Annotated in this window: 57 protein-coding genes, 1 tRNA gene and 2 pseudogenes (1 of these 60 running past the window's edge); 38 read left to right on the forward strand and 22 right to left on the reverse strand. The window is 64.0% G+C overall.

All coding sequences use genetic code 11. The features are described 5' to 3' along the window. Together QZ847_RS04730 and cobS are read right to left on the reverse strand one after the other, a co-directional pair. Positions 1-676 (reverse strand): annotated as a pseudogene (locus QZ847_RS04730) (cobaltochelatase subunit CobT); the annotation flags it as partial. Then, positions 677-1,681, reverse strand: coding sequence for a cobaltochelatase subunit CobS (cobS, locus tag QZ847_RS04735; RefSeq protein ID WP_294190633.1), 1,005 nt, complete (start codon positions 1,679-1,681; stop codon positions 677-679). A gap of 425 nt (positions 1,682-2,106) precedes the next feature. Here cobS and QZ847_RS04740 point away from each other — a divergent pair, with 425 nt between their 5' ends. Next, positions 2,107-2,475, forward strand: coding sequence for a DUF1428 domain-containing protein (locus QZ847_RS04740; RefSeq protein ID WP_294353609.1), 369 nt, complete (start codon positions 2,107-2,109; stop codon positions 2,473-2,475). A gap of 6 nt (positions 2,476-2,481) precedes the next feature. Here QZ847_RS04740 and QZ847_RS04745 read toward each other — a convergent pair whose 3' ends face one another. Next, positions 2,482-3,081, reverse strand: a complete 600-nt coding sequence (locus QZ847_RS04745) for a J domain-containing protein (protein WP_294353611.1) — start codon at positions 3,079-3,081, stop codon at positions 2,482-2,484. Positions 3,082-3,130: 49 nt separating this feature from the next. On the opposite strand from QZ847_RS04745, the gene QZ847_RS04750 reads away from it, so the two are divergent. The 5 genes from QZ847_RS04750 (at position 3,131) to QZ847_RS04770 (ending at position 6,545) form a co-directional block, all read left to right on the forward strand. Next, entirely contained in the window at positions 3,131-3,442 is a 312-nt protein-coding gene (locus QZ847_RS04750) for a BolA family transcriptional regulator (protein WP_294353614.1), read from the forward strand. Positions 3,443-3,444: 2 nt separating this feature from the next. Then, the gene (locus QZ847_RS04755) at positions 3,445-4,146 is read left to right on the forward strand and encodes a glutathione S-transferase (protein ID WP_294353777.1); all 702 of its coding nucleotides are present in this window, start codon (positions 3,445-3,447) and stop codon (positions 4,144-4,146) included. After that, a complete protein-coding gene (locus QZ847_RS04760; protein WP_294353617.1) occupies positions 4,136-4,609 on the forward strand; it encodes an NUDIX domain-containing protein in 474 nt (157 codons plus the stop codon). The genes QZ847_RS04755 and QZ847_RS04760 overlap by 11 nt, the downstream gene beginning before the upstream one ends. Then, on the forward strand, positions 4,590-5,507 hold the full coding sequence (locus QZ847_RS04765) for a pirin family protein (RefSeq protein WP_294353620.1): 918 nt from the start codon (positions 4,590-4,592) through the stop codon (positions 5,505-5,507). Before QZ847_RS04760 ends, QZ847_RS04765 begins: the two co-directional genes overlap by 20 nt. A gap of 99 nt (positions 5,508-5,606) precedes the next feature. Next, complete coding sequence (locus QZ847_RS04770; RefSeq protein ID WP_294353623.1) at positions 5,607-6,545, forward strand: helix-turn-helix domain-containing protein; 939 nt, start codon at positions 5,607-5,609, stop codon at positions 6,543-6,545. Here the strand turns inward: QZ847_RS04770 and QZ847_RS04775 are convergent. After that, positions 6,530-7,630 (reverse strand): DUF2332 domain-containing protein, encoded by a 1,101-nt coding sequence (locus QZ847_RS04775; RefSeq protein WP_294353625.1) that lies wholly within the window; start codon positions 7,628-7,630, stop codon positions 6,530-6,532. The two genes, QZ847_RS04770 and QZ847_RS04775, sit on opposite strands and share 16 nt — an antisense overlap. Positions 7,631-7,692: 62 nt before the next feature. On the opposite strand from QZ847_RS04775, the gene hisG reads away from it, so the two are divergent. Both hisG and hisD read left to right on the forward strand, forming a co-directional pair. Further along, the gene (hisG, locus tag QZ847_RS04780; RefSeq protein ID WP_294353628.1) at positions 7,693-8,385 is read left to right on the forward strand and encodes an ATP phosphoribosyltransferase; all 693 of its coding nucleotides are present in this window, start codon (positions 7,693-7,695) and stop codon (positions 8,383-8,385) included. Continuing rightward, positions 8,382-9,677 (forward strand): histidinol dehydrogenase, encoded by a 1,296-nt coding sequence (hisD, locus tag QZ847_RS04785; protein ID WP_294353631.1) that lies wholly within the window; start codon positions 8,382-8,384, stop codon positions 9,675-9,677. Before hisG ends, hisD begins: the two co-directional genes overlap by 4 nt. A 46-nt stretch (positions 9,678-9,723) precedes the next feature. Here hisD and QZ847_RS04790 read toward each other — a convergent pair whose 3' ends face one another. Then, entirely contained in the window at positions 9,724-10,242 is a 519-nt protein-coding gene (locus tag QZ847_RS04790) for a ferritin-like domain-containing protein (RefSeq protein ID WP_294189828.1), read from the reverse strand. A 152-nt stretch (positions 10,243-10,394) separates the two neighbouring features. On the opposite strand from QZ847_RS04790, the gene nusB reads away from it, so the two are divergent. From nusB to QZ847_RS04845, 11 genes are all read left to right on the forward strand, one after another. Further along, entirely contained in the window at positions 10,395-10,877 is a 483-nt protein-coding gene (gene nusB / locus QZ847_RS04795; protein ID WP_294353780.1) for a transcription antitermination factor NusB, read from the forward strand. Positions 10,878-10,879: 2 nt separating this feature from the next. Beyond that, positions 10,880-11,059 (forward strand): DUF4169 family protein, encoded by a 180-nt coding sequence (locus QZ847_RS04800; protein ID WP_294353633.1) that lies wholly within the window; start codon positions 10,880-10,882, stop codon positions 11,057-11,059. A 43-nt stretch (positions 11,060-11,102) separates the two neighbouring features. Beyond that, positions 11,103-12,641: a cation:proton antiporter gene (locus QZ847_RS04805; protein WP_294353638.1), complete on the forward strand. Its 1,539-nt coding sequence runs from the start codon at positions 11,103-11,105 to the stop codon at positions 12,639-12,641. A gap of 2 nt (positions 12,642-12,643) precedes the next feature. Continuing rightward, positions 12,644-13,543 carry a thiamine-phosphate kinase gene (gene thiL / locus QZ847_RS04810; RefSeq protein ID WP_294353641.1) on the forward strand — a complete coding sequence of 300 codons (900 nt, stop codon included), beginning with the start codon at positions 12,644-12,646 and terminating at the stop codon, positions 13,541-13,543. Between the two features lie 85 nt (positions 13,544-13,628). After that, entirely contained in the window at positions 13,629-15,800 is a 2,172-nt protein-coding gene (locus QZ847_RS04815; protein ID WP_294353644.1) for a sodium-translocating pyrophosphatase, read from the forward strand. Positions 15,801-15,982: 182 nt separating this feature from the next. Next, a complete protein-coding gene (infA, locus tag QZ847_RS04820; RefSeq protein WP_026325702.1) occupies positions 15,983-16,228 on the forward strand; it encodes a translation initiation factor IF-1 in 246 nt (81 codons plus the stop codon). Positions 16,229-16,260: 32 nt separating this feature from the next. Beyond that, on the forward strand, positions 16,261-16,827 hold the full coding sequence (locus tag QZ847_RS04825; RefSeq protein ID WP_294353646.1) for a nucleoside triphosphate pyrophosphatase: 567 nt from the start codon (positions 16,261-16,263) through the stop codon (positions 16,825-16,827). After that, a complete protein-coding gene (locus QZ847_RS04830) occupies positions 16,820-17,752 on the forward strand; it encodes a ribonuclease (RefSeq protein ID WP_294353649.1) in 933 nt (310 codons plus the stop codon). Before QZ847_RS04825 ends, QZ847_RS04830 begins: the two co-directional genes overlap by 8 nt. Further along, entirely contained in the window at positions 17,749-17,922 is a 174-nt protein-coding gene (gene yacG / locus QZ847_RS04835; protein ID WP_294353651.1) for a DNA gyrase inhibitor YacG, read from the forward strand. Before QZ847_RS04830 ends, yacG begins: the two co-directional genes overlap by 4 nt. Positions 17,923-17,953: 31 nt before the next feature. Further along, a tRNA-Phe gene (locus QZ847_RS04840) sits at positions 17,954-18,029 on the forward strand. A gap of 546 nt (positions 18,030-18,575) precedes the next feature. Beyond that, entirely contained in the window at positions 18,576-21,104 is a 2,529-nt protein-coding gene (locus QZ847_RS04845) for a toll/interleukin-1 receptor domain-containing protein (protein WP_294353654.1), read from the forward strand. Between the two features lie 180 nt (positions 21,105-21,284). Here the strand turns inward: QZ847_RS04845 and QZ847_RS04850 are convergent, their stop codons facing one another. The 3 genes from QZ847_RS04850 to QZ847_RS04860 form a co-directional block, all read right to left on the reverse strand. Continuing rightward, complete coding sequence (locus QZ847_RS04850; RefSeq protein ID WP_294353657.1) at positions 21,285-21,719, reverse strand: TIR domain-containing protein; 435 nt, start codon at positions 21,717-21,719, stop codon at positions 21,285-21,287. A gap of 87 nt (positions 21,720-21,806) precedes the next feature. After that, positions 21,807-22,292, reverse strand: a complete 486-nt coding sequence (locus QZ847_RS04855; protein ID WP_294353659.1) for a nucleoside 2-deoxyribosyltransferase domain-containing protein — start codon at positions 22,290-22,292, stop codon at positions 21,807-21,809. Then, positions 22,289-24,985: a patatin-like phospholipase family protein gene (locus tag QZ847_RS04860; protein WP_294353663.1), complete on the reverse strand. Its 2,697-nt coding sequence runs from the start codon at positions 24,983-24,985 to the stop codon at positions 22,289-22,291. The genes QZ847_RS04855 and QZ847_RS04860 overlap by 4 nt, the downstream gene beginning before the upstream one ends. Before the next feature lie 211 nt (positions 24,986-25,196). Between QZ847_RS04860 and QZ847_RS04865 the strand changes: the two genes are divergently transcribed. The 5 genes from QZ847_RS04865 (at position 25,197) to QZ847_RS04885 (ending at position 30,086) form a co-directional block, all read left to right on the forward strand. Beyond that, a complete protein-coding gene (locus tag QZ847_RS04865) occupies positions 25,197-25,691 on the forward strand; it encodes a TIR domain-containing protein (RefSeq protein ID WP_294353666.1) in 495 nt (164 codons plus the stop codon). After that, positions 25,691-26,341: a hypothetical protein gene (locus tag QZ847_RS04870; protein WP_294353669.1), complete on the forward strand. Its 651-nt coding sequence runs from the start codon at positions 25,691-25,693 to the stop codon at positions 26,339-26,341. The genes QZ847_RS04865 and QZ847_RS04870 overlap by 1 nt, the downstream gene beginning before the upstream one ends. Positions 26,342-26,431: 90 nt before the next feature. Further along, the gene (locus tag QZ847_RS04875; RefSeq protein ID WP_294353671.1) at positions 26,432-28,030 is read left to right on the forward strand and encodes a thymidylate synthase; all 1,599 of its coding nucleotides are present in this window, start codon (positions 26,432-26,434) and stop codon (positions 28,028-28,030) included. Then, positions 28,027-28,977: a TylF/MycF/NovP-related O-methyltransferase gene (locus QZ847_RS04880; RefSeq protein ID WP_294353672.1), complete on the forward strand. Its 951-nt coding sequence runs from the start codon at positions 28,027-28,029 to the stop codon at positions 28,975-28,977. Before QZ847_RS04875 ends, QZ847_RS04880 begins: the two co-directional genes overlap by 4 nt. Next, positions 28,974-30,086: a nucleotide kinase domain-containing protein gene (locus QZ847_RS04885; RefSeq protein ID WP_294353675.1), complete on the forward strand. Its 1,113-nt coding sequence runs from the start codon at positions 28,974-28,976 to the stop codon at positions 30,084-30,086. Before QZ847_RS04880 ends, QZ847_RS04885 begins: the two co-directional genes overlap by 4 nt. Before the next feature lie 533 nt (positions 30,087-30,619). Here the strand turns inward: QZ847_RS04885 and QZ847_RS04890 are convergent. Together QZ847_RS04890 and QZ847_RS04895 are read right to left on the reverse strand one after the other, a co-directional pair. Continuing rightward, positions 30,620-31,294 (reverse strand): hypothetical protein, encoded by a 675-nt coding sequence (locus tag QZ847_RS04890; protein ID WP_294353677.1) that lies wholly within the window; start codon positions 31,292-31,294, stop codon positions 30,620-30,622. Beyond that, the gene (locus QZ847_RS04895) at positions 31,291-31,857 is read right to left on the reverse strand and encodes a hypothetical protein (RefSeq protein WP_294353678.1); all 567 of its coding nucleotides are present in this window, start codon (positions 31,855-31,857) and stop codon (positions 31,291-31,293) included. Before QZ847_RS04895 ends, QZ847_RS04890 begins: the two co-directional genes overlap by 4 nt. A 474-nt stretch (positions 31,858-32,331) precedes the next feature. Here QZ847_RS04895 and QZ847_RS04900 point away from each other — a divergent pair, with 474 nt between their 5' ends. From QZ847_RS04900 to QZ847_RS04965, 14 genes are all read left to right on the forward strand, one after another. After that, entirely contained in the window at positions 32,332-33,171 is an 840-nt protein-coding gene (locus QZ847_RS04900) for a hypothetical protein (protein WP_294353681.1), read from the forward strand. Positions 33,172-33,249: 78 nt separating this feature from the next. After that, a complete protein-coding gene (locus tag QZ847_RS04905) occupies positions 33,250-35,469 on the forward strand; it encodes a DDE-type integrase/transposase/recombinase (RefSeq protein WP_294353684.1) in 2,220 nt (739 codons plus the stop codon). After that, positions 35,469-36,452, forward strand: a complete 984-nt coding sequence (locus QZ847_RS04910; RefSeq protein ID WP_294353687.1) for a TniB family NTP-binding protein — start codon at positions 35,469-35,471, stop codon at positions 36,450-36,452. The genes QZ847_RS04905 and QZ847_RS04910 overlap by 1 nt, the downstream gene beginning before the upstream one ends. 148 nt (positions 36,453-36,600) lie before the next feature. Continuing rightward, positions 36,601-38,406: a hypothetical protein gene (locus tag QZ847_RS04915; protein ID WP_294353690.1), complete on the forward strand. Its 1,806-nt coding sequence runs from the start codon at positions 36,601-36,603 to the stop codon at positions 38,404-38,406. A 192-nt stretch (positions 38,407-38,598) separates the two neighbouring features. Next, positions 38,599-38,802, forward strand: coding sequence for a hypothetical protein (locus tag QZ847_RS04920; RefSeq protein ID WP_294353693.1), 204 nt, complete (start codon positions 38,599-38,601; stop codon positions 38,800-38,802). Between the two features lie 9 nt (positions 38,803-38,811). Then, on the forward strand, positions 38,812-39,330 hold the full coding sequence (locus QZ847_RS04925) for a hypothetical protein (RefSeq protein ID WP_294353695.1): 519 nt from the start codon (positions 38,812-38,814) through the stop codon (positions 39,328-39,330). A gap of 36 nt (positions 39,331-39,366) precedes the next feature. Further along, positions 39,367-40,026: an SOS response-associated peptidase family protein gene (locus QZ847_RS04930; protein WP_294353698.1), complete on the forward strand. Its 660-nt coding sequence runs from the start codon at positions 39,367-39,369 to the stop codon at positions 40,024-40,026. A gap of 325 nt (positions 40,027-40,351) precedes the next feature. Next, positions 40,352-40,870 carry a helix-turn-helix transcriptional regulator gene (locus QZ847_RS04935; RefSeq protein ID WP_294353700.1) on the forward strand — a complete coding sequence of 173 codons (519 nt, stop codon included), beginning with the start codon at positions 40,352-40,354 and terminating at the stop codon, positions 40,868-40,870. A 154-nt stretch (positions 40,871-41,024) separates the two neighbouring features. Further along, positions 41,025-41,252 (forward strand): hypothetical protein, encoded by a 228-nt coding sequence (locus tag QZ847_RS04940; protein ID WP_294353701.1) that lies wholly within the window; start codon positions 41,025-41,027, stop codon positions 41,250-41,252. 40 nt (positions 41,253-41,292) lie between these two features. Further along, entirely contained in the window at positions 41,293-41,733 is a 441-nt protein-coding gene (locus QZ847_RS04945) for a hypothetical protein (protein ID WP_294353706.1), read from the forward strand. A gap of 596 nt (positions 41,734-42,329) precedes the next feature. Then, a complete protein-coding gene (locus QZ847_RS04950) occupies positions 42,330-42,698 on the forward strand; it encodes a hypothetical protein (protein WP_294353709.1) in 369 nt (122 codons plus the stop codon). Positions 42,699-43,209: 511 nt separating this feature from the next. After that, entirely contained in the window at positions 43,210-43,353 is a 144-nt protein-coding gene (locus tag QZ847_RS04955; RefSeq protein WP_294353712.1) for a hypothetical protein, read from the forward strand. 538 nt (positions 43,354-43,891) lie between these two features. Continuing rightward, positions 43,892-44,083: a hypothetical protein gene (locus QZ847_RS04960; RefSeq protein WP_294353715.1), complete on the forward strand. Its 192-nt coding sequence runs from the start codon at positions 43,892-43,894 to the stop codon at positions 44,081-44,083. A gap of 1,152 nt (positions 44,084-45,235) precedes the next feature. Next, on the forward strand, positions 45,236-45,631 hold the full coding sequence (locus tag QZ847_RS04965; RefSeq protein ID WP_294353719.1) for a BLUF domain-containing protein: 396 nt from the start codon (positions 45,236-45,238) through the stop codon (positions 45,629-45,631). 66 nt (positions 45,632-45,697) lie between these two features. Here the strand turns inward: QZ847_RS04965 and QZ847_RS04970 are convergent, their stop codons facing one another. The 12 genes and pseudogenes from QZ847_RS04970 to QZ847_RS05025 all read right to left on the reverse strand — a co-directional run. Continuing rightward, on the reverse strand, positions 45,698-46,309 hold the full coding sequence (locus QZ847_RS04970) for a hypothetical protein (RefSeq protein WP_294353721.1): 612 nt from the start codon (positions 46,307-46,309) through the stop codon (positions 45,698-45,700). Beyond that, positions 46,309-47,517: a M48 family metallopeptidase gene (locus tag QZ847_RS04975; protein ID WP_294353723.1), complete on the reverse strand. Its 1,209-nt coding sequence runs from the start codon at positions 47,515-47,517 to the stop codon at positions 46,309-46,311. The genes QZ847_RS04970 and QZ847_RS04975 overlap by 1 nt, the downstream gene beginning before the upstream one ends. After that, positions 47,514-48,278 (reverse strand): hypothetical protein, encoded by a 765-nt coding sequence (locus QZ847_RS04980; RefSeq protein ID WP_294353725.1) that lies wholly within the window; start codon positions 48,276-48,278, stop codon positions 47,514-47,516. The genes QZ847_RS04975 and QZ847_RS04980 overlap by 4 nt, the downstream gene beginning before the upstream one ends. A 348-nt stretch (positions 48,279-48,626) precedes the next feature. After that, positions 48,627-49,775 (reverse strand): DUF1501 domain-containing protein, encoded by a 1,149-nt coding sequence (locus QZ847_RS04985; RefSeq protein WP_294353728.1) that lies wholly within the window; start codon positions 49,773-49,775, stop codon positions 48,627-48,629. A 4-nt stretch (positions 49,776-49,779) separates the two neighbouring features. Then, the gene (locus QZ847_RS04990; protein WP_294353732.1) at positions 49,780-51,210 is read right to left on the reverse strand and encodes a DUF1800 domain-containing protein; all 1,431 of its coding nucleotides are present in this window, start codon (positions 51,208-51,210) and stop codon (positions 49,780-49,782) included. Between the two features lie 95 nt (positions 51,211-51,305). Beyond that, the gene (locus QZ847_RS04995; protein WP_294353735.1) at positions 51,306-51,752 is read right to left on the reverse strand and encodes a periplasmic heavy metal sensor; all 447 of its coding nucleotides are present in this window, start codon (positions 51,750-51,752) and stop codon (positions 51,306-51,308) included. A gap of 3 nt (positions 51,753-51,755) precedes the next feature. Then, entirely contained in the window at positions 51,756-52,160 is a 405-nt protein-coding gene (locus tag QZ847_RS05000) for a hypothetical protein (protein ID WP_294353738.1), read from the reverse strand. Continuing rightward, positions 52,153-52,716 (reverse strand): annotated as a pseudogene (locus tag QZ847_RS05005) (RNA polymerase sigma factor); the annotation flags it as partial. The pseudogene QZ847_RS05005 and the gene QZ847_RS05000, both read right to left, overlap by 8 nt. Before the next feature lie 33 nt (positions 52,717-52,749). After that, entirely contained in the window at positions 52,750-53,172 is a 423-nt protein-coding gene (locus QZ847_RS05010; protein ID WP_294353741.1) for an EF-hand domain-containing protein, read from the reverse strand. Between the two features lie 84 nt (positions 53,173-53,256). Further along, entirely contained in the window at positions 53,257-53,508 is a 252-nt protein-coding gene (locus QZ847_RS05015) for a hypothetical protein (RefSeq protein WP_177171570.1), read from the reverse strand. A 127-nt stretch (positions 53,509-53,635) separates the two neighbouring features. Continuing rightward, positions 53,636-54,922: a sigma-54 dependent transcriptional regulator gene (locus QZ847_RS05020; protein WP_294353749.1), complete on the reverse strand. Its 1,287-nt coding sequence runs from the start codon at positions 54,920-54,922 to the stop codon at positions 53,636-53,638. Continuing rightward, positions 54,919-56,624, reverse strand: partial view of an ATP-binding protein gene (locus QZ847_RS05025; protein WP_294353754.1) — the 3' portion only. The gene runs 100 nt beyond the window's last position; the window shows 1,706 of its 1,806 coding nt (coding positions 101-1,806); its start codon lies off the right edge, out of view; its stop codon occupies positions 54,919-54,921. The genes QZ847_RS05020 and QZ847_RS05025 overlap by 4 nt, the downstream gene beginning before the upstream one ends.

Raw genomic sequence — 56,624 nt, forward strand, 5'->3', positions numbered from 1 at the left:
CGCCGCCGGCCTCGTCCTCGCCGCCTTCCTCGTCGCTCTCCTCGGGCACCTGCTCACCCTCGACGAGTTCGAGGTCCTCGAGCAGCTTGCGTGTCAGCCCCTGGAACGCGCGCTGGTCGTCGAGCACGAGCGCGAGCGCGTCCAGATCGACGCGCTCCCCGACCCAGTCGCGCACCAGCGCGAGGCCCGGCTCGCTCGCGACCGGCGACGGCAGCCCGGTCAGCGCCTCACGCACCATCAATCCGAGCGCGGTCGACAGCGGCACCTCGCTCTGTGATCGCGCGCGCGTGATCGGGTCGGAGCGCAGCCGCACGTCGAGCGCGGTGGCAAGATTGTCGGCGATCCCCGCGTAACCGCGGCTGCCCAGCGCCTCGACCCGCGCGGTCTCGACTGCGTCGTAGACCGCACGCGCCACGGCTTCCGCCGGCGCACCGCGCGCGTGGAGCGCGGTGTCGTGGTGCTTCAGGCGGAGCGCGAACGCGTCGGCGAACCCGCGCGCTTCCGCCACCTGATCCGCGGGCAACGAACGCGCGGGCATCGGCACGCGAATATGCTTGCCCGACTGCGACGGCGCGTCGGCGGTGAAGGCGAGCTCCACCTCCGCCTCGTCCGACAACGCGCGCGCGGTGCCGCCGAGGACGTTCTTGAATCGGTCGAGGGGCGTGTCGCTCGCCATTTACGCCTTCGCGGCCACGCTCTCGGGCAGGTCCTTGCCGAACACGCGCTGGTAATATTCCGCTACCAAAGGACGTTCGGCATCGTCGCACTTGTTGAGGAACGAGAGGCGGAACGCGAAGCCCACGTCCTTGAAGATGAGCGTGTTCTGCGCCCAGGTGATGACGGTGCGCGGGCTCATCACGGTCGAGATATCGCCGTTGATGAAGCCCTTGCGCGTCAGGTCGGCGACCCGGACCATGTTCTCCACCGTCTTCTTGCCCTCGGGCTTGTCGTATTCACCCGATTTGGCGAGCACGATATTAGCCTCGGTCGCGGCGGGCAGGTAGTTGAGCGTGACGACGATATTCCAGCGGTCCATCTGACCCTGGTTGATCTGCTGCGTGCCGTGGTACAGCCCGCTGGTGTCGCCCAGACCCACCGTGTTGGCGGTCGCGAACAGTCGGAAATACGGGTTGGGACGCAGCACGCGATTCTGGTCGAGCAGCGTCAGCTTGCCTTCCGTCTCCAGCACGCGCTGGATCACGAACATGACGTCGGGGCGCCCCGCGTCATATTCGTCGAACACGAGTGCGGTCGGGGTCTGCAACGCCCAGGGCAGCAGGCCTTCGCGAAACTCCGTCACCTGCTGGCCTTCGCGCAGCACGATCGCGTCGCGCCCGATCAGGTCGATGCGGCTGATGTGCGCGTCGAGGTTGATGCGGATGCACGGCCATTTCAGCCGCGCCGCAACCTGCTCGATATGGCTCGACTTGCCGGTGCCGTGATAGCCCTGCACCATCACGCGGCGGTTGTGCGCGAAGCCCGCCAGGATCGCGAGCGTCGTGTCGGGATCGAACACATAGGCAGGGTCAAGGTCGGGCACGCGCTCGTCGGCTTCGGAGAAGGCGGGCACCTCCATGTCGCTGTCGATCCCGAACAGCTCGCGCACGCCGACCATCTTGTCGGGCGCGTCCATGATCGTGCTGTCCCGGCTGTCGGGCTGGGTGTTGGAGAGATCGTTCATCGAGCTTGAGCCGCTTGTTAGAAGTTGCCGCAATCAGTGCGAAGGGATCGCGTTCGCGTCAACCCGCGCGTGGGTGTCGGCCCGGTATGCACCGGCAGATGGAACGGCGAGGATAACGCCCCGGCGTTCGCGAGGTTGCCCGCGTGGTCGCTCATGCGCACGAATGACGAACGTCGCTCCGTGGCCCCCTGTCCGACGATAACGCGGTTGCGTTCGCCGACATCTCGCGCATCCTGCCACCACGATCGACTCGCTAGGGGGAGGCCGTGCCTGTGCCGCGGATGATCTTCGTCAATTTGCCGGTCAGCGACGTCGCGCGCTCCACCGCCTTCTACCAGGCAATTGCCCCGCATTTTCAACGCGCAGGCGAGCGCGCCGCGGGTGGCTCTGCAAATAGATGACAGCAGGCAGGAGGGAATGGACGAGTGACCTACGTCAACGGGTTCGTGACGCCGGTGCCGAGCGACGGGCGCGATGCTTACGTCGCCGCCGCAGAGGCGGGATGGCAGTTGCTCGCAGAGTACGGCGCGCTCCAGATCATGGAAAACTGGGGCGACAAGGTGCCGACCGGCACGCGCACCGACTTCGCACGCGCCGTCGCGTTGCAGGACGGCGAAACGGTCGTGTTCAGCTGGGTGCTGTGGCCCGACCGCGACACCGCGGAACGCTGCGAGGCCGCGATGCACAGCGATGAGCGGTTTCAGACGCTGTCCATGCCGTTCGACGGCGCGCGCATGATCTTCGGCGGGTTCGAGACGGTGTTCCATGCCGGCGCCGGTACGACCGGCGGCTGAACGCGCTCACGCGAAGGCGGGTGCCTGCCGCAACTGCTGGTAGGCCGCGATCACCTTGGTCAACCGCTCCTCATGGCTGCGATCGCCGCCGTTGCGGTCGGGATGATATGCGCGCACCAGTTCGGAATAGCGTTTGCGCAAGGCTGCGCGGTCGGCATCGGGCGCGAGGCCGAGTGTGTCGAGGCTGCGGCGATCCTCAACCGACAAAGGCTTGCCGTCGCGTCGCTCGGGTGCAGTCGTGCGGCGAAAGCGCGCGCCGATCGCGTCGAGCGGATCGGCGTAATCGGCCCAGCGCGGCGGCTGGTCGCCCTGGCCCGCACGTGCGAAGGCGCGGGTCTCGCGCTCCCACCCCGCGGTCGGGCTCTGCGCACGGTGGATCTCGTCGGCGCTCATCCCCTCGAAATAATTATAGCCCGCGTTGAACGCGCGGACGTGGTCGAGGCAGAACCAGCGGAAACGCGGCGGCGCGTCGCCGCTGCCGGGCCCCTCCAGCGGCGGCGCGCGGAACTCGCCCGCCTCGGCGCAGCCCGGATGATCGCACGCGCGCTGGCTATTCTCGACGCGACCGTGGAAACGCGTCTGCGGTCTGTCCTTCCTGATCGACACGATGGTTGAGCCTGGCGCCTTTCCCGCAAAAACTACCTATATGGGGCCGATGACCGACCCTGCCACCGCTTCCGTCACTCCGCCCGGCCCTGTCGAGCGCGCGATCAATGAGCGCCTGACTGCCGCGCTGTCCCCCACCCACCTGCGCGTGATCAACGAGAGCGCGCAGCACCGCGGCCACATGGGCGACGACGGATCGGGCGAGAGCCACTTCCGCGTCGTGATCGAGAGCGCGGCCTTCGCCAGTCAGTCGCGCGTCGCGCAGCAGCGGCTGGTCAATCGCGCGCTCGCCGACCTGCTCGCCGACCACATCCACGCGCTCGCCATCGAGGCGCGCGCGCCGGCGGAGGCAGTCCGGTGACGATGAAATTATGGTACTGGCCCGAGATTCAGGGCCGCGGCGAGTTCATCCGGCTCGCGCTGGAAGCCGCCGGCATCGCGTATGAGGATTGCGCGCGCGTGAGCGGCGCCGACGCGCTGATCGCCGACCTTGATGCGCGCAAAGGCCGCGCACCGTTCGCGCCGCCCTATCTCGACATCGACGGCTTCACGATCGCGCAGGTCGCCGACATCCTGCTCTACCTGGGCGATCGCCACGATTTGGCGCCATCGCGGATCGCCGATCGCTACTGGGTCCACCAGTTGCAGCTCACGATCGCGGATTTGGTCGCGGAGGTGCACAACGTCCACCATCCCGTCGCCGTGATGGACTATTACGACGATCAGAAGCCCGAGGCAGCACGCGCGGCGCACCAGTTCCGCGAGGAACGCCTGCCCAAGTTCCTCGACTATTTCGAGCAAGCGGCGGAGTGCAACGACGGGCCGTGGATGATCGACCACCGCTGGACCTATGCCGACACGTCGTTGTTCCAGCTGATCGAGGGACTGCGCTACGCGTTCCCGCGCCGGATGGCGACGCTCGCGCCCGATTACCCCGCGCTCGCGCGAATCCACGGGCTGGTCGCCGATCTGCCGGGGATCAGGCGCTATCTCGCCAGCGATCGGCGCATCGTGTTCAACGAACAGGGCATCTTCCGCCATTATCCCGAACTCGATGACGAGTGACGTGTCCGCAGTAACGCGGCGCGTCCCGCGGCCCGCGGCGCGCATCCTGCTGGTTGACGCGCAGGCCCGCGTGCTGCTGTTCCGCTTCACGCCCGCCGACCGCGCGCCCTTGTGGTGCACGCCCGGCGGTGCGGTCGACCCGGGTGAGAGCTACGAGGCGGCGGCGCGGCGCGAGCTGTGGGAGGAGACCGGGCTCGACCGAGACTGCGGGCCGCAGGTCGCGCGCCGCGTCGTCGATTTCCTCACCTTCGACCGGGTCGAGGTGACTGCGGACGAACGCTGGTTCCGCGTCGATGTCGAGCGCCACGATGTCTCGGGCGCAGCACTGACCGATCAGGAACGCGAACTGATGGCGGAGGCGCGCTGGTTCACGCGCGACGAACTCGCCGACTGGGCGGAAGTGATCTATCCCGCCGATCTGCTTGCCATGCTGGAGGAAACCGATGTCCACGCCCCCAAATGACGGCGACGCGCTGATCCTGCAGACGCTCGCACCCGCGACGCACGATCTCGGCGGGTTCAAGGTCTATCGCACGCTGCCGCACAAGGATCGGACGATGGTCGGCCCGTTCCTGTTCTTCGATCAGATGGGACCGGCGCACCTGCCGCCGGGCGACGGCGTCGACGTGCGCCCGCACCCGCATATCGGGCTGTCGACCGTCACCTATCTGTTCGACGGCGCGTTCCAGCACCGCGATTCGCTCGGCAGCGACGTGCGGATCACACCGGGCGCGGTGAACCTGATGACGGCAGGCTCGGGCATCGTCCATTCGGAGCGGTCGCCGCGGGACGTCCGCCCCGGTGGCCCGGCCCTCGCCGGCATCCAGACCTGGCTCGCACTGCCCGATCACCTGGAGGAGCATGATCCCGCCTTCGAGCATGTCGCCGCCGACGCGCTGCCCGAAATTGCCTACGCCGGCGCCCGCGCGCGCGTCATCATGGGGTCGCTCTGGGGCGAGCGCGCGCCGACGACGACCTATGCCGACACGATCTACGCCGACGTAACGCTCGATGCGGGCGGCAGCGTGCCCGTCGACCATTCGACCGACGAGCGCGCGATCTACCTGGCGCATGGTCAGGCGACGCTCGACGGCATGACGATCGAGCCGCAGCGATTGTACGTGCTGCGTCCGGGCACCGCGGCGACGCTCAGGTCGGAGACGGGCGGACGCGTGATGCTGGCGGGCGGCGCGGCCTTTTCTACCCCGCGCCACGTGTGGTGGAATTTCGTGTCCTCCTCGCGCGACCGCATCCGCGAGGCGCGTCGCGCATGGAAGGCGGGCGAGTTCGCAGACGTGCCCGGTGACGACAAGGAACGGATTCCGCTTCCCGAAGTCCCGAAAACGGTCAGTTATCCGTAAGGGAAAACGGCGCGCGCCTCTTGATCCATGTCATCGTAAAGATCACAGCAAGCATAAGGGGCTGATCGTGTGAGCGTGCCTCCTGCGTGTGAGGATGGCATGAAAGCGGAAGACCTGCGCGGCGGTACCAACCGCCCCGACGTGCCGGCATCGGCCTTCGCGATGCCGCCGGGACTTGCCGTCCGCTACGACCTGCCCGCACCCGACCTGCACGAGCTCGTCAGCGGTTACGCCAGCTACGGCGACAGCAACCGTGCCGAAATGGTCAACTGGTTTCTGCCCGCGCCGCCGATGATCTGCGTGCTGCTGGATGCCGGCCCGGTCGGGATTGCGATCCGCAACCATCGTTTCACGCCGGCGCCGGTCAGCGTGTACGGGGCAACCGGCAGCGCATTTCGCGCGACGACGAGCGGCGGTATCCAGGTCGGCATCGGGCTGACCGCGCTCGGCTGGGTGCGGATGTTCCCGCAACCGGCCTCCGCCTTTCACAACCGCGTCGTCCCGCTCGATCAGGTGCTGCCCGCCGGCATCGCGGAGCGGCTATTGGGCGCGTTGGAGGCGATACACGACGAGACGCTGATCGCGCCGATGCTTGACGCGCTATTGACCCCGCTGTTCTCCCGCCGCCACCCGCACGAGGACGCCATCCGCGACTTCACGCGGTTGATGCTGGTCGACGGCGTGATCGAGATTGCGGACACGGCCGATCGACTGGGACTGACCGTCGCCACGTTGCGGCGGGTCGCGATGCAGGCGTTCGGCATGCCGCCAAAGCTGCTGCTGCGCCGCGCGCGTTTCCTGCGTTCGCTGGTCAATCTGCTCCGCTCGGGCGAGCCGATGGGCTATCATCTGATCGACAGCAGCTATTATGACGCGTCGCACTTCCTGCGCGATGCCAATACCTTTCTCGGCACCACGCCGCGCCGTTTCCTTGCGCAGGGTACGACCTTCCTGACCGCGAGCATGATCGCGCGCGCGGCAGCGATCGGCCCCGCGACCCAGGCCCTGCATGCCCTGCCGCGTCAGTCCGCCTCGTAGGCGCCGCGACGCATGACATAGTCGCGCGTCTCGTACGGAGGTGACAAACCCTCGACCCAGGCGCCGTGCGCGTGCGTGAGCGCGACGAGTTCCATCGGCGTCGTCCCCGGCCAGCATTGCACCCGCACCTCGTGCCGGTGAAGGTCGCGGTTCGGCTCCATCATCACCCAGGCGAGCGGCCGCTCCGCTCTCGCCCGCGTGCCGGCCGCGGCCATCGCGTCGCGGATGCGCGAGCGACCTTCGGGCGGCAGATACTGCCACATGACCGAGTGCATCAGCACGCGCGTGACCCCCGCCGGCTGCGGCTCGGCCAGCCGTGCCTCGACCCAGTCGGCCGCGTCGCCCTGCACCAGATCGACGCCGTGCGCGCGCACCATCGCGATCGCAGTGTCGAGCCGCGCCTGCCGCTCGGCCGCATCGACCCAGACGTAGCCCTGCAACCGCTCCGCCGCCGCCGGTTGCTCGACATCGACCGGCGCGATGTCGACGCCGCGTGCGGATACGACCTCTATCGGCACGTCCGGTGGAGGCGCGCCGCGCCATTCGGGACGAATCAGCAGCGGCGACCCGGACGGCCCCGCCGCAACGCCACCCAGATCGAAGCGCATGCGCCCGATCAGCAGGTTGAGCCCCGCGCTCGACCCGATCTCCAGCACCTCTACGCGTGGCCCGAAGCGCGCAGCAACGTGGAGCAACCCGGTCATCAACCCCGCCGACCGCGCCGCCTCGTTGGTCTGTGGCGGACCATCCAGCCACGTCACCAAGTCCTGGTCGAGCCGCGTCACCGCGCCAGCCAGCGCGTGATCGACCTCGACCTCCTTACTGACGACACCTGAAAGTACCCGCGACAGCTCGGCATCCGCGCCGCGCCGGTGCGTCGCATGCAGTCCGCCAACCAGCCGCAACACGACCGCGTCCGCGACCGGCTCGCCCACCCAGTCGAGCACGCGTTGCCCGATCTGCGTGTCGCGCGTCAGCACGCGCCCGAGCGAACGCGACACGCGCGCGGTGATCGGCGCGGCCATCGCATCGCAATATTGCGCCTGCACCTCGAACGCCGCCCGGTTCTCCGCCTCGCTCGCCATCGGCCCTCTCCCTTTCCTCGCCGACATTGCGCCCCTTCCCCCGCGCTCGTAAAGCCCGCGGCATGTCCGCCCAACAGCCGCCAGCCGACCAAACAGACGTGACCGTCATCGCGGTACCCAAGGGCCGCATACTCGCCGAGGCGCTGCCGCTGCTCGCGCGCGCCGGGGTTGTGCCGGAGCCTGCTTTTTCCGACGAGAACAGCCGCGCGCTGCGCTTCGCCACGCAGGACCCGCGCATCGCGCTGATCCGCGTCCGCGCGTTCGATGTCGCCACCTTCGTCGCGCACGGCGCGGCGCAGCTCGGCATCGTCGGGTCAGACGTGCTCGCCGAGTTCGACTATCCCGAACTCTACGCGCCGGTCGATCTCGGCATCGGACATTGCCGGCTGTCGGTGGCCGAGCCCGCGTCGCTGGCCGAGCACGACGATCCGCGCGGGTGGAGCCACGTGCGCGTCGCGACCAAATACCCGCACCTGACCGCGCAGCATTTCGCGCGCCGCGGCGTTCAGGCGGAATGTATCAAGCTGAACGGTGCAATGGAGCTCGCTCCGCTGCTCAGCCTCGCGCCGCGCATCGTCGATCTCGTCTCCTCGGGGCGGACGCTGAAGGAAAACGGACTGGTCGAGGTCGAGCCGATCATGGACGTGTCCGCACGGCTGGTGGTCAACCGCGCCGCAATGAAGACGCGCGCGCACGTCTTTCCGCTGGTGGAGGCGTTCCGCCGCGCCGCCGCCGGCACAGAGATCGCGGCATGATCCGCCTCGACGCCGCCGATGCGAATTTCACCGCCGCGTTCGACGCATTGGTCGATGATCGCCGCGAAACCTCGGTCGATGTCGCGCGTGACGTGTCGACGATCATCCGCGCGGTGCGCGACGAGGGCGACGCGGCGCTCCACGCCTTTACACAGAAGCTCGACCGGCACGACCTGAACGAGACCGGCTGGCGGGTCGACGCCGCCGACTGCGCCGCGGCGTTCGACGGACTCGAGCCCGAACTGCGCGCCGCGCTCGAACTCGCCGCCGCGCGCATCCGCGCCTATCACGAGCGGCAGCGGCCGGAAGATACCGACTTCACCGATGCGGCGGGCGTGCGGCTCGGCGCACGCTGGCGCGCGGTCGATGCGGCGGGCATCTACGTCCCCGGCGGACGCGCAGCTTACCCATCGACGCTGCTGATGAACGCGATCCCTGCGCGCGTCGCCGGGGTCGAGCGGTTGGTGGTCGTGACTCCAACGCCCGGAGGCGAGATCAATCCGCTCGTCCTCGCCGCCGCGCATCTGGTCGGCGCGAACGAGGTGTGGCGCCTCGGCGGGGCGCAGGCGATCGCGGCACTCGCCTACGGCACCGACCGCATCGCGCGCGTCGATGTGGTGACCGGCCCGGGCAATGCCTGGGTCGCGGAGGCGAAGCGGCAGGTCTACGGCGTGGTCGGGATCGACATGGTCGCGGGGCCGAGCGAGATCGTCGTGGTTGCTGACGGACAGAACGACCCCGACTGGATCGCCGCCGACCTGCTCAGCCAGGCCGAGCACGATGTGACGACACAGTCGATCCTGCTGACCGACGATGCCAACTTCGCCGCGCGCGTCGAGGAAGCGGTCGAGCGCCAACTCGCCGACCTGCCGACCGCCGCTACCGCGCGTGTCGCGTGGGAAGACAATGGCGCGGTGGTCGTGGTGCCGACGCTCGCCGACGCGATCCCGCTGGTCGACCGGCTAGCACCCGAGCACGTCGAGTTTGCCTGCGACGACCCGCGCGCGCTGTTCGATCGGCTGCGCCACGCGGGCAGCGCCTTTCTCGGCCGCCATACGCCCGAGGCGATCGGGGATTATGTCGCAGGGCCGAACCACGTCCTGCCGACCGGACGCCGCGCGCGCTTTGCCAGCGGACTCGGCGTCACCGACTTCATGAAGCGGACGAGCTTCCTGCAACTCGATGAGACCGCACTCAACGAACTCGGCCCGGCGACGGTCGCGCTGGCCAATGCCGAGGGGCTGCCCGCGCACGCCAAATCGGTTGCGCTAAGGATCAGGACCAACCGCTAACTACTCGTCGCCCCGAAACCGCTCCGGGGCGACGAAGGTGTTCCTGCTACCCCGCCGACGCCATCTCGGCTGCGCGATTGGCCTTGCTCGTCGCCATCGCGGTCAGCTTGTCGTCGGTGGCATATTCCTCCGCCAACGTTTCTTTCAGGATCGACGCGATCTCGCCGCGCCCCATCTGCTCGGCCCATGCGATCAGCGTGCCGTAGCGCGCGATCTCGTAATGCTCGACCGCCTGCGCCGCGGCGATCAGCGCGGCGTCGAGCACGGCCTTGTCCGCGATCTCGCCCGCGACCTCATTCGCTTCCTTGATGATGCCGTCGATCGCGGGACAGGTTACGCCCGCCGCCTTCTCGCCCATCAGACCGAAGATGCGGTCGAGCCGGTCGATCTGCCCGCGCGTCTCGCTCAGATGTTGCTCGAACCCCGCCTTCAACCCCGCGTCGCTCGCCTTGTCGATCATCTTCGGCAGCGCCTTGGTGATCTGGTTCTCGGCGTAATAGACGTCCTGCAACTGGTGCAGGAACAGGTCATCGAAGGTTTTGATGTCCTTGCTAAAAAGGCCCATGTTCGTCGCCCCCGTGATTGATGAGCCGACAACGGTGCGTGCGGGCAAATCGTTGCGCCGTCACGGCAAATTGCGGCCGAGCCGTGCCGACGAGAGGACGAGCGCCGCTGAGGGGTGACGAACGGCGCATGCGCGACTACATCGCCGCCCTTATGTCCCGCACCGCTGCCCGATCGCGCGCCCGCGCCGCCGCCCGCCTCGCCGCCGTCCAGGCGCTCTACCAGCACGAGATGGAAGGGACCAAGATCCCGCAACTGCTGACCGAATTCCACCACCACCGCTTGGGTGCGACGATCGAGGATGTCGAGTATGCCGACGCCGACATCGCCTTCTTCGACGATCTGGTGTCGGGCACGCACGCGCGGCTGGATGAGGTCGACCGGCTGATCGCGGCGCGGCTGTCGTCGGGGTGGAGCTTCGATCGCCTCGACAAGCCGATGAAGGCAATCCTGCGCGTCGGCACCTATGAATTGCTCGCGCGCAGCGACGTGCCGGTCGGCGCGGCGATCAGCGAATATGTCGACGTGGCCGACGCCTTCTACGAACGACGCGAGAAGGGCTTCGTCAACGGCATCCTCGACGCGGTCGCCAAGGACGTGCGCGGCGCGGGGACCGCCGACGCCGGGCAAGACTGACGATGGGCGAGGTCGTCAACCTGCGCCGTGCGCGCAAGGCCAAGGCGCGCACCGAGGCAGAGACGACCGCCGCCACCAACCGCGCCGCCTTCGGCCGCACGAAAGCGGAGAAGCAGCGCGACGCGGCCGCGCGCGACCGGTTCGACGCCACACTCGACGGCGCACGGCGCGAGCAAGACTGACGCGGGTGAGTGACTTCACAGCGCGAGCCGCTACCGTCGCGCCGTGACCTTCTTCGAGAGCCTTCTCGCACTGATGCTCGCCGCAGTGGCGATGCTGCAGGTCGCGCGCCGACTGTCGCTGCCCTACCCGACCGTGATGGCCGCCGCGGGTGTCGCGGTTGCTGCGATCCCGGGTGCGCCGGTCTTGTTGATCGATCCCGCCACCGCGCTCGCGCTGTTCATCGCACCCATCCTGGTCGATGCGGCCTTCGACTTTCCCGTGGGCGCGGCACGGCGGCTGATGCTGCCGCTGATCGTCTACGCGGGTGTGGCGGTGCTCGCGACCGCGGGGTTCGTCGCCTGGATCGGTTGGTACACGATCGGGTTGCCGGTCGCCGCCGCGCTGACACTCGGCGCGATCGTCGCGCCGCCCGATGCGGCCGCCGCGACCGCGGTGCTGACCAACCTGCCCGTCGCCAAGCGGGTCGAGGCGGTGTTGAAGGGCGAGAGCCTGTTCAACGACGCGACCGCGCTGATGCTGTTCAATGCCGCGCTTGCCGCACAGATGAGCGGCACGTTCGATTGGGGCACGGGTGCACGCTTCGCACTAGCGGCACCGGGCGGCATCCTGTTCGGCATCGCCTACGGGTTGCTGGTCCGCCGCTTGCAGCCGCACGTCGAGAAGACGGTCGGCGGCACGCTGCTGCAATTCCTCCACGCCTTCGTCACTTGGATCGTCGCCGAGCATCTGCATCTGTCCGCCGTGCTGGCAGTGGTGGCGAGCGCGATGACGATCGCGGCGAAGCCGGGCGGCGGCAGTTCGCCCCGCATGCGCGTCCACTCCTACGCGGTGTGGACCACCGTCGTGTTCCTGCTGAACGTCTTCGCCTTCCTGCTGATGGGCGAGCAGGCGCGCAACATCCTGTCGGCGATGTCGGGCGCGGAACTGGTCAACGCCGGCTGGCTCGCCCTGTGGGTGGTGCTGGGCGTGATCGCCACGCGGCTGCTGATCGCGTTCGGTTACCGCGGCGTTGTGATGTGGCGCATCCGCCACGGACGGCAGATGACGCCGATCAGCCCGGCCGAGACGTTCCTGCTCGGCTGGTCGGGGATGCGCGGGCTGGTCACGCTCGCCACCGCGTTCGCGCTGCCCGCCGGCTTCCCACAGCGCGATGCGGTGGTACTCGCCGCCTTCGCGGTCGTGCTCGCGACCGTGGTGATACAAGGCGCGACGCTGAACCCGCTGATCCGCTGGCTGGGGATCGGGCGGGCAAAGGAGGTGCGCGAGGAGGTCGACCACGCACGGCTTGAACTTGCCCAAGCCGCGCTCTCGCGGCTTGAGGGCGAAGACGGCGAAGCGGCTGAACAATTGCGCCGCGAGTATCAGGACATTCGCGACGGCGTGTCGGGCAAGGACCCCGACACGCTCAACCGCCGCCACGGTCTCGCCATCGCCGCCGTCCTCGCGCAGCGCGACCGGCTCGAGGCGCTGCGCCACGATCAGTCGATCAGCAGCGACACCTACCTGCTGCTGCAGGAAGCGCTCGACTGGCGCCAGCTGACCGTGTCGGGCGACGAGGACCGCCGGATCGAGGAGAATTGAGCGTGGACGAACGCGCTTTCCTCGATGCGCTGCGCACGCTGCCCCTGCATCCCGGTGCGGCTGGCCTGACCGACGATACCGCGATGCTCGCCGGGCTGGTTGTCACCACCGACACGATGGTCGAGGGCGTCCATTTTCTCTCGGCCGATCCGGCGGGCGATGTGGCGTGGCGGCTGGTCGCGACCAACCTGTCCGATCTCGCCGCCAAGGGCGCGTTGGTCGAGGGGGTGCTGCTCAACTATCCGTTGTCGGAAGTGGCGTGGGACGCCGCCTTTCTGCGTGGTTTCCGCGCGGTACTGGCGCAGTATGACGCGCCGCTGCTGGGCGGCGACACCGTGTCGCTGCCGCCGGGCGCACCGCGCGTGCTGACGCTAACCGCGTTCGGGGCCGATGCCGCCGCGCCACCGCGTTCGGGTGCACGCGCGGGTGATGCATTGTGGGTCACCGGCACGATCGGGGACGCGGGGGCGGGTCTCGCGATCGCGCAAGCCGGACGGGCGCGCGACTCCGACGAGGCGTGGCTGCTCGCCCGCTATCGCCGACCGACCCCGCGCCTTGCCGAGGGACGAGCGCTTGCCCCCCACGTCCATGCTATGATGGACGTGTCCGACGGGCTGCTGATCGACGCCGCGCGCATGGCGGAGGCGAGCGGAATGGCGGTGACTGTCGACCTCGCCGCGGTGCCGCTCTCGATGCCCACGCGCCGATACGGATCGACCCCGCTCGCCGCCGCGACGGCGGGGGACGATTACGAGCTGCTGTTCGCAGCACCGGCCGACTGGACGCCTCCCGTTCCGGCCGTGCGCGTCGGCGCGTTCGCGCGCGGTCGCGGGCTTGTGCTCGTCGACGATGGCGCGCGCGTGCCACTGCCGGCACTCTTGGGTTATCAGCACAACGCTTGACTTTGGAGGCACTTGGGTGCCCCTTCGTGCCCGAGGCGAGCGCGAGCGAACATCGCGCCGCCAAAAATAGGAGGGAAGAACGGGCATGACGAGCGTCTATGTCGCCATTCTCTGCGGCCTGGTGGCCGTGGCCTATGGCATCCTCACCAGCGGCCAGGTGCTGCGACAACCCGCCGGCAATGAGCGCATGCAAGACATCGCTGCCGCGATCCAGGAGGGCGCGAAGGCGTATCTCGGCCGGCAGTACACCACCATCGCGATCGTCGGCGTGATCGTCGCGGTGGTGCTGTTCGCGACGCTCGGCCTGCTGTCCACCACCGGATTCGTGATCGGCGCACTATTGTCGGGGGTCGCGGGCTACGTTGGCATGAACATCTCGGTGCGCGCCAATGTCCGCACCGCGGAGGCGGCGCGCGGCAGCCTTCAGGGTGGGCTCACCACCGCGTTCCGGTCGGGCGCGGTGACGGGGATGCTGGTCGCGGGGCTCGGCCTGCTCGCGATCGCGGGGTTCTTCTGGTACCTCGTCGGCCCGGGCGGACGCGCGCCCAACGACCGCGCGATCGTGGAGGCGCTGACCGCGCTCGCGTTCGGTGCGTCGCTGATTTCGATCTTCGCGCGGCTGGGCGGCGGCATCTTCACCAAGGCAGCCGACGTCGGCGCAGACCTGGTCGGCAAGGTCGAGGCCGGCATTCCGGAGGACGATCCCCGCAATCCCGCGGTCATCGCCGACAACGTCGGTGACAATGTCGGCGACTGCGCCGGCATGGCGGCCGACCTGTTTGAGACCTACGTCGTCACGCTGGGCGTCACGATGATCTCGATCGCGCTCCTCATCCGCGCCGACGCGGCCGAGCTGCTGCGGCTAATGAGCCTGCCGCTGATCGTAGGCGGCGTGTGCATCGTGACCAGCATCATCGGCACCTACATGGTGCGGCTGGGACGTGGCGGCTCGATCATGGGCGCGCTCTACAAGGGGTTCTGGACCTCGGCGCTGCTGTCGATCCCCGCGATCTACGCGGTGACGCGCTGGACATTGGGCGACATGGGCGCGGTGATCGGCGGCGCGGGCTTCCTCGATCCCGCGGGCGACGACCTGACGACGGGCGCGGAGGGTGCGGTGCAAGCGGGCGGCACGCTCGCCTCGTTCACCGGCAACGACCTGTTCTGGTGCATGCTGATAGGCCTCGCCGTCACCGGGCTGATCGTGTGGATCACCGAATATTACACTGGCACCAACTACCGCCCGGTGAGATCCATCGCACGCGCGTCGGAGACCGGGCACGGCACCAACGTGATCCAGGGCCTGGCGATCAGCCTGGAGGCGACCGCGCTGCCGACGATCGTCATCGTCGTCGCGGTCATCGCCGCGTACAAGCTGGCAGGCATCATCGGCATCGCATTTGGCGCGACCGCGATGCTGGCGCTCGCGGGCATGGTCGTCGCGCTCGACGCCTACGGGCCGGTCACCGACAATGCCGGCGGCATCGCCGAGATGGCGGGGCTGGAGGACGAGGTGCGCGCGCGCACCGATGCGCTCGACGCGGTCGGCAACACGACCAAGGCGGTGACCAAGGGCTATGCGATCGGCTCGGCCGGCCTCGCCGCGCTGGTGCTGTTCGGTGCCTATACGACCGACCTCGCAACCTACTTCCCCGATCTGACGGTCGATTTCAGCCTGTCCAATCCGTACGTGATCGTCGGCCTGCTGCTCGGCGCGCTGCTCCCGTACCTGTTCGGCGCGTTCGGGATGACCGCGGTGGGCCGCGCGGCAGGCGCAGTGGTCGAGGAAGTACGTGGTCAGTTCCGCGACAATCCGGGCATCATGCAGGGCACCAGCCGTCCGAACTACGGTCGCACCGTCGACCTCGTCACCCGCGCCGCGATCCGCGAGATGATCGTGCCGTCGCTGCTGCCCGTGCTTTCCCCGCTCGCGCTCTACTTCATTGTACGCGCCGTCGACGGGCAGGCCAGCGCCTTCGCCGCGGTCGGCGCGATGCTCTTGGGCGTCATCGTCTCGGGACTGTTCGTCGCGCTGTCGATGACATCCGGGGGCGGCGCTTGGGACAATGCCAAGAAATATATCGAGGACGGTAACCACGGCGGCAAGGGATCGGAGGCGCACAAGGCCGCGGTGACGGGCGACACGGTGGGAGACCCGTACAAGGACACCGCCGGCCCCGCGGTCAACCCGATGATCAAGATCACCAACATCGTTGCCTTGCTGCTGCTCGCCGCGCTGGCGGGTGGTGCGGGCTGACAGCGCCTCGGGCAAGGTGAGCCGCCGCTCGCCTTGCCCGACGGTGGCAGAGCGCCCATATCATTGGTGTCGACCGGACTCGCCTCGCGCGGGTCCGGTTATTGTTGTACTCCCGGCGCTCCTTCCCTTTTGGCCGTTCTTCGGCTAAGGGCGCGCTCGTCCAATCCCGAAAGAGACACCGTTTGGCGAAAGAAGAACTCCTCGAAATGCGCGGCCAGGTGGTCGAGCTGCTGCCCAACGCGATGTTCCGCGTCCGGCTCGAGAATGATCACGAAATCCTCGGCCACACCGCGGGCAAGATGCGCAAGAACCGCATCCGCGTGCTCGTCGGCGACGAGGTGCTGGTCGAACTGACCCCATACGACCTGACCAAGGGTCGGATCACCTACCGCTTCATGCCCGGCCGCGGCGGCCCCGGCCCACAATAATCGCGCCGGGCGGCCTTCGCCCGTTTTCGCCGATGCCACTCGTCCTAGCTTCCTCTTCGCCGCGCCGGCGCGACCTGCTCGCGCGCCTCGGTGCCGCGCCCGACCGGGTCGCCGCGCCCGAGATCGACGAAACGCCGCTCAAGGGCGAGCTGCCCCGCGCCTATGCTTTGCGCCTCGCCGTCGAAAAGGCACGCGCCGTTGCCCGCGCGGATGGTGAGGTCGTGCTCGCCGGCGACACCACGATCGCGCTCGGCCGACGCATCCTGCCGCCTGCCACGACCGAGGAGGTCCAGCACGACCTGCTCTCCGCACTGTCGGGTCGCCGCCACCACGCGCTGTCCGCCGTCTGCGTCATCGACGCGAGCGGCACCGAGCGCACGCGGCTCGCCGACACGATCGTCGCGTTCAAGCCGCTGACCGCGCGCGAGATCGATGCTTACATCGCGTGCGGCGAGGGGCTCGGCAAAGCGGGCGGCTACGCGATCCAGGGTCGTGCCGAGGGCTGGGTCCGCTTTCTCTCGGGCAGCCACTCGGGCGTGATCGGCCTGCCCCTGTTCGAGACGCGCGCGCTGCTCGTCACCGCCGGCATCCTTGCCTGACGCCTGCTGGCTCTACGAGGACGGCATCGGCGAGGCGCGCGCCGCGCTGGTCCACGGCAACCGTATCCTTGCCGCGAGGATCGAACTGCCCGGCCGGCTGCGCGTCGGCACCGTCGCACCTGCACGGCTGACCGAGTTCCAGCTCGCCACGCTAGATATGGGCGAGCAGGTGATGCTCGACCGCCGCCCAACCGGCGTGACGCTCGGTTCCGCGATCACGGTCGAGGTGGTGCGTGAGGCGATCCCCGAACCCGGCCGCGCCAAGCGCGCGCGCGGGCGGGTGAGCGAGCTGCCGATAACGACCGGCCCCGATCTGCTCGCCCGCATCACCGCGACCGGGGCGCCGGTCCGGACCTTGCGCGCGCACGAGCCCGACCTGCTCGAACAGGTCGGCTGGTCGGAGGTGCTCGACGAGGCGCTGTCCGGCGAGATCGCGTTTGCGGGCGGCGCGCTGCGGATGTCGCCGACGCCGGCGATGACGCTGTTCGATGTCGACGGCGACGGTCCGCTCGACGTACTCGCCGAGCGCGCAGCGGTGGCGGTGGCGCTCGCGATCCGACGGCACGGCATCGGCGGCTCGATTGGCGTCGACTTTCCCAGCATTACCGGAAAGGCCACGCGGCAGGCGGTTGCGGCCGCGATCGACGCGCACCTGGCGCCCCCGTTCGAGCGCACCGCGGTCAACGGCTTCGGCTTTCTGCAGATCGTCCGCCCGCGCCCCCGCGCCTCGCTGCCCGAATTGCTGCGCGACGACCTCGCCGCCGCCGCGACGCGCGCTGCGCTGCGCCAGATCGAGCGCGTTCCTGCGACCGCGCCCAATCGCCATCGCCTCTCCGCACCCGTCGGCGCCTGCCTCGACGCGCATCCGCACTGGCTCGACGAGCTGGTGCGCCGCACCGGCCGCACGCCTATATTCGACGCATGACGACCGCCCGCTGCCCGATATGCACCGCACCTACGCTGCCCGAACACGCGCCCTTCTGCAGCCGCGGGTGCAAGGACCGCGACCTGCTACAATGGCTGGGCGAGGGTTATCGCATCCCCGGCCCCGCCGTCGACGAAGAAGCGCTGGACAGCCCCCGCAACCCCGATTAAGGACGCCGCTCACCGCTGCTCAGCGGTACATGCCCAGGTAGCTCAGTTGGTAGAGCATGCGACTGAAAATCGCAGTGTCGGCGGTTCGATCCCGTCCCTGGGCACCATCAGATGTAATCGGACCCGCCAAGACCTAAGCTCTGACCCGCTAACGTGTTCGCAGGCACCATTTAGAGGCCTGTAGCTGTGACGTTGAGAAGTCAGCGGCGCATATTCGACCTAAATTGTTCGAAGAATTCCAGTCATCGCCCTCTTCTTGGCTGAAGCTCAAGAAGCGTCATGCGGATCACCATTTTCGGCCGTTCAGAGCCAGTTTACCCCTCTCCAACTCCGGCCCTTCGTTCACCTCGGCCGAGCGGCGGATTTGGCGCTTTCGTCGAACCGGCTGAACGGCATCGGCGGTAGATCTCCGCCCTTCTGAAACTAATGCCCCTATACGGCGTCAGCCGGTCTCCGACGCATCGCGCCGCTTGACGGATCAAACCGTGATTGTGTCGAAGGGGCATGAACGATAGCGCAGCGCGAGCGTGACCGGCAGCGAACTAGCCTACCTTGATACTGGGTTAGGTCGAGCGGGTAGCGGCAGGCGGACTGGGAATCGACTCTCGCGCGCGGCAGCCGCTATCAAAACGGCTAGTCCTCGAAAGGCAATCATGCCCAAACTTCCTCGCGCCTTCCTATCTCACCACTCGGCTGACAAGAAGATTGTCGGCGAAGTCGCAAGGTCGCTCGGCCGCGCCGCAGTGATTTATGACGCCTTCGAATTTGACGCTGGTGATGACTTCAGGGAGGCTATTCTCGCTAGCCTCTCTCGTTCGGACATCTTCGTCCTTTTCGCTAGTCGTGGCGCACTGACACGCGACTGGGTCAGATTTGAGATTGCCACCGCGAAGGAGGCGATGACGCGCAAGGCCCTCAGCAGGGTAGTTACCTTTATAATAGATCCAGCCCTCGACCTTGACGATCTACCCAATTGGATGAAGCAGACGCTCATCGTCCGTCAAGACAACGCCGGCCTGATCGCGATCGAGATCAGGCGCATGATTGGCCAACGTCTCGCGGAAAGAATACCGTCCTACTTTGTCGGACGACGTGCCGAGATTGAGGAGGCCCTTGACGTCATTTCGAGTTTTACCGATCCCGACCAGCGTCCGCCTCTGCTAGTATACGGTCTTAAGGGAATTGGTCGGCGGACCCTCGTCCAAGCGGTAGCAAGGGACAATCTCTCCTATTCGACCACGTTGCCGGTCCCGCTCGGAGCCGGCGATCTGATGCCGGAGACGTTCGTTCGGCTCTCGGACGCCCTGTCGCCAGGCGGAGTCGCCGACTACGCTGTCCTCTTGGCCGAGCAGCAGGCCAAGGCGCCCGACACTCTCAGGGCTGACGTGCTTGAACTCATGAGCGTCGCATGCGACGCAGGAACGCTGCCGGTCATCGTCGACAACGGCGCCTTGGCTCAGCAGAACGGCGTGCTCCGACCGGAGTTCGAGGCGCTCTACCATGCGATCGCGGCAGATCGCATGATTGACGCGGTCTTTATTGCGAGCCGACGCCTGTACGGGGCCGGGGGAGCGAGCCTGCCCTCGCTGCGCGTTCCTGAACTTGACCAGGCATCTACCCAAAACTTACTGCGGGTCGCGGGCCGAGACATGGGGCTGGTCTTCGCAAGATCCGAACTCAGCTCACTGGCGACGTACTCTAGGGGCTACCCGCCCGCCGTACGCTTCGCGCTGGACGAAGCGCGGACCAGAGGCGTGCCGCAGGTCGTGGCAAATCAACGCGCGTTGGTAAACTTCAGCGCCGAGCTCTTTCTTCGACAGCTGAAAGAGAACAGCGCAATTACGCCCGCAATGGTCACAATGCTGAGGCTGCTATCGGCCTTCAGCCCTTTGCCACTCGGCGTCTTAGCGGATTACGGCGGAATTGCTGATGCCGAAGCCAACGCAGCAATGGACCAGCTCATTGATCTCGCCTTCGTGTTACCGGATGGGCTGAACTTCCGCATTACCGAGCCGCTTCGCGATGCCGCCTACCGTGCCTTCGACGGCTTAAGGGTGGATTCCTCACGCCTCGCCGACCTGCTGGACGCATATCTGCGAGAAGAGGCCGGCGACGACGCACGGTTGAGCCTCGGGCAGACGATCTTCCGAGCCAGCCTGCTCGCGGGAACGCCGGCGCTGTCCCCGTTCGCGGTCGGTTTCGCGGCAGATCTGATCCAAGTGGCCACCCGCAGCTACCACGACCAAGACTACGATCTTGCGATACGCTACGGAGCGGCGGCGTTGGAGGCCCGGCCCGACAACGTCGACGTGCGCCGCTACGTTGCGCAGGCTTTCATCAGACGAGATAAGTTCGACGATGCGGACGCTCATATCGACGAGCTGATCAGGCAAGGTGAGCTGAAGGAGGCTTTCTATATTCGAGGCTTCGCGGCCCGCCGCAGAAGGGAGTACGGTGCAGCGGTCGAAGCGTATGAGAAGAGCCTCGCGTATGGCCGCGGGGGCGTTGCCGTTCATCGCGAACTCGCCAGCAGCTATTTCGAGCTAGGAGATCTCGCCAAAGCCGAGCATCATATCACACAAGCCGAGGAGAAGTCGCCGCACAACCGCTACGTCGTTGACCTGCGCTGTACTATAGCGCTGCGCCACGGAGACTTGGAAACCGCAGCCAGAACTTTGGATGTCCTCGAACGAGTAGATCCGAGCGGCTTCGCCGACCACCGCCGTTCAACTTTCGAGCAGGCGCGTGGCAATCCAGGGGCGGCGCTGCGATACGCCGAAACGGCAAACCGCACCATACCGCATCCGCCATTCGAAGTCATGGCTAACCTGGCAAACTGTGAAATTGAGGCGGACCGTGCCGAGGCCGCACTCTCGACGCTGACCTTATTGTCTAAGCGCTTCGGAGGAGCCAACCATGACGCCCAAGTCGGCTTGCGATGCAAATACGAAATTCGGTTCGGCAGCCTCGACGCTGCAGAGGGCCTATGGACGACGCTCCGCGATCGTGGCACGCCGGTTCACACAGGTCTCCGCCTATCGATCCTGAACCGCAAGGGAGCAGAAGTCGGACTCGACGCGGCCGACGAGAAAGAGCGGCAAGGCTTGGCGGAGCGACAGTCGGCCCTGGAGGCGGAGCGCAATCAGCGCATGCTGGGCTCGATCTTCTCGCGCTCAGAATAGTTATACCGGCGGGTCAGCCGGCCTAATGCCGTGGCTCCGCCGCCATTACCGGTTGCGAAAAAGCGGCATGGTCGAGGGCGGGCAGCCCTCGCTTCGACGACCCACACGACGCGCCCTGACCCACGAAGTGACATTTTCGCGTCGGGCCTAGCCGCGCACGGTACACAGCGGGCAGACCGCTTAGTCGGCCGCTTCATCGATCCACTTCTTCAACATCGCGTGATCGACGTAGCTGCGCACGGGGGCCTGAGAATTGACGATGGCTTGAGGCGTCGCACCGACCGGATCAGTCATGCCCGTTTTGTCCTTGAGATGGTTGATGCGAAGCGCGACAATCCCGTTCCCGCGCGCGATCGACTGCTCGATCTCATAATCGATGTACTTGCGACCCGCTGATTTTGCGCCGATGCACACGACTGTCACCGACGTGTTCGCCAAGCCGTTGTCGATGAGCGCTTTAATGGCCTTGTCACCCTTGGTCTTGGCGTCTTCCCACAGTGAGGCGTCGTGGAAGCCCGCCGCCGCGACGCCGACAATCTCGCCGATGTTGCGGATCTGGTTCACGCGCCAGATGTCGCGATCGTAGTGGAAGCTAAAGAAGACCCGGCGCGCCACGACTTTACTCCAAAGCCAAATCGGACGCATAGCGCGCGTCGATCCCCACGTGCAACGTCCGCAACCGCGAGATCATCGACGTTGCAATCAGGGATGAGCGATCCGCGCCAGCCTGCATCGAACCCTTTCGACCAGATCTTCCACCGACGACGCCCGCTCGATGCCGTAGCGCTCAGCCGTGATGTCGATGTTACCCTTGCGAAAGTAGTCGGGCGCGCAGAACACGATCAGCCTTCCTCCGCGGGCGTGTAATCCTAATTCGAGAAGGCTGATAGGACTCTTGGAGCCTGACGCGAAATGCAGCACGACAATGTCGGCCACCTCCAGGGCCTCAAGTTCCCACTTGACCTGCTCTCTGAAGTGCGGCTCGTCGGCGACAGGCAGCCAGTCAGCGCTCCAGTCCGCCCGGCGCGGGTTCACGATCGCCGCGCGCTCGCCGGACAGCAATTCTATGGCCTGCGCCTGCCAATCTTCGGAGTCGCCCATGTCAATGGTGCCGCCTAAGTAAACCATCGGCCATCGGTTCGCGTTGGCGAGAGGCTGTGGAGCGGTGATCACGCGGGCGACGGTCAAGCTGGTTCTCCGATCGCTTTCGGTGCAACGATGCCATCCCCGGTCACCGACGTGGCCGCGTCAAGAGGCTCAAGCAAGCTCTTTCCCATTGCCGCGAACCAATGTCCGATGTCTACATCCTGGTCTGTCGGGAACGCCCCAACGATGCTCTGGAGGAAGAGCTTCTCCCCAACGTGCTGCCCGAGGCTCCGATAGGCCTCAAAGCGGGCCTCGCTAAAGTTCTGATCCGCCGTCGGATGATGGGGAAAGGCGGGCTCATCGAGCCTAAACCGGCGCAGGAACTCCCCTTCGTTACCGGTGAGGGACAGCTTGAGGTAGAGCATGTAGCCGACCGCTCCGTCGCGATAGCGGATGCGGCAGAACTGGAAGTGTGAGCGGCTGAGTCCGTCTCCATTACGCCTCAGTTCATCCAGATTGATCTCGATACGCACGCCCAAGTCGATCGAGGCGAGCCGCTGCAGGTTAGCAATGGCATGAAAGGTCATGTCTTGGTCCTGCTCGCCATCGATCACAACCACGAACTTGCAGCGTCGCCTCAGCAGCTCGTAGACTCCGAGATTTTCAATATGGCCGCCGTCGGAGAGGTTAAGGAAAGCGGCACGCTCGTCCATCCGACCGGTGAGTTCGCGAAGCAGGTAACTGAGGCCTGGTAAGCCTTGCGGGCTCGATTTTTCGACCGCGGGATTTCTTAGCCAGTATCCCAGCCTGACGTTCAGCAGCGAAAGCCAAAAGCTGAACTGCCCCCGATTGTGTAGACCCATGCGGGGCGAGATCGCTGCACCGGAGATCGCCATCGCTGTGGCGATCGTCAGGTCAGGCTCCAGGCACTCCCATTCCGTCGTCCGGTGATAGCCGCTGATCGGACTGCCACAGTGGTGTGGTGTGAACGAGAAAAAGTCGGTGAGGCGCCCTCGCATCGCTGGTGCGTCGGAACTCGGCACGTTGAGCGCCGCGTTGAAGATGGGATAGGGGCCGAGACGACCTTCAGCGAGCGAACTGAGCTTGCGGTCGTCGTCGGTGACCACCGCTCCCGGCTTGGCGTCAGCTACGAGAAACGCTTCCGCCAGCTTGCGCCGATAGTGCCGGTGCAAGCCAGTGACGTTGAGGTTTAAGAAAAAGTGATAGTAGCCTGCGATACCAAGCGCGGCGACGGCGAACCAGAGGCCGTATTGCTCATGATCGATAAAAAATGCGGTCGACGCCAGCGTCACGATTGTCACGAACAGCGGGGCGGAGGAGCGCGCCAACCAGCGCCCGACGATCGGCGCCCTGGTCAGGGTCCGTTCCAGAACGATGCCGACGACCAGCAGGCCGAGCGGAGCGATGCAAACGTAGAGCAGTTGCAAGGGGTCGTCACCCATCGCGAGAGCCATCCACGCGGCGGATTCCCGCATGCCGATCGCGGCCAGCGCCACGGCCAGAACCACCGCGCACATAGCCGTTGCTTGGTCGGCAAACTTCACCCCCTCTCGCCCCTGCCGCCACGCCAACGGCGCTCCGATCATAGCCAAGGAGAGAGCTCCAAGCGAAACGACGGCAATCCAGTTGGTAAAGAAGGAAGGTATGAGGATAACGAATAGAGCCGAGAAAAGGCACAGGACCGCAGACAGCGCGAGGAGGTTGTTCAGCAGGCCGCTCGTCTGCGCGAAGACCGTGGACCATATCTTAGACAAGGGTCCTGACGCTAGATAGCGGCTGTTCTGACGGATGTGACCCGTGGCTGCGGCATCGCGGTGCGTTTCCCCGAACGGCCTGTCGCCACGCTCTAGTCCGATCGGCCGTGCCGCCTCGATCGCGCCGTCACCGGCCCCGACGTCACCAGCGGGCCCGCTCGTTCGATCGACATCTGTCGTCTCACCGGCAGCCAGGTAGTTCGTCAGAAATGCCCCGAGATAGCCGCCGCCGCTGACCGTCGAGAGGTAGTCGAACTGCTTGAGCAGGCCGCGTTTAGCGAACACGGTCAGCACGCCGAGGGCGAAAGTGGCCGACCGAATGCCGCCGCCAGAAAGCGCCAGCCCGGTCGCCCGCTCAGCCGTTAGCTCAATGCCGTAGCGCAGCCGCCGTCGATTGACCGCCTCCCGCTCAACCGACGCGATTTCGTCAAAGGAGATGCCCTTTACGCCATCGAGATCGTTCGGATCGCCCTTGTCTAGACCCCAACACAGCGCCACTCCCATCTCCAGATCTACGGCGGCCGCCTCCGCCTGCGGCAGCCGCCCAGGATCCTTCTCGCCCGCCAGCCTAAGGAGCATGAGATCCAGAGTTCGCAGGGTCTCCTGCAAGGCGGCTAGCTGCAGCCGGAAGTCGTCCGTGTCGTCGAGCGCGGCTAGGCGCCCCGCGCGATTGCGACGGTGCCAGCGCGAGGTGAATGGGCGAACGTGGTGGTTAAGCACGAACCACGTGACCGTCTCGAAGATTCGCCCCGTCGCGTTCTCCCGACAGATCACACGCGTCCGTTCGAACAATGCGTGCACGCTCTCAAGCGCAGACACCTCGTCGCCGCTCGAATAGCCGATCTCCTGAGTCGCGACACGCGACGTCAACTCCAGATGCAGCAGCGAAGCGGCCCTGACATCGGTCTCGCTGGGAGCCCACGCGCGGTGGCCGTGCGCCTCCAGGAACGCGTTCGTTAGGACGGGCGTCGCGCCGACGTCCAACGCCCTCAGCTGGTCCTCCCAAGTCGTTTCGCTCACCGACCCCGTCCCATTGCTCGCTACGTCATCCCTGGAAGGCATCGGCCCACCAGGCGCCTGCACGTTAGACACCGCGGCGCTCGCGTCAAAGAACGACCTGTCGCGGAGAAGGGTTGAGTTTGGTCGCGCAAGGTGGGAGAACGTTGATGGAACAAATTCCCGTGTCTGAACGCCGGTGCAGCTCGGGTGGAAAAGCGAGGATGACTTTCCGATGGCAAAGCGTCGCCACGTCTTTATCAGCCACCACCATGCCGACGACGCCCACGTCAGCGGCCTGACCGACATGCTCAAGCGCAACGGTCATGAGATCCGCAACAGCTCGATCCGCGCCAAGCCGGCCAACCAGCGTCGCCTGGATGAGGGCCGCGTGAGCGACAATGCCATCAAACGACTGCTGCGGATGAAGATGAATTGGGCGTCCACGGTCGTAGTGCTGATCGGCAAGCAGACTCACGCGCGACCGTGGGTCGATTGGGAGATCAGGAAGGCGCACGAGCTGGGGAAGCGGATCGTCGGTGTCTACGAGCGCGGCGGGCGCGAGAACGACATTCCGGATGCGTTCAAGAAGTACGGTGACGCCCTCGTCGGCTGGAACTCCGACAATGTGATCGGTGCGATAGACGGCACGTGCTCCCCCTTCGAACGACCAGATGGCGGATCGCGCGCCACCTCTGGTGACGGCGCGCGGAGCAGCTGCGCCGCCTAATGCCGCACGTCCACGTCTACGCTGTCAGCTACGACCTAGGCTTCGCGCCGAACCCGTTCGGCGGCGTGTGCAGTCTGGCCTGCTGCAAGCCGGAGATCAGGAGGACCGCGCAACTCGACGACTGGGTCGTCGGATTGACCAGCACCAAGCTCCCACCAGCGCTGCGGCTCGTGTTCGCAATGAGGGTCTCTAGGATCAGCGACTTCGACGAATACTGGAGTTCGGCGGAGTTCGCCGGTCGAAAGGCGGCCCGCAACGGTTCGCAGAAGGCGCAGGTGGGCGACAACATTTACCATCGCGACAGACCCGAAACCGACTGGATCCAGGAAGATTCAGTGCACAGCCTTCCCGGCGGCCTGCAATGCGATCTTAATCGAGATCACGACACGCGCGTGAACCGGATCCTGCTGTCCGACCACTTCCTCTACCTCGGTGATCAAGCGCGCGCCGTCCCGAATGAGATACTCGTCGAGCTAAAGTATTGGAAGAATCCGCGTGATCGCCGCAAATTCACGATGGAAGAGGCGGCGGACCTAATTGGGTGGATCGAAGGGCTGAAGGCCGCCGCGGCAGCATCCGTCGTCGGCGATCCCATCGACTTCGACAAAACCGGCAAGACGTTCTCCTACGTCGGGCAGAAGATGATTTGACGGCGATGGTTCACCCCGCAGCGGCCCGGCCGTTCGGTCGATTCCGGATGTCACGCGGCGATTCAATAGCATCAAACATTGTGGGCTGACGTGACCTCATACCGCAACATCAGCGTGGCGACGGTGAATATCGTTGGGGAGCTGCTGAGCACGGGATCAACGATCTCGGTCCGCGGCTTGCAAACCCGCGAGGTCCTCGCCCGCCATACGCGACTGGAGCGTCCGCTGGAGCGCTACCTCTTCGTGCCGGAACGCAACGACGACGTCTTCGCGCAGGTCGCAGAAACCATGTGGGTGCTCGCCGGCCGGGATGACGTCGCCTGGCTGGAGCGATACCTCCCAAGGGCGCGCGAGTTCTCGGATAATGGCGAGACCTGGCGCGCAGCATACGGGCCGCGCCTGCGTAACTGGAACGGACGCGACCAGATTGCCGAGACGGTGCGGCTGCTGACCGAAGACCCGACCAGCCGCCGCGCGGTGATGTCGCTCTTCGATCCCGACCGCGACTTCATCGAGTCGAAGGACGTTCCGTGCACCAATTGGCTGGGATGGATCATCCGCGATAAGCGGCTCGAAATGAGCGTCACGCTGCGCAGCAACGACGTGATATGGGGCTTCTCCGGCGTCAACTCGTTCGAGTGGAGCATCCTGCAGGAGATGCTCGCGTTCTGGCTCGGCGTGGAGGTCGGCCCCGCGAACTACTTCGCCATGTCGCTGCACCTGTACGACCGGCACGTCGATCGCGCGGGCAGGATTGTGCAGGCGGCGCGACGGCCGTCGCCGTATGACTTCAGAATCAAACGGCATCCGTTCGCAACCCCTTGGGTGGATTTTGACGCCAAGCTCGCGCGCTGGTTTGCTCTGGAGCAGGCCGTCTCCACGAATCCTGGACAGCCGATCGGCAGCTTCGGCTCCGTGGGAGACCCGCTGCTCGATGCCGCACTCACGCTCGTCCACCTGAGGTGGGCCTCGGAGGTCTGGGACGACCGGCGACTGGTCCGGGAACTCGGCCAATTACCGGCCGCCGATCACGTCGTGGCCGCCTACCGTCACCTCGGCCGGCGCCGGCCCGATGTCCTTGAGTGCATCCCGCAAGAGGAGGTAGCGGCATTCTTCTCCGCGGCCGGAACGGCGGCAGAAATTTCCGACGAGGACGTGAGGGGCGCCATTAAGCGTCTGCACGCGGAGAAGAACAGAGCCTATGCCGGGGCATGGAAGCGGCGGGGCGAGCTGGTCAGCATTCAACCCAACATCGCCCGCAAGGTCGATCGGCTGGAGACGTTGGTCGCCACCAGAACGCTCATGGCGGGCGAGACGGCGCTCGACACCGCGATAGACCTCCTTATCTACGCGGAGAAATACCGGCTTTTCTTGGCCGAGGGGATGACGCCGGGCACATTGATCCCAACGGACGCTCTGGAGCCGTTAAGCGACCACGACGCCAACCTTGATCTGCTCATCGACCGCTTGGGTCTGACGCCGAGCGGGCGCGAGGTTGAAATCATCGTACGGGAAATCGTCGAGGCATTCGATCATAGCTGGCGGAGAGCGGAGAGCGGCGCCTTGCCCGAGGACCGTTTCGAGACCGCTACCCTCGTGTCCACACTTGCCGGCGAACTTGTGGCACTGCTGGCTGGGCGCGACAGAGAGGCGGTCGCCCGGTTCCTTCGACACGAAGCTCGGAAATGACGCCCAACATCACGACCGACCTCCGGATCCGCCTCGTGCAGACCCTCGCTAAGCGCAATCCGGGCGCCCGCGTTGCGATAGTCGGCTGGTCGACGGCGGCCATCGAACTCGCTGCCGATCCGATCTTCGCGGAGGGGGCCGCGACGCTCATCGGGCGATATGCAGCGCAAACGGGCGGCTCCATCCTGCCCCTCTCTGAACTTGCGTCCGCGATCCCAGACGTCGTCGTCGTCGCGGAGGACGACGGCAAAGAGCCCCTCCTCAAGGCGGTAGCGAGGCTGGTTCCCGCGACCACAACCATCGTTATCGCCGGCTTCGGTCACTTCGCCTTTCGTGACGAGCTGTTCGACCGCGTCCGGCGCGACGCTCTCATCCCCTCTTTCGCAAACGGGTATCCCAATTGCCTTGTGCACATTTACCAGTGTCTGAGGAACGCCCGCGCGCGAGGCCTGACCGGCGTTGTGGCGGAGTTCGGCATGTTCAAGGGCGGCACCACCATGCTCATGTCCCGCTTCATCGAGGAACTCGGCGCCGACTGGAAGGTGATTGGCTTCGATACGTTCGATGGCTTTCCGTCGAAGCGCAGCCCACTGGACATGTACGCTCATCCTGACTGCGTATTTCTCGACGTGGGCACCCTGCGCGCCATGTTCGCAGGCCGCGACGTCGAGATCGTCGAGGGAGACGTAGTGGAGACATGCGCGCGTCTCAATGACGAGCGGCTCGTGCTCTCTTTTGTGGACACGGACAATTACACGTCGGCCAATGCGATCCTGGCAGTCATAGCGGATCGCACTCAGGTGGGTGGCGCCATCGTGTTTGATCATTGGACAGGCGTCGATCGGTACCTCGACACCATTGGCGAGCGGATAGCGGCGATGACTCTGGCCGCGGATCGACGCTACTTCAACCTGCACGGCACCGGTGTATTTCTGAGGCAGGAATGAGCGCAACCGGCAGCCATTTCGTGCGGCGCGTACCGCCGATGCCACGCGCCGGCGTCTACGACCTGTACTGGCAGTTCGCATCAAAGCGCCAAGCGGCGTTCGAGGCCCGGCTTGCGGGCAGCTGCTGGCCTTGGTCGCCCGACCCGATTCTGCAGACCTTCAAGTTCTGCAATGTTTATCGTGCAGCCGACCGCGTGTCACAATACCTCATTCGGCACGTGGCCTACGACAACCATCCGGAAACGACGCCTAGAGACCGCGTTTTCCAGATCACGGCCTTCCGCACGTTCAGCAAGATCGCGACGTGGGAGGGGGTAGTCGATGAGCTGGGCGGTCCACCGATGCTAGAGCACCTCCGCTCCGGCGCATTTGAGACGGCGCTTGACCAGGTCAGGGCGCGCAACGGCGGTCTCTATACAGGTGCCTTCATCCTATGCGCCAACAAGGCCTTCGGCTTCCAGGAAAAGCACCGAAATCACATTGCGTTGTTCAAGCACATGTTCCTAGAGAGCATGTGCGCTGAACGGGTCCTACAGTTGCCTTCCCTACGCGGCGTTGTGGAGCTGCTGCAGAGCTTCCCGCTGCTCGGGCCCTTTATGGCGTACCAGACCGCCATCGACATCAACTACTCTGAACTGACGGCATTTAGCGAGAACGACCACACCCAGGCCGGCCCTGGCGCGCTCCGCGGCTTAAAGAAGGCCTTTATCCACCTGGGTGACCATTCGCCGTCCGACGCAATTCTGTGGATGGTCGACAACCAGGAAGCTGAATTCGCACGCTTGGACCTACCGTTCCAAGGGTTGTTCGGTCGGCCTCTGCACGCGATCGACTGCCAAGGTCTGTTCTGCGAACTCGACAAGTACTGCCGCGAGGCCGTGCCGGACCTGACCAGCGCGAGGAGCAGGATTAAGGCGCGGTATCGCGGGTCAAACGATGCTATCGATCTGTTCTTTCCGCCCAAGTGGAAATTGTTCACCACGGCCGGCATACCTGCGGCGCACATCAAAGTGCTCGGCAATCGATCGGTTATGCGGCCGAGGATAGCCAGAAGCCATAGCCGCGACGGCCGGGGAATGCGCGACCTCTTCGATACCGCGCGAGACTGAGCCGGATGCGGGTGCTCGCCAAATGAACGAATGAGTGTTTGCAGCGGGCGCCACGTTAAAGCGGACACGCCGATTTCCACCAATCCAAGCAGTTAACGTTTCGTCAAATAACTACCAAAATGATCGCATCGTTGCACATTTGATTGGTTAGAAGGACAACACCGTCATTCTGATGAGCTATTCATTTTCACACCAGCCCGTTTGCTTAATGGCAGACCCATTATCTGCCTCAGATACTTTCTTAAAATGCTAGGTGGACGGCGTTAAACCACATCGATTTAAAGCTGCAAGCTCCTTCTTGGTCATACGTCTGCCAACTATCCTACTGCTGGTAAACTGCCCAACCCTGCGCTCTGCCATGATTTCTGCCACAACCTCTCTCGCCGTTTTTCTGTTCACGACATGGATCGTCTTTTTGCGGCCGGGATCTGCCAAGATCCGCTTGAGCTTCTCACTCAGACGCACCTCCACCTGGACCGGGTAGATTTTCGCTGCGGGAAGCACGCGAGCAGATGCTTAATAGATGCCTGCTGTTATTCACCAGCGGCATCCCGACGAGCCGCTTCAAACTCAAGAAGGGAGACTTCGATTAGAGAAATCTGTTCAAGTGGGTAGTAACGTTCAGCACCCTCAACACAGGAGATTTCAACGAAGTTGATCTTGTCATCGTCTTCGAGTTCGAGGAGCGCAATGAGGTTAGTTCGATTGGCTTCGTAACTGATCGAGGTACCGTTCCGAAAATGGATCGTCGTGTGACGTAGATACTTAACGAGCTCCTCCTGTCGGTCTGTGAATCCTGCAGTATCGATTATTGACGCAACTTCGGCGCGTGCACTCAGCGTGTTAGATACTTCAAACTCCGGATCACCTTCTGCCCACAATGACATGAGCCTGTAAGTTTCTATGGGTAGGCCAGCATAGTCGTTAAAGGGTCCATCGCATGGGTGGTCGCCTTTAGGCCAATAATCTCCATCATCGAGCAGCGAGATCATCGGCATCTGAAGCAGGTCGACAATAAGCAGCCGGTTATTCAGAGTTTCGATGATGGAGATGCCACCAATCGAGGAGCGCAGCCGCCTGCGTACCTGCAGCTCCGTTTCTTCTGAGATCGGAAACCAAGCGGAACGTTGCCGCCTAGGACCGCGTAAGCCGAGATGGCCAGAGAAGCCCGCCCCGAGACCTTCACGAGTTGTCCTTCCTACTTTCATAGGACCTCGCAGATGAAGAGCGCACCAGGCAAAGCACGCTTCAGAGTCTCGGCATAGCGAACTGCATCAAACCGGTATGAAAACCCATCGGACGTCGCAGCAGATACGGCAGTCGCATCGCCAGCTGCGATCAGCTTCTTCTCCGTAGAAAACACCATAAAGGCAGCCTCACCGCGCTCCGCGATGCTCATTTCCCGCTCGAACCATCGTTTGCGCGCTGGCTCCGTCATGGCTGCGAACGATTGCTTGAACGCAGCCATCTTCTCCCCAGCCCCTTCTACACGCCAGCTGGTCAAGTCGCATGACAAGTGCCCGAGCGCCGCGTAGACAAACCTTCCCAAAGCAGGAGTCACAATTCCTACGGGAATCCTCGCCTGAACAGCGTCTGCGAGAGCCATAAGACCGATACCCGCAGCCACATCAGTTTGAAGCGAGCTATTTGGTACGGCGCAACGATACGCGTGATGAAGGTTTTCGCCACGCACTCTCGACAAATCAACCAAAGTCCTTAATTGCCCGTGCGGGATATTATATTGGCTAATTTTAGCCTTTAAAGATTCCATCCATACACTCCTTCCAAAACACCTTTGCACCTGGTGCGGTTTACTCCGCCAACACGGCGATCAGCTGACACCTCGGCGCACTCACAAGCGCCTCCGAAGCGATAAGAGACCCGCCAATCTCCAGATCCTTCACGCGCAGACAGCGCGAGCGAGCCATTTCCAACGAAAGCTCATCCAAGCTTCGCGCGGCAGCCTCCGCCACAATCGGCTGAGAAGACCCAATCAACGATATTGATACCCTCAAGCTTCACTCCTTAACTTCCTAGCACAATCACTCTAGCAGCAGAGCGTCTTTGAAATAGATAACGCATCCCGGCCTTGTCAACGCGTTACTTGTGTTTAGTTTGCGCAGGTGACCCTGTTAAGGTTAACGGAGCAAGTGTTATTATGGATTGTCTACGTGTTAGTCTGACTTAACACTACCTCCGCTTTTTTGTACTTGAGTGTTAGTGTCTGACGCACGAGAATCGACGTATGCAGACAGCTCCCACCATCGACCTACGCCGAGCAGGCGGTGCGTTCACAAAATCCGATTCGCCGGTCTTTGATGCGACTTCCAAACAATCGCTCCAGTCGGCGACTGCAGCAGCTCGTGATTTTAGTGGGCTGGCTGTTGAGCGGATTGTGATCGTCCGCGCACCCGACCGGGACCAGTTGCGGGGCCAGATTACCGGTACGAAGACGGTTCGTACGCTGAGCTATCCCTCACGGAAAACGCAGCGCGCGCGCTTTGCTGAAGGAGCCGCCGAGTTCGAGCGGATCGAGGCTGAAGAGGTTGAAGTCGCGGTTGTCGACGGCGTTGCGCAGCCGATGCGCATCGAAGCGCTAGTTCATACCCCCGCGGGTCCGAATTGGCTTTCCCATATTCCCGATTTCGCGACGCTTTACGCGAATGGAGAGCGTGCACTTGTCGACGCCAAGCGCGTGTGGAGTGATTTTCGGAAGCCGCTCGGTTACAAACAGACATTCCTTGGGCAGCTCGCCGCCGACATGATGGGGTACCGCTACGAGCGAATTATCCTCGGGAGCGCTGGTAGCGACGTGCGCCGTCGCAACATCAATGAGGTGCAGGCAGCACGCTTCGTGCACGTTCCCGATCACCTCGCGGCACGGGCCGCACTAATCCTCAAAGCCGGCGGCATTTCACTTGGCCACTTGAGTGACCTTCTTCACCCCGCAAACGGCCGCGCGATGGTTTTCGCGCTCATGGTTCGCCGCTTGGTAGAGATCGATCTGGATCGCCCCTTAGGGGTCAACAGTGAATGTCGTGCAGTGCCCGCCCTGCCCTCCGCAATGCCAAGCATCCGTCACTAGGACGCGGTTCGCCACCACAAAGGACGAACAGCAAGTCCGGTTTCTCGCTTTGATATTACAGACATCGGGACATCTTGAATGAGTAAGAACTCCATCAATGGCGCCATTGGAGCCACGTTCATCACAGGTGCTGGTGAAAAGCTTCTTGTTGAGCGCGAGCTCGGCGACGGACATCTTTACGTCATAACGGTACCCGGTGGCGCTCTCTACCGGACACAGGACCAAACGACTGGCGATCTTCTGCTGCCGGACACCAACTGGCTTGAACGTGGCCTGTCAGACGGATCTTTGCGGCTTTATAACGCGAATAATAGCGGCATCGCACCCGAGCGCAAGCTCGCTAAGGTCTTCGACCGTGACGCCATCCTCACGCTTGATCCGTACGCTGAGGCGCGCCTAGCTGTCATCTCAACGCTCATCGAACGCGGCATCTCCTCGGCTGGTCCGCGACTTGAAGCCGAGATCAGGAGGGCTTGGACCGATGATCTTGAAAAGAAGCATGGCCCGTGTCCTGAGGTCGGAACCGTTCGGACTTGGTTTGGCCGGTGCCGCGGCGACTCCTGCGATCTTGCTGATATGCTCAGCATGTCAGGACGCGTCCCGCGCGCGAACCGTCTTGCTCCGGCCGTCGAGACAATCATCGAAGCTGCTCGCAACCGCTTCTGGAGAAGTCGCGGATGGAAGATCATCGACGTTCAGGCCGAGGTTAGCTCGGAGATTTGCAACGCGAATCGGCAACGTCTTCTCGTCGGCGAGCCCCCGCTCAGGATTCCTGGGAAGGAGACAATTCGCCGCCGGGTGAACGAGCTGCTCTGCCGAGATACTTACGCCGACAAGTACGGCGAGCCAGCTGCGCGCCGCAAGTTCGACGGTTCGGGTAAAGGTATCTCCGCCTCTCGCATTCTTCAGGTCGCACTGATGGATGACACGGTCGTCGACCTCGTCACAGTCCTGGACATGGATCGCGGCCTGATCGCGGGCCGTCCCTACCTGAATGTTCTGATGGATGTGCACTCACGGTGCATTCTCGCCGTCACCGTCAGCTTCCAACCACCTACGGTCGACAAAGCAGCGGAGTGCATACGTATCGCGCTGAACTGCGTTCGTGAAGGAAATCGACCCAAGGTCAACCTGCGCCCGGAATGGCTCCAGCAGCACCCCGGTCTTGCAACAATAAATGGCAAGCCCGCCAAGGTCATCACTGACAACGGGTTCAACTACGTAGCGCCGGCCTTCACAGAAATGATGCTCGACCTCGGTATCATTCACGAGCTCGCGCCGGTGAAAGCGCCGCGTCACAAGGCGATGATCGAACGCTTCTTTCGCTCCTTCAACACCTTCCTGATCGACAAGCTTCCGGGCGCAACCCTCGATCCCAGCATTCTACGCAAGCTTGGTATCGATCCCACAAGTGAAGCAATCGTATCGATGTCCGAGTTAACGGAGCTGATCGAGCGCTTCGTCTACATCTATCATATCACCCACCATAGCGGAATCGATACCGCTCCGTTGCAAAAGTGGAGCGCCAGCATGGCTGTTCATGGACGAGACATGATCTTGGACAACCGACAGATCGATATTGTTACCGGCATCACGGTACACAACAAGAGGATTACTGCCGGAGGTGGTGTACGAATGTTCGGCATGATCTGGAAAGGCGCCGGGCTTGACCGCGTTATCGAGGCACTTGCCGCGAAAGAGCCACACCGCAAACGTCTGGACGCCACCGCAGCCGTCACAACCAAGATCAAGTACAACCCTGAGAATCTTCTTCACGTACTCGTCTACGTTGGCAACGACTGGATTGAGCTAGAGAATACTCAGCCAGACTACGCCGCTAACCTGTCACTGTGGCATCATCGCCAAATCCGCGCTTGGTCCAAGAGCCAGTCTCTAGCGTTTGCGAGCGATGCCGATCGGCTGGCTGCCCGCCACTCGCTCAATCTGGCGATCCGTGATGCGTTTCCCGAGATGCCCGCGCGCGAACGCCGCGCCGCAGCACGCCTGCTTGGGTCGCGTAGCAAGGCCGAACCCGCCCACGCAGTTGATTTTGCCGATGCGCCGCCGCGCCACGACGGAATGGCTTCCATCATCCATCACGACGTACCGGCGAACACCCGTAGAGATGCTCACCGAGCGATGAGCCGCCCGATCAAGAGTGATGACGTTTCCGTGCATTTTGACGAGGATGAAAGCGGCAACGCGGATAACGAAGCTCCGCTTCTCAAACCCAGCATCCCGCTCGTTGAGCTTTCGGACTTCGACGCGGATGATCTTGACGATGAGGAGTATCGTTGATGTCGAACAGGCTCAGAACCGTGGTTTTCAGCCCCTCCGAGCTGCTTCCACAGACGGGCAGCCCTCAACCGGATGTAAAACCCCGAAAGTTGGTCGCTCTCGCTTCGCGCGATCAGATAATACGGTCGATCTATATTCAAAATCCGAACCACACGCCCGTCTTTAAATCCCTTGACCTGGTTCTTAGCCTCGGTGTCAAAGGTGTTTTTCAGACTGGTGTTCGGAACGCCGCACCAAGTTTCGCAGGGAAGAGCGCGTCTGCGGATGAGTTCGCGCGGATCGTAGAACGGCGCGAGACTTACCCCAAGGAGACCAGCCCAGTTGTCCGGGTGGAGCTCGAGCAGGCATGCACGTCAAGGCGCTTCTGGTCGACAATCCTCGGAAAGTATGGCGACGGCTTCACGGCTTCGAAGGACGAGGAAGGATTGCGTCGCAGCACCTACGATGCCTTTGAGCGTCACGGGACGAAGCTGCTGATCATCGACGAGGTGCAACACGCCGGATACCGATCCAAGGGTTCCTCCGCACCGACCGACGTTATCAAGCGCTTCATCTCCGATGCACAGGTTGGCGTCGGGCTGTTCGGCAACGAGCAAACGCTCGAGCTTCTCCAATCCAATAATCAACTGAGCCACCGGTTGCAGGAACCATGCGACATCAAGCCGCTCGACATCACTGAGCCATCCGCCTTGCCGAGATTTGGAAAGTTCCTTGCCGACTACGACGATGCCCTGATTGCAAACAAGCTCTTCACGACCAGCCTGCCTCTTCGCGATGCACGGGTTGCGGGTTGCCTGATGACTATCGCTAGTGGCTTTCTCGGCAGAGTTGTCACGCTGCTGCAGATTGCAGGGCGGCGAGCTTTCCTGCGCGGCGCGACTTCGATCGAGTTGCACGACCTTTCGCATGCCTCTACGTCGTGGGCGGTCCAGCAACGGCTAACGCCGCACGACCCTTTTCGGTTCGGCATTGCAGGTGGCTAAGGCCATAGTGGATGGTAAGGTGAACGCTGGCGACTCGCCCGAGACTGGTACTCGGTGCGATTCTCAAGGCGATAACTGTCACTGCGCCAAGTGCAGCGGATCATCGCCAGACAGGTCTACGCCCCGCGTTCTGACGAGTGTCAGCCCGATGCCAGGCGAGAGCCTGATCGGGCTTATTGCTCGCACATCAAGAGCGAACTGGCTTTCAAATCTCCGTCCGATCCTGGCAGCCGCAAAGGTTGAACGACACGCCTACTACAACCTTGCGGCGCGAGAAAAACTCGACGCGGCTCAGCTTGCGTTTACATGTCGCCTTCCTCTGCAGTCGATCGAGGAGCGGCGCTATCTTTCTGACAAAAATGCACTGGAAGTGTATGGTGTCGGCTTTCACGGCGCGACAATACCCGCGTACGATCTCCAACTTCGCGCATGCAGAGTGACACCCTCATGGCTTCGAATGGGCTATCATTCCGCATTTGGTCATCACGCGCTTGCTACTCACTGCCCAGTGTCCGATGAACTTTTCATCGACTCATGTCCGCGCTGCGGCTTAAAACTTAACTGGACACGATCTGCTATCCACACCTGTCATCGGTGTCAGCTTGATATTACAGAGCATCGGGGCGAAGTCGTTTCACGGGAACTGGCTAACGCAACGCGGCTGATGCTTGACCTTATTCATCCAAATGCAGATAGACATAAGGTTGCCCTTCAAACTCTCCCGCCGCTTTTGCGGAACCTAAATCGCGGAGTAGTTTTTGAGATTGGCTGGCGGATGGGGTGCATCTTGACCGGCACCCGGTCTTATAATCGCATGAATGCTAAACGACTTGCAGTACCAACTCGCCTCAAGATCCTCAGCGCTGGATCAAAGGCTATTGCAACTTGGCCATGTAGCCTACGCGACATGCTTCAAGATTTTAGCCGGGAGGCGAAGAGCCAAACCAAAGTGTCCGCAGGTTCGTTTCGCCGCTTACTGCCCCTCGCAAAGGCTTGGCCTGATCTAACGGCAGCTTTCTATACTGCGGCGCCCGCGTTGAAAGGGGGACCTCGTGGCTTTGTAAAAGCGAGCTTATCGAATGGCGTCAACGCGACTGAGCTCGAGAGCACCCTCGGCATCAGTCAGAGGCTGGTGCAGCGGCTTCGAAATAAAGAACTGACTCCCGCTATCTCAACGGGCAGCATTAGATCTCATCAAATCTTCGAAGGCGCCAAGCTTGAGCAATTACGATCACTTCTTGACGACAGCATCTCGGTCGGTGCTATTTCCGAACGTATGGGCATTAGCAGACATGGCGTCGAGCAGCTGGCCTGCCTCGGCAGGATCCAAGTATTCGACAGCGGCCCGGTAAGCCACGCACACGTTCGGCGCCAAGCGTGTAAATCTGACTTCGATCAGCTCGTCGCTCAACTCTCGGCGGCTTCTAGCGTCTTGAATGATGTGGATTGCGTACCGATCCAGTACGCAATGCGTGCAATCGGTGGACGTGAAAAACCGTGGGGACCAGTTATCGTGGCGCTGCTGAATGGCGACATAGCGTTCACGCTCACCGATGGTAAAGGCCGCCTACTTGAGAGAGTCTACATACCTCTCGATTATTTTGACGATATTTGTAACAGCTGGTTTGATCGCACGAAATACCCGTCGTTTTCTTTTGAAGAACAGATCAACTGGCGAGATACTGAAGAGCTCTTAAATATTTTTCCAAAAGCAAAACCTATCGCGTTGAGTCAAGGTGTGATACCATTGCCGGTTGCGGGAGCTAATGAGCGAGTTTCTATTCTAGATCTAGCTCAAAGGAACATTTCAGAAAGCGAGATCCTAGCGCGGTGGAATCGATCAAATCGACGGCTTCCCTCTCCTTTAAAAGGAAGAAACCGGATTCCGAAACTTAGCGCCCTCGGATGGGATCGAGAGGTAGTGGAATTGGCGATGGCGAAGCTCGGTACCTGAGACCCGATCGGAAACAGACCATGTAATAGACCGCTATGATTGCTGTTTCGCCTCCCTCATCTCCGCCGTCACCCTACCACCGACCTCCTGGCTGCAGGTGCTTAACCTGACCGATCTTGCCCTTTGTTCACTTTGTGTTCTACGCGGAGGCTCTGTTGATTCGCGGTGAAGCGACAGCGATGGAGCTTTCGAATGGAGCACGATCTCCAACTGCGTGCAGCTGCACGCGCGATCTACGACGCCTGCTACCCGTCCGAGGACTGGGCACCGATCGGCTTCGATGAGGCTGAGCGATACGCAACCGTGCACTACAGGCAGGCGGTTGGTGCAGCCCAGCAAGCTCGCGTGGTCTTGGCCAGCCGCGGTGAACAGCTGACTCCGCCAACCCTCGTCTGATCAGTCGGTGTGGTTGGCGATCCCAAGAACCTGTCGGACCTGCACCGGATAGAAGCGCAGGTGAAGGTCACCTGCACCAGTTGCAGGGCAACCGAGGTTTGGGAGCTGGATGCGCTGATCACCGAAGTGCGGAAGAACGGCGGCAACACGGATTGGCACACCGCGCGCTATGCAGTGAAATGCCCGCGCCGCTGCGCGTCACCGATCATCAAGCTGCTTCCGATACCGTTTGGCCGTGAGCGCGCGCGAAAGCAGGCTCACCGACACGCTCTGATCAACCTGTCATTGCAGATACTGCGAGAGGCGGCGGCGCGATCGGCAACCGAGGCTGTGGGGACGATTGAGGTAAGGCTAGCCCTGCACGTGCTGCGCCCGTTCGTTCGCGATCAGCATCTGCTGAACGCCTTCTGGCGCTCTGCCATTGTTCAGCCGCGCCACCCTTGGACGAGCTGTCAGCTACCCTATCGTCATGTCGCACAGCGCCTCATGGATGCCGGTCATTCGGTGGATGAAGCCAACCAGCCGTGAGTCGACCTGTCCGCGGCGGCATGGCACCATCAACGCATGTGCAACCGCTACCGCATGACTGCCAAACAGGCCGAGCTTGCCTCACGCTACGGTGTGGAGGCGCCCTACCCCGAAGATGCCGACTTCCCACCGTCTGAGCTGTTTCCCGACCGCCTCGCGTGGGTGGCACGTCGAGGCGAGGACGGCCGCGTGCTGGACACCATGAAGTGGGGCTTCCCACGCAAAGTGCCGGGCAAGAAGATCGACAAGGCGACCGGAAAGCCCCTGCTGCTCGACACCAAGGTGACGAACGTGCGCAACTACACGTCGCCCTTCTGGAAGTCGGCGCTAGCGAATCCCGAACGGCGCTGCCTCGTCCCGTTCACGGCATTCAGCGAGTATGGACCGGGCCCGGCTGGTAAGCGGCCACTCTACTGGTTCGATGTGCCCAGCCGCCCGATCGTCAGCTTCGCGGGCGTGTGGCGTCCCGTCGATGAAGGAGCGGTATTCGCCTTCCTGACCACCGAGCCGAACCCGCTTGTCGCACCGATCCACCCAAAAGCCATGCCGGTGTTGCTCGACGAGCAGGACGAGGAACGGTGGCTCACCTGTTCGTTCGACGAAGCGGTCGCCCTTGCCCGCCCCTTCCCCTCCCAGCTGATGTCCGTGCGACTGGCGCCTAACGCCAGCCCGACGGCGGAGCCGGAGCTGTTCTAGGTTGCTGAGCGCTCCCGATCACTGAACTGTATCAGATCCCGTATACGACACACCCAAGTCACGACGCCGAAGTCGCTCCAAGGCGGAGTCGAGGTAGGGAGCAGCGTTCGTCTCACCGACGCTGTCAAGCAGATCGAGGGCTTGCGACATGTGTGCGATAGCCTCGTCAATAATCGCCTTCTTTGTCACACCGCCTTCGACCCAACGCAGCAACCCACCGGAGTGCTAAGGCTTACAACTTAGTCTAAGTTAAGTGACTGCACGCTGACTCTCACGCATTGATGATCCAGTTTGGCACAATTCGGATCATTAATTGAGGTGAGTTGTGCCGCAGCTGCCTTTCGGTCTGACGGAGAAGGAAGCCGAGGTTCTGCGCCTTGTGGATCGAACCCGCACGACGGGTGAGATCGCATCCATCGTCGGCCGTTCCACATCGACCGTCGATCACCAGATCAAGAGCGCGCGACGGCGTCTGGGAAGCCTAAACCGCTACCATGCCGCTGATCGGTTCCGTCAGGCCGAACATAGCCAACGTGCGTCTAGACCCACGGCGTCGATACCACCGGAAGCCCAAAGACTGGATGTCGATGGAGCTGCGAGTGATCGTGTCGAGCCAAGCGAACCTCTAGCCAGCGTGCGCGAGGAAAGAGCTGAATACGATGCGCCCATCCCGGCATACTCGATGGAGAATGTCGATGATCCCACCGGATTGAACACCAGCCCGCTCGTCACGATCCTGCTGATAGTGGCTATCGCCGCTGCCATGATGATCGTCGTCCTAGCCATACCCGCACTGGTCAGCAGCGCCGACCAGCTAACCCAGCTTATCCACTCTCGAACGTAGACCTGGATCTCCACCGATCCGGGTGGAGGACACACATGCCCGTTGATCTTCGCTCTGCCGTTGCCGCGCGAAAAGTCGTCGGCGACCAAGTCGCACACAGCCTGATCCGCTGGAACAGAGCGCACACCAAACCGCGCTTCAAGCGTCCATGTTCATGAGCCTCGTCCTTGAGGCGCATGCCCAAGCAGCGATCCCGGAAGAGGATGGCATGGCGATCGTCTCGATCTTGTCCGAAGCATCCCACCATGCGGCGCAGAGCCGAGCGCGCATCGGCCAGGCACATGCCGCGATGCGCCGACTGGCTGACAAGCACGGGATCGTCTTTGCGGGTCCGCCGAACTGCCCCGAGCCCGACTTCGCCCGCACATTCACCGGAGCATAGGAAAGGTTGACCGGACTGCCCCCCTGTGGTCCGGTCAGACATGCCGGTATGGACGATCCTCTATTCCGTTGCCTTCTGGCCCTGCCTGTTCGCGGTGGGCGCCGCCTGCTTGCTCTGGGGCACTCGCTCGCAGCAGTGCGTGGCGCTGACCCTTGTGGTCGGCTTGACGCTAGGGCAGCTCAGTCTCTCGACGATCGACTATCATGGCCTGGAACGCAGGCTTGCGATGATCGACGTGATCATACTGTGTCTTCTAGTCGCGTGCGCGATGTGGAAGCCGCGCCTTCCTTTGATCTTCGTGGCCGCCTTCCAGCTCTTGGCTGTCATGGGACACCTGGCGAGGATCATCGATCCTCGGATGGATCGACTGACCTACGCGGTCCTCACCGGCGCTACGGCTTACTGCCTTCTAGCTTCGCTGATTACCGATTTGACGCTAACTACCCTGCGCCACCGATCGCAAGCGCGCCGCCATGCTTGAGACTAGCCCGGCGCTATACCGGGACGCATCTCAGAGCGGCCGAGGGTCTGATCGATGATCTTCGCTGGAACCGCACCACACCGTCGATTGAAATTGCAGAATTCGTCGGTCACGCGTTCGGCCTCTGGTCTTTCCCAGATCAAGATGATGTCGACTTCGCTCTGCCTACCTACGACAAGAGCATCTACGAAGGCTGGGTCGCACATTTCAGCAGGCCGCAACCATGAGGCTTGCGCATGCTCATCAGGTGCAATCCGAGCGAACCGCCCTTGGCAAGTCGGCGGACGTGATCCGCGACGTCATGAGCAGATGGGAGCGGCTCGACGAAGATCGCCCGGCTCACCGGTGGAGGGCACGACGCGAGATCGCGCTTACGATCGAGAGTCTGATCGCCGTGCTCGACCGGCTCACACCCGACTGCGACCTGGAGGATGAGCCCCAAGAAGCAGATGGCGACGAGGGTGATAACGCATGGCCGGAGTTGAGCGCCAGCCCATCAGACGAACGCGTGCAAGCGGTATCCCTCGAGTCCACACGGTGCCGCTCTACTGTTCCTTAATGCCGGCATGGCATGGCTCTCTTCACGGGAGAGCAAGATGTACAGCATCAAGATCGACAAGGCGAATAGCCTCGTGAACGTTGCACTGACCGGCATGATGGGACTGCCTGAAGTTGCAGCATACATAGCCGAATTGAAGCGGCAATTCGTTGCGCAGCGCCTTCACGATTACGCGATGGTGATCGATGTGACGGACATGCCTATCCAATCGCAGGATACGATCACCGCGATGGGCGAGCACATGGCGTCAATGCCGAAGGCGCGCGCGCTCGCCGTGGTCACGGGCAGATCGCTGGCGCGCATGCAGGTCCGGCGCCTGTTCAAACAACCATACTGCCGAGTAACGTCAACGGTGGCCGAGGGCGTAAGCTGGGTTCTGCGCGGCGTCGAACCAACCACGCAATGACAATCTTTCTACGATCACAACTCCGCGTCAGCCTTGGCGCCACATCCACCAGCAGAGCGCCAGCAGCATGACGCAGGTGACAGCCGCGGTGATGAGTATTCCGCGAAATGCCTCAACTCCTTCGTCCGATGGTCCCAAGCTCATGGCTTGTGGTTAACGCCGCCTCGAGCGCTCTCAACCGGCCTTCCTTACAGATGTGAGAAATAGCGGTTGCTTGCGGCAGCGAGTGGGTCATTCTCTATCTGCGCAGGTCCGCCCCTCGGTCGTAGCGCAGCCGGTCGCCTCCCCGCGCTTCCAGCGTGCCCTACGGAAGCGGCCGGCACTCGACAGACCCATCGATGCATGAAACAGTGACTTTTCCGATCTGATGGAGGCTTGAATGCGCAGTGCTCTAGTCGCCGTAGCTCTCTTAATCGTCGCCGCGGTGCCGGTGACGGCGCAAGTCCAGCGTAAGGCACCAGACCCACTCGCTCCACCACCGCTCGCAGCATTCAAGCTCTACAAAATGCAAATGCTGAAATTGCGCGACGAGGCGCGCGCTCTACAGCAGGCGGACGGCGGAAAGCTGACGCCCGAGCACGACGCGGACATTCAGTGGCGCATCGATCGGACGACGGCTCTCTACCATCGTCGCCTCGATGGTCAGACGTTCTGATGTCGCATGCCGCCAACCAATTGACGCCCCCGCCTAATCCAAGCGGTAACAGTCGCGTGGGGTGAGCGTCACATACGCCCCGTCGTCAACTATCTTTGCAGAGTCATAAGCAGCCGCCCATTCCGTAGCGACGCCAGTATGTGTCCCACCGTGTAGCAGCACCGGCGGCAAGCATGGCGCATGACAACGAGCGACCATCCGGCAGCGTGCACTTGGCAACCACTCGCTTGTAGGAGCGGTCGACAGGCTGGCAGATCAGGCGCTTGTGGAGCGTGAGGCGCTGAGCAACCTGCTGGCTGGCAGCGGCCGCACGATCGTCACAGACGTAATTTGCGCGACCTGTGCGACATGGCTGCGCGCTTTCGTAGTCAGGCGCCTGGATACCCGCGACCCGTACCTTTATGCCATTGCGACACCAAAGCGGTCCGTCGCCGTCGTGAACTTTTACAACGTCACAGACGAAGGCTGGCGGTAGATCAATCATGCGTGGCACCTTGCACACAGCGACTCGGATTGTCGCTGAATGATGGAGAGAGACATGAAGCTTCTGCTTGCCGCGCTCACCGCATCCGCTCTGCTCACCGCTCCTGCACAGGCTGCTGCTTGCCGCGATGCGAAGGGCAAGTTCATCAAGTGCGCCGAGAAGACACCCGCGAAGGCGACCCGCTGCAAAGACAGTAAGGGCAAGTTCGCTAAGTGCGGCACGCCAGGAGCAACGCCGGTCAAGTGATCGAACCCGCCAGCCGCACATCGCAGGAACGATGGGGTGCGGCTGGCTGTTTTCGACCAAGAGCGCGCGAGGCGCCGGGAGATATGTGTATGCGTAACAGATTGATGGGCATCTTTGCTGCCCTGGCAATGGTGTTGACAGGGTTTGGCGCGAGCGTCGCCCCGACCGACGCTTCGGCCCAGTCATACCGCTACGACAGGGGCTACTCCCGCAATCGTGGCTACAACCGCGGACGCTACTACGCGCCCCGTCGTGGGTTCCGCGGCTATCGTGGATACAGGGGTTATCGCGGATACCGTGGCGGCTATCGAAACCGCGGGTACCGTGGCTACCGTGGATACCGCGCTTATCGTGGGTATCGCGGCTATCGTGGGTATCGGAACTACCGCGGCTACCGTGGACCGCGTGGCTACTACGCCCGTCGCTACCGTTACTGACATCCGGTCAGGGGTGTGATTTAGATCATACCCTTCACCTGCACCGGTAAGCCAAGTGTAAATACGCGCGCTCGACTCCTTCAATGCGTAAGGTAACTTCCAGCCTACAGAGGCGTCATTTGCGCGCCAGGACGGGAGGCGCGCGATGCGGCCGTTATACATGCTTGGTCTGCTACTCGTAGCGATCGTAAGTGCTGGTCCTGCATCGGCTGCGGTAACGACAGCCAATGTTAATTGCCGCTCAGCGCCCGAAGTATCGGGACGGCTGGTGTCCCGCATTCCCACCGGAACGTCGGTCACAATCATGTCTCGCCTCAGCAAGTGGTCGCTGGTCGATCGCATAAAGGCGGGCTGTTGGGTGCTTAGCCGCTATCTAGAAGATGACGCCGCAACCTCATCGAACTTCCGCATGCCAACCTACAGCGCGATTCGCGCTCGTTCGTCGTCACGAGCAATCCGCAGCCGTCCACGCTCGTATGCCTTTGGTTATTCAACGCCTCGGAAGTATCGCCGGTCTTCCACATCTCGGCGTTCGCAAGGCTCCTTCTCCTATGGCGGCGGCTCCTGCCCTTGCTCGGGTGGGAACGTCTGCATAGGCCCGCGGGGCGGTCGTTACTGCATCACGAGCGGTGGAAATAAGCGATACGGCGTGTAGGTCCACGCCTTATCACGCCACATGCCCGGAACCAGTCTCGGCTGGATACGCTGATCGGTGATGTATCGCGTCATCTACGTTAGCCGATCCCTGATCGGTGGGCAGCAGGGCACCCTGACGAGCATTGTGCAGGCAGCCGCGGCCCGGAACAGGAGCGCGACCATCACCGGCATGTTGTGGTCGGATGATCATAATTTCGTTCAGGCGTTGGAAGGCGAGGAAGCGGCAGTGATGATCACCATGCAGCGCATCATGGCGGATCACCGACACACAGACGTGGAGATGGTCGAGACACGGCCAATCCAAGCTCCCCGGTTCGGCGCATGGTCGATGATCGAGGCCGGGGAGAGCGCGCTTGGCGACGAGTGCGGGCTTTTCCTCGTCGGTCTTGCCGGAATGACAGGTACGCCCGCACGGCGGCGCATGCGCGAAGTCATAATGCGGTCACTGCACTGAGCCACATGGCAACTGAGTTATGACGCGCTTGTTTCAGCAGCAGCGTTTTTGACTGGACGCGATCACTTAAGTTGCCTGACTTAATTGAGCGCTGTCGCTCAGCGTGTGGAAGTCCTCGATCGTCCTGTCATAATAATTGAGTTTAGGTGCTGCGAACACTGCCATATACAAAAGGCCGTTTACCAACGCTGCCCGCCCTTCGCCCCGCCGCGGCAAAGCATCGTTATCGATGTAGTCGAACGTGAAACGAATGCCTTCGCGACCAAGGAATTTGTCTGGCTTCGCTCCCGTCACGTTGAAGGTCGCGATGTCCTTGCCTGCCCGATAAGTGCCTTCAACCAATTCAGGTACTTCAACCAGTAAGGTTTCTTTAGTAAACTTAGGAAGAGGTTTACGCTTCTTACTCACCTCGCGGACTAGGGGTTTGCCCGGTTCGATACCGGCATAGAAGGTCACATCATTCAGCTCTTCACCATCCAGCGTCCAAGTTTCGGTGTTTTTACCGACCGCGACGCTCAGCTTGTTCCAGTCTCGTGCCGGTGTCACAGTCAGCGCGGAGTCAGCGATCTTCGCGGGCTGAGCCTTAGGCCGATAGCTGTTTGCGATAGCGCCGGCTGACGTGAACAAGATCGCTGTTGCAAGTGCGATCGGCAGGATGTGGATTTGGTTAGCACGCATTACTTGGCGTCCTTTTGAGCTAGCATGCTGATCATTGTGGCATCGGGGGCGTCTGGCCTAAGCGAAAGATAGCGCTGCAATGCTGCCTTCCCTTCGACTTGCCGCCCGGTCTTGAACAGCGATAGGCCTAGACCGCGTTGTGCTTCAGGAAGCGATGGATCAAGCGCCACAGCTTTGCCGTAGTAATCCGCAGCATTCATCAAATCACGCTGGTTGCCTCGACCACGATACAGATCGCCTCGCGCCCGCCAAAGGGGGGCTGTCCATCCTGTCTCGGCCAGCCGAGTTATGATGAAGTCGCTCCCTCCGAAGTCATTCAGCTTGATCTGGTCATCGAGGAACGTTGGCAGCCACGGAGCCAATGCCGCGGTGTATCGATCTGCTCCGTCGTCGCGGGTATCCCCATCGGGTGCTGCGAGGGCAAACAGGTAATCTGCCCGCTCACCATCGGCAGGATGGGACGCGAAGAACGCTACTCGATCAAAGTCAGGTTTGCGCAGCCCGCGTTCGCTTGCGGATGCTTCACGCTCCAAGATGAGATTGCGCCACACGCGCGAAGCGGCACCAGGCCGCAGGGTGCTGCCGTTTAGGTAACCGAGACCAATCAGATCAGCCTCGCGCTCCTGATCGCGTCCGAAACGAGCCAAGCCACCCAACACCGACAGCTGCAGATTGTCGAAGCTGCCGTATGCACTCTGCGTGCCTGCCATAGACGTGAGCACCGCCGCCCAACTCATCAGGTCCGTGCCCTTCCGAGCAGCCTTATACTGCTGGAGCGTGTGTCGCTTTTCGAAGTGGCCAAACTCGTGACCAAGGACGGCGCCTAGTTCAGCTTCACTGCGCACGCGCAGCAGCAAGCCGCTAAACACCTCCATCGTGCCGTTCGGCGTCATGCTCGCGTTAAATACAGGAAAGCGGACGAGATAGACGCGCACCGATGCGCAGCGATCGGTGCCAACAGCGTTGCACAGCGCTTGGCGGACGTAAGCGTTGAGCTTCTCGTCGCGGATCAGCAGCGGAGAGTTGGCGAGCTTTCGTTCGTTTTCGTCCGCTTCACGCCAAAGGCCAATCTCGTCGACGCCCTGAGGTTGGTAAGCGCCAGCGTATGGAGCAGGCGGTGGAGCAGGCTGGACCTTTGGCTTTGTGGCGGCGCCAGCTGATCCAGCCAGGGTCAGTGCGGCGTAGAGCGCCAGTGCACGAAACTTCACTTTCCTGCCTCGGTCGGGGCACTAGTGGGTGCAGCGACAATCGAACTGCCCGGGAATTCCTCAAGGAGCTGCGCCACGCGCTTATCGGCGCCTTCCGCCGTGCGCACATCTCCGCCCATCGCCCCGTCCGCGTTCAGCCAGAGCACGTCACCTGTTTTCAAGTCGATCAATCCGGCGTAGCCAGCATGTTCACCTGACTTTACCCCGATGCCGGGACCTAAAAGCGCAACAACTTGAAGCAGCTTGCGACCAGTCGAGCCGTAAGCATCCTTGTTGTAGATAAAGAGAGCGTAGTCAGCACCTTTGGCACCCGGAAGCGCGGATACGCCAGAGCCGAGAGACCAATCGAATATATTCGCTTTGTTGTCGCGCTTCTTGGTTGGCAGCCTATTGCCCACGAAGAACTGATAGTTGATAACGGATCGGGACACAGCGGCAAAGAGTGCCGCATATTCTTCAGCCAAGCGCGCGTCGTCGCCATAAGCCTCTGGCGCGACGATCACCCTATTTCCAAGTTTCGTCTGAAGTTTAGCTAACGCGCCGTCGATGTTTTTGCGCGATTGCTCCGTCCAATCTCCATTTGGCTCGAACATGCCGCCTGTTGACTGCGCTCCCACCTTCACAGTTGGGCGCATGACCAGGATGGTCTTGCCGCTCGCAGCTTTGAGATCGAAACCGTTCTTCACGGCGGTTCGCTCCTGCGCGTTGGCAGGCATGATCACCATCGCAACGGCTGCCGCGGCCCCTGCAAGTAATTTCATGCGAATAATCCCCCCCGAGATGGCGTCGGCTCCCCAGCCAACAGCTATAATCTGCACAAGACCGACAATCTAACAAGATGCAGAAAGCCTAGGTGTAAATCTCGGCTTGAACTTTTCCCGAGACCGGCACGGTGCTCGTTCGACGGGTACGCGTCCCGCAAGCAAGCCGTCTGAGCATGTTAGTGGGTTTCAAGCCGCAGGCGCGATGCGTTAGTGGGTTCTACCCTATGGGTTTTTTGGAAACGCAGTGTCTTCACGAGACAGAATGTTAAACCGTCTTAGTGGGTCCGATTAAGATGCACCGACCAATCTCCGTCGTGTTGTGCCAGCATAGGCGCCCGAACCTCGTCACGCACGCAGCAGGCCCGTCAGCGGCCGTTGCGCCGTCGCCTGCGCGAACAGGCCGCGCCTGACCCGTTCGGGATCGAGCGCCAGGCTCTCCGCGACGGCACCGGCAATGACCGCGTCGAGCGCGCTGGTCGGCCGCAGGTCGCGCGCTTCGTAGAGGCGGCCGGCGGCCAGGCCCGGCCAGTCGGCGATGACGCGTCCACCCATCACGTTGCCACCAACCAGCATCGCGACCGAACCGGTGCCGTGATCGGTACCGCCGGTGCCGTTGAGCGCCGCGGTCCGGCCGAACTCGGTCGCGACGAGCACCGTCGTCATGCCCCACGCCGCGCCCAGTCCGTCGCGCAGCGCCGCGACCAGCGCGTCCAAGTTGCGCAACTGCCCCGCGAGCCGTCCCTGTTGCGCGTTGTGCGTGTCCCAGCCGAGCGTTTCCAGCATCGCGATCCTGGGTCCGTTCGGTTTGGTGAGGAAGCTGGCGGTCAGCCGGCCGAGGCTGGCGGGATCCTGCTTGGCGTCGAGATCGCCCGCCAGCCCGTTGGTCTCCAGCGCCGCCGCCCACGGTGCATGCAGCTGCGGGTCGGCATCGTATAGCGCGGTGACGCGCGTCATCAGGTCGTCCGCGGCATGCGGCAGCGCGGATGGCGCGTAGGAGGCAACCTGCACCGCGCCGCGCAGCGCGGTCGGCACCGTTGGCGCGATCGCGATCGCCTCTTCCGCCGATCGCGGCATTATCGCGACGAGCCGGTTCATCCAGCCGTCGCGCACCGCATAGGGCTGCGTGCCCCCGGTCTCGAGCACGTTCTGCCCGTCGAAATGCGAGCGATCGCGGTACGGCGAGGCGACCGCGTGGACGAACAGCGCCTGCCCCCGCGCATACATCGCGGCAATCTCGCTGAGCGCCGGGTGGAGCATGAACATGCCGTCGAGCTTCACGCCCGCCCCGCCATCACCGATCAACGCTTCACGCAAGGCTGCGAACGCCGGGTCGCCGACGGGGCGCAGGATGTCGAGCCCGTCGGCCGCGCCGCGCTGGATGATGAACACGAAGCGGCGTTCGGTCGGCACGGTGGCGAGCGCGAGGCCGGGCGCGACGAACAGCGCACCGGCGCCGAGCGCGGCGGTGGACAGGAACTGGCGGCGAGCGATCATGCGATCATCTCCTCAGGAAATCGGGCGACACCAGCATCAGCGCGATGGCGCCGGCCGGGCTTTCGGAGCGGGCGATCTGATCGGCCGTGCTCGCCGCCAGCGAGGCCGGCATGATCCGGGGCGCGACGACCCGCGCGTCGAGCGTCTGGCCGAGCGGCGCGGCGAGGCGCTGCGCGATCTCGACGCGGCGCAGCAGCGCGTCGGACGCGGCCCAGCTGGCGGCGGCATTGTCCCATCCCGCCGGCGTGCCGGGCCTCCACACCCGCTGGCCGAGCTGCGTCTGGAGCCCCGCGATCTGCATCGCACCGACGTCACGCCGCCCGGTGCCGCGCAGCGCGGAGATCGTCCACTCCCACGGCGTCTTGAACTTGGTCGGCGTCGGCACCCACGCCTCGGGCGAGGCGATCAGCGCGCGGTAGAGCGTCGGCAGGTCGCCGCCGTTGGCGGTGAAGCTTTTCGCCAGCCGCGCGACCAGCGCGGGCGGCGGATCGTCGCCGGCGAAATGACGTGCCAGCTTGGTCGCGATGTGCGTCGCGGTGGCGGGCGAGCGTGCGAAGTCCGCCAGGACCGCGCGCGCCTGCCCCTCGCCGCCTTCATCGTAGCGCTTGCCCAGGATCGTCCTGCTGCCGGGTTCGTGCTGGTTCGCGCGGAACGCGAAACGGTTGGGATCGCCGCCTGCACCGCCCCACATGCCGCCCACCGACCAGCCGGTCAGCGCGCGCGCGAATTCGGTCACGTCGGCCTGCGTGTAGCCAGAGCGGACACCGAGCGTGTGCAATTCCATGATCTCACGCCCGAGATTCTCGTTCAGGCCACGCTTGCGCAGCGGATTGCGAGCGGCGTTGCGCAGCGCCGCGGGGCTGCCCGGACCGATCGACTGCGCCTGATTGAGGTAGATGAGCATCGCAGGATGCTGCTCGACCGCCAGCAGCATGTCGGAGAAGCGGCCGAGCACGTGCGGGCGGATCGCGTCGCGCTCGAACGCGGCGGCGAAGGCGGTGACGGGCGCGTTGTCGGCCGAGACGCAGAAATGGTTGGACCAGAAATGCACCATCCGCTCGACGAACGGTGCCTCGGTCGCGAGTGCGGCATCGGCGCGTGCGCGAACGCCCTCGTTGTAGAGCGCCTGCACATCCTGCCGATAATCCTGCCGCGCCGCCTTCAGCGTGGCCTTCGCGTCGTCGGGCTGCGCCGTGCCGGGCGACGACGCGGCACGAGCCATCCTGGCCGTCTGCTGCTGCGCGCGATACCTGGCAACCAGTTCGCCCGCATCGGCAAGCGCGGCGAAGCGGGCCGGACGCGGATCGAAGCGGTCGAACTGCTGTGAAACCCACCGCGCCGGATCGCTCGGCGGCGCATCGTCCGGTCGCGCGCCCAGGCCGAAGCGGTTGAGCGCGATCGCGGCCGGGGACAGCTTGGCAGCCAAAACAGGCATGATCTTGGCTCCGCTGATTCTGTTGAAATGCAGGTGGCCGTCGATCAGCCGCCCGACTTCCTTGAACGGACGTATGCCGGTTTTCCGTCGCGCGCTTAATCGTTCGGCGCGCCCCGTCTCGTCGACCGCCGGGTCATCGCCTCGGCCAGTCTGGCACGGTCCGCCGCGGGCAGTTCAGCCGCGAAGGTCACCGCGCGCCGCTCGACCGCGGCGCGCACCGCCGTGTCGGCCGCGCGTGCGGCGTCCAGCGCGGCGACGACTGCAGTCTGATCGACCGGATCTTGCCTGAGTAAATCGGCGGCGCGTGCCTTTGCCGCGCGCGACGCGTCGATCGTCGCGCGCATCGACTGCCGCGTCTGTCGCAGGGCGCGTCGGAACTGGCGTCGCTCGTCGGGCGGCAGCTCGGCACCCGCGATGCGCAGCGACCCCGCGTTCACCATCCGCTTGCCCGTGCGCAGCGACGCGTAGCCCGCGACCAGCGCGCCCGCGAGGAACAGGTTGAGCAGGACCGAGACGATCAGCGCCAATCGGATACGGTTCATCTTCTAGCCCTCCATCCCGGCCACGTCGCCGAACGAGGTGCTGCCCGCCGCCATGTCGACCGGCGGCGCGATCGCAATCGCGACCGCGGCCGTGCCTGCGACCGCGCCGGCGAGCGTCGCGGCCAGTCCGAAGCCCGACCACCACCAGTGCTGCCGAACCCGCGCGGTGCGGGTGCCGACCGCGGCCTGATCCGCGACACGCGCTGCGAGCCCGGCTGCCGGCGCCGGTACCGTCCAAGAGTCGAGCCGCGCGTCGAGCGACATCGCGTCCGCCAGGATGACGCGCCCTTCTGGGGTCGAAGCCACGCGCGCCGCCGCCGCGCGGTACGTGATGGGCCAGCGCGCCACCACGCCGCCATAAGCGTCCGCCAAGTCACGGAAACGATCGAGATCGAGCGGATCAGTCATCTTGCCTGCTTTCCTGCGACGGCATCAGCCGCGTGCGCAACGTACGTCTTCCCCGCGCCAGCAATGATTCGAGCGCCTCGATGCTGACGCCCAGCGCCTCTGCGGCCTCCGCGCCGGAGAGATCCTGATAGTGAACCAGCAGGATCGCCTCGCGCTGCCGCTCGGGCAGTTGCGCGATTGCGGCCGCGACCTGCGCTCCTCGCTCCGCCACCAACAGCGCGGCCTCCGCGTCGGGCGCGGGGTCCGCGAGATCGGGCACCGCGTCGCTCGTCACCTCGCGGCGGCGGCGCAGCCGGTCGCGGCACAGGTTGAGCACGACGGTGTGCAACCACGTGTCGACGCGCGCGCGATCCGGCTGCCACGTGCCCGCGACTCGCCACACCCGCGCAAACGCCTCCTGCGCCACGTCCTCCGCCGCCGCGCGGTCGCGCAGCATCCGCGTGGCGAGCGCCAAAATACGCGGCAGCTTGGCCGACACGAGCAGCCGCGTCGCGGCCGCATCGCCGCGCCCTATCCGCGCGATCAGGTCCGCGTCGGGATCGCTCCCGCTCAAGCCTGCCCGATGCCCACGCCGCCGCGCGTCGTCACGTCAGGCCTCCGGCGCGGCTCGCCTCGCGGACGGGCGCGCCGCGGATCGCTCCGTCGGTGTCAGCACGCCGTCGTGGTCGGTATCCAACCGTGCGAACCGACGCGCCAGCAGCGACGCGATTTCCTGCCGGTCGACCACGCCGTCACCGTTGCGGTCGAGCCTGGCGAAGCGGCGAGCGGGATCACCCTTTCCCCTGGTCGCGGCGGCGAGATATTCCGCCCGGCTGACCTTGCCGTCACCATCGGTATCGGCGGCGAGCACCCGCCGCTCACGCCGGCTGGTGAAATCCTGCAGCGTCAGTCCGCTTCTCGGCCGCGCGGCAGCGCCGTTGTCATGCACCGCGGGCGGCATCGCCTGCCCGCACGCCATCGCCGGCAGCAGCAGGGCGAACGCGGCCGATGCCGCACCATATCGCGTCTTCATGTTCGTCACGCTGCTCTTGTCCCCGTATACCTGTGCCGCGTTTACGCGTCGCCGGGCGGCGCGGACGCCGCCCGTGCGGATCGCTCAACGATAGCGCCAGCCGCCGTGCCAGCGATAGCGGTGGCCCCAGAACCGGTTGCCGTACCAGTAACCGCGCCCGGGATAGTAACGGTGCACGATATAGGCGCGCGGGGCATAACGCGGGCCGCGGTTGGACACGCAGCGGCCGTAATAGCCGCGGTGGAAACCGGGGCCGCAACCCTGACGTGCCTCGGCCGGCGCACTCGCCATCACCATGCCGCCCAGCGCCGCTGCCGCCAAAAGAAGGGTCTTCATCATCGATACTCCTTCGCGCTTCGTCACGTCACAGCGACGACCAGACGTTGAACGGAGTTTGCCCGCCAATCCGTCGGTGAGCTTTCGAAAAAAATCGACAACGACTGCACGATTACACGCCGCGACCTCACACGGGCGCGCGAAACGCCGCCGGATCGATGCCGTGGCGCGCCATCTTCTCGTACAGCGTCTTGCGCGGAATGCCGAGGATCGCGAGCGCGTTGGCGACGTGACCGCCGGTCGCGGTCAGCGTGTCGGTGATGATCGATGCCTCGAACCGCGCCACCTGCTCCCGAAGACCACTATTTTCTGCCGCGTCGCTGCCCGACGCCAATACGCTCGCGAACGCGTAGTTGCGCAGCTCGCGCACGTTGCCCGGCCACCCGTGCGTCAGCAGCCGGTGGCGCACCTCCGATGGAACCAGATAGTCGGCGCGTCCGAGCGATTGCCTCGCTTCGTCGACGAAATGCGTGAACAGCAGCGCCACGTCGTCGCCTCGCTCCCGCAAGGCCGGCAGGTACAGCCTCGCCTGCGCCAGCCGGTGGAATAGGTCGGCGCGGAACCGCCCTTCGGCGACCACCTGTGCCAGCGGCGTCTCGCTGGTCACGACCAGCCGAAGATTGACCGGATCGCTCCAAGATGTGCCCGATGGCTGCACCTCGCGGTCCTCGACGACGCGCAGCAATCGCGCCTGAATCGCGTCGGGCAAGGTGTTCACCGCGTCGAGCAGCAGCGTGCCGTTGTTCGATGCCGCAATCCGTCCGCCCCGACGTGCGTCGCCGAACAGCTCGACCTCGGCCACGTCGGCGCCCAATGCGGCGCAATCGACGGCGACGAAGGGACGTGTGCCGCGACGCCCCGATCGGTGCAGCAGCCGCGCGACCAGGTCCTTGCCCGTGCCGCTTTCCCCCTCGATCAGCACGTCGACGGGCAGATCCGCCAGTTCGCGTACCGAACGCCGGAGGTTGAGCATCGCGGGCGCATTGCCGATCAGCGGCCCTTCGCTCTCCTGCACCGCGTCGCGCAGGCGTCTGTTCTCCAGCACCAGCGCGCGACGCTCCAGCGCGCGGCGGACCGTGGCGACCAGCTGCTCGGTCGCGAACGGCTTGGTCACGAAGTCGAACGCTCCATCGCGCAGCGCCAACACGGCCATCGGCACGTCGCCATGACCGGTGACGAGGATGACGGGCAGATCGGGGTCGAGCATGCGCAGCCGCGAGAGCAGCTCGAAACCATCCATGCCGGGCATGCGGATGTCGGACACGACGACGCCGGCGAAGTCGCCTTCGACCGCGGCGAGCGCCGGCTCGGCGCGCGCGAACGCCTCAACCGAAATTCCGGCGAGGTCGAGCGCCTGTTCGGTCGCGAGTCGCAGCGCGTGATCGTCCTCGATCAACAACACCCGCTCGCTCACATCGCCCTCCTGAGCGTCAGCACGAACCCGACGCCCGACAGATGCGGCGCGTCATCGACCGCGAGCTCGCCGCCGAATTCACGCGCGATGTCGCGTGCGATTGCCAGGCCCAGCCCCAAGCCGTCGGCACGACCGGTCACGAAGGGCGTGAACAGTGTTTCGCGCACCTCTGGCGCGATCCCCGTACCATTGTCCGATACGCTGACCGTTATCGTATTGGCGGACGCGGCCACGCCGAGGTGTATCGCCTGCCGCACGACGCCGGCGGTTGCGTCGAGCGCGTTCTGCGTAAGGTTGACCAGCACCTGTTCCAGCCGGATCCGATCGCCGAGGACGCGTGCGTCGCGCACGTCCGCGGGCACGTCGAGCGTCAACGCACCGCGCACCCGCTCTCCCATCAACAGCAGCAGCCCGTCGATCACCTCACCGACCGTCGTATTCCCCGACGCGCTGGGCCGTCGACGTGAGAAGGCGCGCAACTCGCCGGTGATCGCGCCGATACGGTCGGTCAGCGCGACGATGTGGCCCAGGTTCTCGCGCGCGCGCTCGGGTGCGGCGCGGTCGAGCAGGATCGTGCCGTTTTCGGCGAAGGTGCGGATCGCGGCGACGGGCTGGTTGATCTCGTGCGCGACGCCCGCGGTAATCTGCCCGAGTGAGCCGAGTCGGCTGGCGAGTGCCAGTTCCTCGCGCGCGGTGCGGTAGCGCTGGTCGGCGGCGAGCCGCTCAGCCGATTCGACGCTCAACCGCGCATTCGCGTCGCGAAGCTCGGCGGTACGCGCGGCGACCTCACGCTCGAGACCGGCGCGCGCCTCGCGCTGCAATCGCCGCCGCTCCGCCGAGCGCCACGTTGCGCCCCCGAACACCGCAACGACGAACAGCAGCGCCAACGCCCACAAGGTCACCTGCTGCCGCGCGGCGGTCAGCGCCGGCGCGAGCGGGGCGAAGTGCAACACCTCGCCGCCCGCGAGCGGTGACGCGGTTCGCGCAACGCGGTAGCCGACCGGCTCGCCCGGCGCGTTCGCATCCTTGCCTGCGATGGTGAGCGGAACGGGCTTCGGCACGGATCGTCCGAATTGCAGCGTGCGGCGCGCGCGTGCGGCCGTCGCGCGGTCGATTCCATCGAGGGCGTGAAAGCGCCAGTCGGGGCGGCTGGTCACCAGCACGATGCCGCGCCGATCGGTCGCGACGCTGATGCCCGACGTTCGCGCCCATTGCGCCTCCACCCGGTCGAACTCGACCTTCACCACGACGACACCGAGCGTGCGGCGGTCCCTCGTCACCCGACGCGACAGGTAGAGCCCCGGTCGCCCGCTGACGGTGCCGAGTGCGAACAATTCGGCCGCGCCGTCACGCATCGCGTCGATGAAATACGGGCGAAAGCTGTAATCCTGCCCGACGAAGCTGGTCGGCAGGCGCCAGTTGCTCGCCGCCACGGTGCGCCCGCTTCGATCGATCGCGTAGATGACGGCGGCGTTGGTCCGCGCCGCGAGCAATTCAAGCGTCTGGTCGAGTCGTTGTTGCGCTCCATCGCCGGCCAGCGCCGCGGCAACGTCGGGATATTCGACCAGCACCAGTGGCAGTAGCCGGAACTTCTCCAGCTCGCTCGCCAGCAATCCGGCGTGATTGGCGGCAATCGTCGCTGCGGCCTCGTCCGTGGCGGCGCGCGCACGAACCTCGGTCCAGCGCCACGCGCTCCAGCCGA

This window comes from uncultured Sphingomonas sp. (assembly GCF_913778135.1).
Lineage (GTDB): Bacteria > Pseudomonadota > Alphaproteobacteria > Sphingomonadales > Sphingomonadaceae > Sphingomonas.

Coding starts and splice junctions, on each gene's coding strand:
- cobS (WP_294190633.1), bottom strand. CDS start 1,681: ATGAACGATCTCTCCAACACCCAGCCCGACAGCCGGGACAGCACGATC.
- QZ847_RS04750 (WP_294353614.1), top strand. CDS start 3,131: ATGACCGACCCTGCCACCGCTTCCGTCACTCCGCCCGGCCCTGTCGAG.
- QZ847_RS04755 (WP_294353777.1), top strand. CDS start 3,445: ATGAAATTATGGTACTGGCCCGAGATTCAGGGCCGCGGCGAGTTCATC.
- QZ847_RS04760 (WP_294353617.1), top strand. CDS start 4,136: ATGACGAGTGACGTGTCCGCAGTAACGCGGCGCGTCCCGCGGCCCGCG.
- QZ847_RS04765 (WP_294353620.1), top strand. CDS start 4,590: ATGTCCACGCCCCCAAATGACGGCGACGCGCTGATCCTGCAGACGCTC.
- QZ847_RS04770 (WP_294353623.1), top strand. CDS start 5,607: ATGAAAGCGGAAGACCTGCGCGGCGGTACCAACCGCCCCGACGTGCCG.
- QZ847_RS04775 (WP_294353625.1), bottom strand. CDS start 7,630: ATGGCGAGCGAGGCGGAGAACCGGGCGGCGTTCGAGGTGCAGGCGCAA.
- hisG (WP_294353628.1), top strand. CDS start 7,693: ATGTCCGCCCAACAGCCGCCAGCCGACCAAACAGACGTGACCGTCATC.
- hisD (WP_294353631.1), top strand. CDS start 8,382: ATGATCCGCCTCGACGCCGCCGATGCGAATTTCACCGCCGCGTTCGAC.
- QZ847_RS04790 (WP_294189828.1), bottom strand. CDS start 10,242: ATGGGCCTTTTTAGCAAGGACATCAAAACCTTCGATGACCTGTTCCTG.
- nusB (WP_294353780.1), top strand. CDS start 10,395: ATGTCCCGCACCGCTGCCCGATCGCGCGCCCGCGCCGCCGCCCGCCTC.
- QZ847_RS04800 (WP_294353633.1), top strand. CDS start 10,880: ATGGGCGAGGTCGTCAACCTGCGCCGTGCGCGCAAGGCCAAGGCGCGC.
- QZ847_RS04815 (WP_294353644.1), top strand. CDS start 13,629: ATGACGAGCGTCTATGTCGCCATTCTCTGCGGCCTGGTGGCCGTGGCC.
- QZ847_RS04825 (WP_294353646.1), top strand. CDS start 16,261: ATGCCACTCGTCCTAGCTTCCTCTTCGCCGCGCCGGCGCGACCTGCTC.
- yacG (WP_294353651.1), top strand. CDS start 17,749: ATGACGACCGCCCGCTGCCCGATATGCACCGCACCTACGCTGCCCGAA.
- QZ847_RS04845 (WP_294353654.1), top strand. CDS start 18,576: ATGCCCAAACTTCCTCGCGCCTTCCTATCTCACCACTCGGCTGACAAG.
- QZ847_RS04865 (WP_294353666.1), top strand. CDS start 25,197: ATGGCAAAGCGTCGCCACGTCTTTATCAGCCACCACCATGCCGACGAC.
- QZ847_RS04870 (WP_294353669.1), top strand. CDS start 25,691: ATGCCGCACGTCCACGTCTACGCTGTCAGCTACGACCTAGGCTTCGCG.
- QZ847_RS04880 (WP_294353672.1), top strand. CDS start 28,027: ATGACGCCCAACATCACGACCGACCTCCGGATCCGCCTCGTGCAGACC.
- QZ847_RS04885 (WP_294353675.1), top strand. CDS start 28,974: ATGAGCGCAACCGGCAGCCATTTCGTGCGGCGCGTACCGCCGATGCCA.
- QZ847_RS04890 (WP_294353677.1), bottom strand. CDS start 31,294: ATGAAAGTAGGAAGGACAACTCGTGAAGGTCTCGGGGCGGGCTTCTCT.
- QZ847_RS04895 (WP_294353678.1), bottom strand. CDS start 31,857: ATGGAATCTTTAAAGGCTAAAATTAGCCAATATAATATCCCGCACGGG.
- QZ847_RS04900 (WP_294353681.1), top strand. CDS start 32,332: ATGCAGACAGCTCCCACCATCGACCTACGCCGAGCAGGCGGTGCGTTC.
- QZ847_RS04905 (WP_294353684.1), top strand. CDS start 33,250: ATGAGTAAGAACTCCATCAATGGCGCCATTGGAGCCACGTTCATCACA.
- QZ847_RS04910 (WP_294353687.1), top strand. CDS start 35,469: ATGTCGAACAGGCTCAGAACCGTGGTTTTCAGCCCCTCCGAGCTGCTT.
- QZ847_RS04915 (WP_294353690.1), top strand. CDS start 36,601: ATGCCAGGCGAGAGCCTGATCGGGCTTATTGCTCGCACATCAAGAGCG.
- QZ847_RS04920 (WP_294353693.1), top strand. CDS start 38,599: ATGGAGCACGATCTCCAACTGCGTGCAGCTGCACGCGCGATCTACGAC.
- QZ847_RS04930 (WP_294353698.1), top strand. CDS start 39,367: ATGTGCAACCGCTACCGCATGACTGCCAAACAGGCCGAGCTTGCCTCA.
- QZ847_RS04940 (WP_294353701.1), top strand. CDS start 41,025: ATGAGCCTCGTCCTTGAGGCGCATGCCCAAGCAGCGATCCCGGAAGAG.
- QZ847_RS04945 (WP_294353706.1), top strand. CDS start 41,293: ATGCCGGTATGGACGATCCTCTATTCCGTTGCCTTCTGGCCCTGCCTG.
- QZ847_RS04950 (WP_294353709.1), top strand. CDS start 42,330: ATGTACAGCATCAAGATCGACAAGGCGAATAGCCTCGTGAACGTTGCA.
- QZ847_RS04955 (WP_294353712.1), top strand. CDS start 43,210: ATGCTGAAATTGCGCGACGAGGCGCGCGCTCTACAGCAGGCGGACGGC.
- QZ847_RS04960 (WP_294353715.1), top strand. CDS start 43,892: ATGAAGCTTCTGCTTGCCGCGCTCACCGCATCCGCTCTGCTCACCGCT.
- QZ847_RS04965 (WP_294353719.1), top strand. CDS start 45,236: ATGTATCGCGTCATCTACGTTAGCCGATCCCTGATCGGTGGGCAGCAG.
- QZ847_RS04970 (WP_294353721.1), bottom strand. CDS start 46,309: ATGCGTGCTAACCAAATCCACATCCTGCCGATCGCACTTGCAACAGCG.
- QZ847_RS04980 (WP_294353725.1), bottom strand. CDS start 48,278: ATGAAATTACTTGCAGGGGCCGCGGCAGCCGTTGCGATGGTGATCATG.
- QZ847_RS04985 (WP_294353728.1), bottom strand. CDS start 49,775: ATGATCGCTCGCCGCCAGTTCCTGTCCACCGCCGCGCTCGGCGCCGGT.
- QZ847_RS04990 (WP_294353732.1), bottom strand. CDS start 51,210: ATGCCTGTTTTGGCTGCCAAGCTGTCCCCGGCCGCGATCGCGCTCAAC.
- QZ847_RS04995 (WP_294353735.1), bottom strand. CDS start 51,752: ATGAACCGTATCCGATTGGCGCTGATCGTCTCGGTCCTGCTCAACCTG.
- QZ847_RS05000 (WP_294353738.1), bottom strand. CDS start 52,160: ATGACTGATCCGCTCGATCTCGATCGTTTCCGTGACTTGGCGGACGCT.
- QZ847_RS05010 (WP_294353741.1), bottom strand. CDS start 53,172: ATGAAGACGCGATATGGTGCGGCATCGGCCGCGTTCGCCCTGCTGCTG.
- QZ847_RS05015 (WP_177171570.1), bottom strand. CDS start 53,508: ATGAAGACCCTTCTTTTGGCGGCAGCGGCGCTGGGCGGCATGGTGATG.